The following is a 56,662-nucleotide window of genomic DNA, read 5'->3' on the forward strand; positions in this document are numbered from 1 at the left end:
CATTCATCAAAACTCAGTCCGTCACGATCGGTAACAACCAGCATGGCATAGAGTCTGGCGGCCAATGGCGGTATATCATGTTGGTTTTCCAAATGGATCCCAAGCTCTTCGATTAACTTCTTTTTCTGTTCTTCTCTGGACATATATTAGAAAATAGACCGCAAAGGTAGTATTGGTTCGGTATCTACCGAACCAATTAAAACTAAAATTTTGTTAAAAAAATTCTGTAAATAAAAGGACAATCAAGCTTCGGAAAGAACCCCTTCTTTATCTATGATTGGAATAGGGGTAAGGTTTTTTGCTGCAATGGTGTTTTTAGGAAATAGGAACCTTTTTTCAAATAATTTGTTTTCGGCAAAAAAGGTGACAAAGAACTCATTATTGAGCGACAAAAGTTCTTCTGGTAACAATTCAATTTTTTTAAAGGATTTAGGTTCAAGAATTCCAATTCCGTGGCGCATAGTTGAGGTTTTTGTTTCCTCATCGAACCCTTTTGAAACCACCATGACCATTTCAATAGCATCTAATCTATTATTGATTAGATAGGCATTCCAATTGTTGGAAAGAGATTCATCGTTCCATTCATGGATTACTGCTAGATGTACATCCTTGACCACGGGAATCTCAATATCCTTTTTCATAAAGCGTGTTTATAGTGCGCTTTTAAACTGCTCCAAGAAGCGAACATCATTTTCACTGAGCAATCTAATATCTGAAATTTGATGTAGCAATAGTGCAATACGATCAATTCCCATTCCAAAGGCAAAACCGGAATATACTTCAGGGTCTATTCCACAATTCTTGAGTACATTGGGATCTACCATGCCACAGCCCATAATTTCCAACCATCCCGTACCTTTGGTCATGCGGTAATCGGTTTCGGTCTCAAGGCCCCAGTAAACATCCACTTCTGCACTGGGCTCTGTAAAGGGAAAATAAGAAGGACGCAATCTAATCTTTGATTTTCCGAACATTTCCGATGTAAAATATTGTAACGTCTGTTTAAGGTCGGCAAACGAAACATTCTTGTCCACATACAAACCTTCTACTTGATGAAAAAAGCAATGGGAACGAGCTGAAATTGCTTCGTTTCTATATACTCTACCGGGAGAAATAGTTCTGATAGGGGGTTTATTGTCTTCCATATACCTTACCTGTACCGAAGAAGTATGGGTACGTAATAGAATATCTGGATCGGTTTGGATGAAAAATGTATCCTGCATATCTCTAGCGGGGTGGTATTCCGGAAGATTGAGTGCTGTAAAGTTGTGCCAGTCATCTTCAATTTCGGGACCTTCGGATACGTTAAAGCCAATGCGGGAAAAGATATCAATTATTTGGTTCTTCACAATACTGATGGGATGACGCGAACCTATTTCAACTGGTTCGCCAGGTCTGGTCAAATCACCATATTTTCCAGTAGCCTCTTTTTGGTTTTCCAAGGCTTCCTTTAGTTCATTGATCTTTTCGGTTGCTGTATTTTTTAATTGATTGATTACCTTGCCGAAATCTTTTTTCTGCTCGTTGGGTACGTTTTTAAATTCGGCAAAGAAATTGTTCAAAAGACCCTTTTTACCCAAATACTTGATTCGGAAGGCTTCAATTTCTTCTATTGAGGTCGAAGTAAAGTTTTCTACTTCAACGATGTGCTCCTTTATGGTATCAATCATGATTGCTTTCGCTATTGGGCGACAAATTTAACAAATTGTCTTTTAATAGATAAGTATTAAGATAATAAGCAGTAAATCAAATTAATAGACGCCTTAGTCTAAGGATGTTCACAAAAAAATAAGTGGGGCATGGTTTTGCAAAACCATGCCCCACTGTTCTCCAATTATTAGTACTGAATACCTGAGAGAACCTTTTTATGGATAATCAACTTAGTAAAGCTTCTTTTTTTACATTTAAATTCTCATCTACCCATTTCATACAAGATTTAAAGTTTTTAAATATATGTTCTTCTGGTATCAGATCTGGAATAATATCTATTCGTTCCATCATATATTTCGGTTGATCTAATACATTCACCAGAAGTACATTCATATCCTTCCGTTTTAAATCTTGTAAAACTTCCTCCATCGCATAAAGTCCACTTTGGTCCATATACTGCATTCTACCTAGTCTTATGACCACGGTGGTCGCGGAATCAGGAATTTGTGAGGCCAGTTGTTGAAAATCGCTTGTAGATCCAAAAAACAAAGGCCCTTTGAGATGCTTGATAAAAACTTCTTCCTTGATTTTTTGGGGAAGATTTTTTTCGTCGGACCAAGCTTCTTCTCGCAAAGGTTTTACATCAGACCTTTGCGCGGTTAAATCTCCAATCTTTTTCATGAACATCAATGAAGCGATTACCAAACCGATTCCAACAGCGTAAACTAGGTTCCATATAGAGGAAAGGGCCATTACAACCAACATGATAATTACCTCAGAACTGAGTTTTAATGGCCCCAATTTAATATCTTTTGGAAGGTAAGGTATGGCCTTTAACCCTCGATAATCCATCACACCAATACCTACAGTTACCAATATTCCCGCCAAAACAGCTGCTGGAATTTGTGAAGCCACAGGTCCCAATGCCAATAAAATAACAAGAAGAAGCAACCCAGCAACCATACCAGAAAGTTTGGTTTTACCACCTGAATTAATGTTTACTACGGTTCTAATCGTAGCTCCAGCACCCGGAAGTCCACCAAAAATAGCTCCAATGCTATTTCCTATTCCTTGCCCTACCAGTTCTTTATTGGGTTTGTGTTTTGTTTGGGTCATATTATCTGCAACAACAGAAGTTAGCAAAGAATCTATAGCACCTAACAAGGCCAATGTAAGCGCTGTAAAAATATAAGGTGTAACAGAACTCAGACTAAAATCTGTAAATATCCCTAGATTGGGAGTAGGTAATCCACTTGGGATTTGTTCAATGGGGCGATAATCCAACCCAAAACCAAAAGCTACACCAGAAACTAAGATCAATGCTACCAGCGTACTTGGTATCGCAGTTGTAATGCGTTTAAAGCCGTAAATAATAAATATGGTTGCTAAAGCTAAACTTAATTCTAACCAATTTATGTTCTGGAAAGCCCTTGGCAACACCTTTAAGGTCCCTGCAACACCCGATGCCTCTTTTGCAGCCAAAGTAGCGGCTTCTTGCTGCATAATAGTCGGTGTGATCTGATCGGCCCGTTTAATTGTCTCTTCAAAATTTTCCAACACCAAAATACCTTCCCCTGCTTCTTCCCTAAGAATATTTTCCAGAATACTTTCCTCTGCTTGAGGCATAAATTGATTGACAAATTCTTCATCTTCCTTTGGATAATAACCAACTGCGGGAAGTATTTGTGTTACAAGAATAATAACACCTATGGCGGTCATGAAACCCGATACCACGGGATATGGAATATACTTGATATATTTTCCAAGTCCGATTAATCCTAGTCCAATCTGCATTAACCCTGCCAGTAAAAAGACGGTAAGTATAGCCGGAAGTGCTTTTTCGATGTCCCCGTCGTTTATTGCGATAATACCTGCAACCACCACCATACTAACGGCGGTCATTGGTGCAGTAGGGCCAGAAATTTGAGTACTTGTTCCTCCAAAAAGTGCAGCAAAAAAACTAATAAAAATAGCTCCGTATAATCCAGCACTTGGTCCCAAACCAGAACTTACCCCAAAGGCAAGTGCCAAAGGCAATGCTACAATGCCTGCTGTAATACCTCCAAAAAGGTCCCCTCTAAAATGTTTGAACATAGTTTTATTTAAAAAAAGTTATGATAATGATAATTAGTCCTAAAAAGGTCAATAATCCATAGGTCATTGACCTTTCTATAAGATTCCTTTTTTCTAGTTGAAAAAAGAAACCGTACCATCCGAGACATTATACATGGCGCCTACAATGGCAATTTCTCCATTGGATTCCATTTCTTTCAAAACGTCGCTTTTATCTCTAATGTCCTTTATGGCCATTTCAACATTTTTAACAGCCACGGCATCTACAAAATCTAGATTTTCTGACGTTCTTAAGGCTTCATCCTCTGGTTTTGAAACTGCGTCCACTGCAGGTTCAATCTTGTTTATCAATGTAGTTAGATTGCCTAAACGAGCATGATCGCAGGCTCCTTTTATTGCACCGCAACTAGTATGTCCCAAGACTACTAACAGTTTGGTTCCTGCAAGCTTACAAGCAAATTCCATACTGCCCAGTATATCCTCGTTAACGAAATTTCCTGCAATCCTAATACTGAAAATATCGCCTAATCCTTGATCAAATACTAGCTCTGCTGAAACTCTTGAATCTATACAACTTAGGATGGTTGCAAAAGGGAATTGCCCGTTTTGGGTTTCATTAACCTGTTGTAAAAGATTTCGATTAGCCTTTAAGTTTTTTTGAAAACGCTCATTGCCTTCTTTTAAAAATTCAAGGGCTTTATTTGGCGTCATTGTTGACTGGGTTTCTTTCGTGTGTGCTTTCATAGTAATATTTTATTCCGAATTTTTCGGTCTTAGATGTATAGATTATATCATTTCTTTAAATTTTTAACCAGTACTCTCATTGAAAATGTTCTTGAAGGGTCTTCTTGAATTTTGCCCCTTCTAGAGCTGGTTTTTTTAACTCAACGATATCTATGTCCAAAGGAATCTTTACTATCCTTATACCAAGTGCAGGCTTGTAATCTTCGGCTGTTCTACCAATTTGCTCGTAATTAAATTGGCAGCTTTTATTCAAGATAAACCGACTTTCCAGTGATTCTTTTTTAAAAAAGTGCATCAATGTCAATGGTCTTTCAAGAACAAAATGCGAGCGCTATAAAAAACATACTATACTGGAAGGTAAGTCATTTTTTATTTAGTTGCACATTATGATGTATAAGATGTATCCTTTATACTAAATGAACTTTGGAAAAGGATGCTGAAAATTTGATTTGAACATACATTTATGAGTTAAATCAATCTTCGGGGGGGTGGGTCTAATGTTTCGAGGGTGAATTCCAAAACAGTAAATACATATCCTAATGTATTGTCATTTTTCTCCTGATTTATAGATGAATCTGTTGTGAAGAAGTTCTTGGAAACAAAACATTTATTGTCAAATACTTTACTGCTTGAGGTGTCATGAGAGTTGTTCTCTTCTTCAGAAGCGTTAAGAATAATAGCTGTACTGTGTTCCTGTCCCAAAAAGGGAACAAAGACTGAGGTCATGAGAATTGAGACCAACAGAAAAGAAATAAAAGGTATTGCCAGTATTCGCATATGTTATTTGAACGTGGCAAATGTAAGATAAGATGAAGAATTATTTGTTAAATTTTGGCTAAAAATCTTTTAACGGCCTAATAGTTTCTGCCAATAACCAACCTGTTTGACCATCAGCAATGCGTATTCTTTTCCAATCATCCAATTCTTCCAAAACGTTCACTTTGGTTCCTTCATGAATTGTGAAAATGGTATTACTGTTATTGTTGGGCTCTGAATTTATGTTGACCTCTTTGTTAAAGACAATTGCGAAATCGTTCTTTTTATACTGCTGATGACTTAGATAGGCCATTAGGACACAAATAAATGCAAGGGCAAGGGAAAAGATACTCGAAATAAATGCCGCCCTTTTTTGATTGGCCGATCTCAGAAAATAGTATGCCATGTAGGCCAATACGAACAAAAAGACCAGACCCACTGCCAAATATGCCCATTGGTCATTGGAGAACATACCCACTACAGCATTATATATTCGGGACAACTCGGTTTTAGGCATTTCTTCGATGGCATCCAATCTCATATTTTGGGCAAACCTTAAATTGTTCTGAATTTCTTTATTGTTTGGAGAAAGAAGTAAAGCTTTTTCATAATAATAAATGCTGGGACCAATGGAATTAAGCTTATAATAGCAATTTCCCATATTAAAATAAAGAGATGCAGAGTGCTTGCCATTTTCAATTATCTGCTCGTAGTTTTCTATAGCAGCGGAATATTCCCCGTTATTATAAAGTTCGGTGGCCTTATTAAATAAATCTTCATTTTGGGAAAACCCGAATGTCACCAAAAAAAGACAAAGTAAAAGGGCTATTTTTTTTATGCTCATAATTGCTTGTCCAATTTAGAAATTACCTCACTGGCCTTTTCGTAATCTTGCTGCATCTGAACATTGGAAAAGGGGCTATATCGCGCCATTTCGCAATTGGTCAGCAGAGCTATAAACCCATTGATATTATCTTTATCCACATTTTTTTCAGAAAGAACATTGGTTATTTTGTCCTTACTGAATTCAGATGTCTCTATATGTAATTTTGCTTTTAAATAATTGTGCAGTCCTTTTTCCAACGCAACGTAAAAGGCTTCCTTGTTTCCCAATTCCTTTTTAGCCGTGGACAGAAATTTTTTGGCCAATTTATTTGCTTTCTTTATTCTGTTCCCTACAACATCACTGGCAATGGCCTCTCTTTTCTTAAAAGTAAAGATAACTATAGGTATAAATAAAAGTGGAGCAAACAATAAGATGAAGAACATGTTGGAACCAAAGAATCGATTTACTGCAATGGGAGTCAGGTTGGGATTTATATTGATAAAATGAAATTGCTCTCCCGTTGGAACTACCAATTGTTTGCTGGTAGAAGAATTAGCTGCAAAATCGGCTCTTCCAGTTGGCCCTTCAATAACTTCAATGTTAATCTCTTCAGAATTTATGGTTTCATACTTTCCTGTACTGGGATTAAAAAAACTGAAGGAAATACTGGGGATTGGATACTTTCCTCTAAAAGAGGGTACTATGGTGTAATTGTTTGCGATTTTTCCCTCCATACCGGAGCTATAGGTACGGATGTCCTCATCGTATTCAGGATCATAAACTTCTAATGAGCTTGGCAGTTCTGGTTCTGGCAACTGGAACAATTTTAAATTTCCTTTACCGGAAACTGAAACCTTTGCCTGAAGCGATTCTGAGGCATTTAGTTGGGTCTTGCTTGTGGTTACCGTAAAATCAAAATCTCCTACAGCCCCACTATAATTAGCTGGTTTACCTGCTTCTGGTAATGGTTTTACATTGATAGTACGATTTCCTGCAGCTACGGTCTTGCTGGTCTGGGTATAGATTCTACCTCCGAAAAAATCTCTTCGATTGGTGGGTACATCAACAAAAATTTCCAAAGAAAGTGGCTCTATGTCCAACTTGCCAGTTTTTTGCGGATATAGTACGACTCGTTTTAAAACCACATATCGATAGGGCTTACCTTGGTAGGTACCATTTTGTGCAGTGTGTTTGGTTACTGGAATATCCTGACTCCAAAAATTGTTGTAGGTTGGATTGTCCAAAGGACGGTAATTGGTCACGCTTATGTTCGGACTAACGTAGAGTTTGTAGATTACAGTTACCGCTTCGTTAAGATAAGGGTTTCCTTTTGAGACTTCCGCAACCAGATGAAGGCTTTCATCCGCAACATCATCCACTGTTTTTTGGGAATTGGGTTTGTTCACAGCAGCGGTTACCTCAACTTTTTTAGGTGTTGTTTTATAGGTTTGTCCATCAATTTCAATGGTGGCTTGGGTTATGGTAAAATTCCCTCTGGCCGTTGGCACCAAAATGTAGGTATAGGTCTTGGAAAAACTACGTTTACCATTTACCCAAGATGAACTTATGGATTGCGAAGGCCCCATTACCACTTTAAAGTCTTCAAATTGAGGTGGTATAAAGTTGTCCCCATCTTTATTCATGGTAAAATCAACACGAAGACGTTCGTTTATCCCTAATTTCTCCTTGCTCAGGTTCATGGTAAACGTAACCTCTTCGGTATCGTCTTGGGCGTATGAATGTAATCCTGTAAATAGGAACATCCCCAAAATAAACAATATGTTGCCCTTCAAGGTGTTCATTACCAATCCTTTTCGTTTTTAATCTTTTTTCCACGAACTTTTCGGGCCTCCATTTTTTCCTGGACTTTTTTCTCTTCGTTTTGCATGGCCTCTAGCAAGTTCTGTATCTGTTGTTTGGAAAGTTGGTTGGGTTTGGGCTGTTGTTTTTGATCCTGGGGCTGATCTCCTTCATTGGGCTTTTTCTCTTCTTCCTTCTTTTTATCCCCATCTCCTTTCTGGTTTTCTTCAGGCTTATCCTCTCCATTTTCTCCTTGATCGCCCTTATCCTTATTTTCATCTTCTTTCTGCTCCCCTTCTTCTTCCTTCTCGTTGTCGCCTCCTTCGTTGTTCTGATCTTGGTTTTTATCCTTGTCCTCGTTTTCTTCGTCCTGCTTGTCCTGATCATCTTTATTTTGATCATTCTTTTGCTCGTCTTGTTGTTTTTCCAACATTTTTTTTGCCAGTGCAAAATTGTAACGGGTCTCTTCGTCGTTGGGATTACTGCGCAGAGCTTGTTTATAGGCTTCCACTGCTTTTTCGTATTCCTTGTTTTTCATGAACACATTGCCCATGTTGTGAAATGCTTTGTGCTTTTTATCTTTATCATCGGCGGCCTCTCCTGCTTGTTTATACCTGCCAAAGGCTTCACCAAAGCTTTCCCTATTGTAATAAGCATTACCTAGATTAAAAGGAGCCACAGCATTTTTTTCACTCACTGAAATGGCTCTTCTGTAGTCGGCTTCTGCCATAACAAAATTATTGGCAGTAAGCTCCTCATTGGCCTCATATGTAAGATTGGCAGAGGTTTGTAATGCTTGTTCAGTCTCTTTGTTCGCTTCTACGGTGACGTCGTTCTGGGCTTGGACATAACCGAAACAAAGCAATAGTGCAAACGTCATTAGTGTCTTATTCATCATCATGCTCATTAAATAGGTTCAGTTTTTTCAACCATTGTGTTTTCCTGTCCAAAACGAAGATATCCAAAAATAGAAATAAAAAGCCTGCGGCAAGAAACCATTGAAACTGGTCCTTGTATTCTGCAAATTGTTTGGCTTCAAATTCCGTTTTGTCCATTCTGTTCAATTGCTCTTTTATGTAATCAACGGCATTCTCCGTATTGGAGCCATCAATATATTCACCATTTCCTCTTTCGGCAATCTCGATCAATACATTTTCATTCAATTTTGTAATGACAACCTCTCCCTCATTATCTTTTTTAAGTGTTTCTACAATATTGTTTCTCTTTATTGGAATAGGAGCTCCCTTTTCTTTACCTACACCTATGGTGAATATACGGATACCATTTTGTGTTGCTTTTTCAACGGCATTGATGGTGGAATTTTCGGAATGGTCTTCACCGTCAGAAACTATAAATAATACCCTATTGGTTTGTTGTGAGTCATCATAATAAGTGCTGGCCAAATCAATGGCCGCATTGATAGCGGTTCCTTGGGATGAAAGCATATCGGTGTTCATACTTTGTAAGAACATTTTGGCTGCACCATAATCCGTGGTGATGGGCAATTGTGGATAGGCCTGCCCTGCATAGGCAATAATACCGATACGATCACTTGCCAATTGGTTGATGATTTCTGAAACTATACGTTTTGCTTTCTCTAAACGGTTCGGGGCAATGTCCTCTGCAAGCATACTTTTGGAAACATCAATCGCAAAAACGATGTCCACGCCTTCACGTTTCACGGTTTCTAATTTGGTTCCTATTTTTGGGTTTACCAATCCCATTATCAGCAAAGCGAGACCAACCAATAACAGTACCAATTTTACTGTGGATTTAAATGAAGACCTGTTTGGCGCCAATCGTTTTAAAATTGAGGTGTTTGCAAAACGTTTTTGGGTCTTTTTTTTCCATATTTGAAGAAAAAAGAATGCCAGGGCCATAACCGGGATTATGGCCAAGAGGTAGAAATATATTTTTTCATCAAACTGAATCATGCGCTAAATAAAACTTTTAAAAACGGAATTTCGCAATCCCCATTCCAACAACAATAGAATTCCTGCCAAAAATATCAATGGCCTGAATTTTTCCTCGTACTTGTAATATTTAAATTCTTCTATCTCTGTTTTTTCCAACTTGTTTATCTCATCATAAATTTCCTCCAAAGATTCGTTATCGGTGGCCCGGAAATATTTTCCATTGGTCACTTCTGCAATTTCTTTGAGTAACTCTTCATCAATTTCCACTTGGCGCATCCCATATCTAAAAGACCCATCTCTGTTGTATGCAATGGGAGATAGGGCATTTCCGTTGGTACCTAAGCCAATGGTATATGTTTTTATACCAAATTCCACGGCAAGGTCGGCGGCCGTTCTAGGTTCAATAAAGCCCATATTATTGACACCATCCGTTAAAAGAATGATAACTTTACTTATGGCCTTGCTTTCTTTTAAACGGTTTACCGATGTGGCGAGGCCCATACCAATGGCTGTTCCGTCTTCAAGTTCACCGTATGTAATGTTCTCAAGTGCATTTAAAACAATGGTTTTATCGCTCGTAATTGGTGTTTTGGTGTAGCTTTCACCAGCGTACCCCACTAAACCTATACGGTCATTTGGTCGTTGCTCTATAAAATTTGCTGCTACTTCTTTCAGTGCGGACAATCGATTTGGCTTTAGGTCTCTCGCCAGCATACTGGAGGACACATCGATGGCCATTACAATATCGATTCCTTTGGTAGTTTTCGTCCTTGTGGAGATATCTTCTGTTTGAGGTCTGGCCAATGCAGTAACTATAGCGGCCAAAGCTAATAATCTGATTATAAAGAGTGCAGGCTTTAATTTAGAGGCCCAACTATTTACTGTGAATCCTTTTATGCTTGAAATGCGTAGGGATGCCATTTCATTTTTTCGCTTGAAAAAATACCATAGCAAAGCCAAAGGCAGCAATAGGAGCAGCCAGAAAAATTCAGGATTTGCAAATTCTATATTCTCAAACATCTATGCTTGTGTTTTTACGTCTAAACTGTTCAAAATCCGGTCTACTATCTGTTCTGCATACTCATCGCCTTCTTCCCAGGTAATGACCACTTGTTGTATAAAGCCCTTGCCTCCAAAGGATAGGATACTATATTTTGTTTTTTTGCTATCACCGTTCGGTTCGTCAAAAGTTCCGGTCCCAAAGGTTTTTATTCCTTTTATCTCTGACTGGGTAACAAATTCTTCTTGTTTGGTGATTATGTTTTTAAGTCCCAATTGTTCAAAGTTGGTCAGTGTTGAGCCAATCGCAGCATCAAAATTGGGTTCGGCCGTTTGTTCTTTATAGGTAATGGAACTTGCACTCACCGAAAATATGTCCGTATAGATGCCATATGAGAATGCCTGTAATTCTTTTATCAACTCTTTGGTCTCCTTGGGAAATTGTACGTCTTGGCGCACTAGTACGTCCGGTGTTTCCAATTCTATTGGAGGAAAGCCGTATGAACTTGCCACCCATTCACCTTCCAAAAGTGTTTTGGTGGGGTAGCCAAAAACCGTATCCCGGACATTTTTTGCGCCAAAATAGGCAACTGAGAAAGCACTGCCCAAAACTAGGATTCCGGCAAAGATAGCCGCGGCCAAGTATATTCTTTTACGTTGTTTTTTCTTGGTCTGTTCTTCTAGGTATTCTTCATCTAAAAGCAAGTCTTCCTCGGTAGGTTCTGGAAGCGCTTCGTGGGTTTTGATTACAATTTGCTCTACCACTTTCCGGTCTTTTTCTGCTATGGTAGTAGCTGGTTTGGATTTGGCAAACTTTACCAGATCAGCGGTCTGCAATATTTTTTGAAATTGCTCAATGGTATCATCTTCCAGTTTGAGTTCCCCAGCATCCTTTAACATTTCCAGTTTGGTAATGAGTTCAGAAGTAGTACTTTCCATGGCGGAAACGTGTACATCTTCTTCTAGATAAGACCGCACAATATCCGTAAGTTCTGAATAATATTGTTTATACTCATCTTGGATTAGATATCTAGAGTTCTCCAATTTTTTAAGTTCCAAAATAGCTCGGTCGTAAGGAGGTAGCATTGCTACTTTTTCTTCCTCGGTCAAAGGTTTCTTTCTTATAAAAAACCAATACACCAACCCGCCAATAACAACCATAGCTAAAAGAATCCAAAGCGCCGTAAACCACATGTCCGCGGTGTTCTTTTCCACCTCGATCAATGGTTTGATGTCGTACATTTTTTGTTTGGTGGTATCTACAGCAACATCGGCAACCTTAATTTGGAAGGAATCTGTAAAGAAAGGCTGTTCGTTGATGGCAATACGTTGTGGTGGAACGGTATACGCCCCACTATCAAATTGCGTTAGGGAATATATTTTTTGAAGAATGACTTTTTCATCATTTTTAATAGTGTCCGCCATAATGGCCTCCACGGTTTCCAAAGGAGAAAAAGTTTGCCCTTCCGGGAAAAAAACTACATCTGTGGGGTCTGCTTCAACGGTGATTTTATATTGAATCTGTTCACCTATTTTGATGGCCAAGGTGTCCACTTCAGCATTAACCTTGGGTTCTGATTGGGAAAAACCGAAGGTTGGCAAAAGAAACAGTAAGAGCAAAGTGCTCAAAACCATTTGAGACCTTTGTTCGTTTCTTATTTTATGTAGCGCTTTACTTAGCATTATCATCTTCTTTTAAAATACCCCAATAGTTTTTTCACATAACTTTCATCGGTACGGCAATTGATAACCCCACATCCTGATTTGTTAAAGGAGTTGATGAAGTAGGCCACCTTGTCTTTATAGTGTTGTCCGTAAGCTGACCTCACTTGTTTGGATTGTGTGTTCACCAACTGAATTTCTCCTGTTTCGGCATCCTGCATTTGTACCATTCCTAGATTAGGGATGGTTTCTTCACGTTGATCAAAAACTCGAATTCCCGTAACATCGTGTTTGTTGCCCACAATGCGTAGTGTATTGTCGTAGTCATCAGCAATAAAATCTGAAAGCACAAATACAATGGCTTTTTTCTTCATCACATTGGTGAGGAACTTTAATGCTTCAGCGAGATCGGTTTGGTTGCTTTTAGGCTGAAATTCCAATAACTCGCGAATAATACGGAGCACATGGCTTTTTCCTTTTTTGGGAGGTATAAAAAGTTCTACATCGTCCGAAAATAGAATAACCCCGACCTTATCGTTGTTCTGCAATGCAGAAAAGGCCAGTGTAGCGGAAATCTCGGTGATTATTTCTTTTTTAAATTGGTTGGAAGTTCCAAATAGTTCCGACCCGCTCACATCTACCATGAGCATCATGGTAAGTTCGCGCTCTTCTTCGAAAACTTTTACGTAAGGTTCATTGTAGCGTGCTGTAACGTTCCAGTCAATACTTCTTACATCATCACCGAACTGGTACTGGCGCACCTCGCTGAACGTCATCCCCCTTCCTTTGAACGTGGAGTGGTATTCCCCACCAAAAATATGGTCGGAAAGACGTCGCGTCTTTATTTCAATCTTGCGTACTTTTTTTAGTAGTTCCTTTGTATTCATTTGGTTCAAAAAAATAGGTTTTCGGGTTGGTCAAAAGTATTGCTACTTGTTCCGATAAACATTGAACCGTTAAGGCACTTCAACTTCGTTTACGATCTTGTTTATGATTTCTTCGGAAGTAATGTTTTCTGCCTCGGCCTCGTAGGTGATTCCGATTCGGTGACGGAGCACGTCATGTATTACAGCCCTAACATCTTCTGGCACCACATAGCCCCTTCGTTTGATGAATGCGTAACATTTGGATGCTTTTGCTAAATTAATGCTGCCCCTTGGAGATGCACCAAAACTGATAAGTGGCTTTAAACTCTCTAAATTATATTTTTCTGGGTAACGTGTAGCGAAGATGAGGTCGAGTATATATTTTTCAATTTTTTCGTCCATATAAACCTCACCAACAGTTTCTTGGGCCCTTAGGATTTGTTCCAAGGAAATTACGGGTTTAATGGCCTCGGTCTTGCCCTTGAGGTTTTGTCGGATAATGAGTTGCTCCTCGTTGAGTTTGGGATAGTCAATTACCGTTTTTAACATAAACCTGTCCACCTGTGCTTCAGGAAGGGGATAAGTACCTTCTTGTTCCACAGGGTTTTGGGTAGCCATTACTAAAAATGGCGCATCCAATATAAATGTTTCGTCACCAATGGTTACCTGCTTTTCTTGCATGGCCTCCAAAAGTGCTGATTGCACTTTTGCTGGAGCCCTGTTTATCTCATCTGCCAGAACAAAGTTGGCAAAAATCGGCCCTTTTTTAATGGAGAAATCATTCTCTTTCATATTAAAAATAAGCGTACCGACAACATCAGCTGGCAAAAGGTCGGGCGTAAACTGTATTCTGCTAAAACTTCCTTTTACTGCTTTTGCCAAAGAGTTGATGGCCAATGTTTTTGCCAGGCCGGGAACACCTTCGAGAAGTATGTGGCCTTTTCCCAAAAGACCAATGAGCAGACGCTCTACCATGTGGTTCTGCCCCACAATCGCCTTGTTCATCTCTATGGTTAAAAGGTCAATGAAAGCGCTTTCTTGAGCGATTTTTTCATTCACAGCACTAATATCAATAGTAGTGTTTTCTTCCATTATAAACTTTTATTGTTTGGTGTTAATGTCGGGGTTTTTACTAAGGTGTGCAAAATGAAAATTTATTTAAAACCTAGCTGTTAATTAATGGTTAAAAAAAACGCTAAACCCCTAGTTTTATGAAGGATTTAAGGGTTTAATTTTATACTTTCAGCACTTATGGAACGGACAACGAATTTTTCCCGCATTATATCCGGGGCGATGACATGGGGGAGTTGGGGTAAAAAACTTTCTAAAAATGAAATGATCGACCTGATGAACCATAGCCTTACCTGTGGTCTTACCACGTTTGATCACGCCGATATTTATGGTAGTTATTCCACTGAAAGTGATTTTGGAAAAGCTTTTGTAGATAGCGGAATAAAAAGGGAAGATATCCAGCTTCTTACCAAATGTGGAATTCAAATGACTCGTGGAAGAGATAATCGAATCAATCATTACCAATATGATAGTGATTATATTATATGGTCTGCGGAAGAATCTTTAAAGAAGCTGAAAGCGGACTATTTAGATTTTTTTCTTATTCACAGGCCAAGTCCTTTGATGCAACCGGAAGAAGTGGCCGAAGCAATACAACAGTTGTTGCATAGTGGAAAGATAAAACAGTTCGGAGTGTCCAATTTTACACCTTCCCAAATGACTATGTTAGAAAAATCCATACCTATTTTGGGAAATCAGGTAGAATTTTCCTTAACGCACCACGACCCCATGTACGATGGCACCTTTGATGATTGTATTGCCAATAATAGAACAGCCATGGCATGGAGCCCGCTAGGTTTATATTTTAAGGAAAAGAACGAGCAGGTTAACCGGATAAAAGAGGTTATGGAACCATTAATGGAGAAATATGATGCAGACGAGAGCCAGTTACTTTTGGCTTGGATTCTTAAACATCCAGCAAAAGTGCACCCTGTTATTGGAACAACAAACAAACAACGAATGCAGTTGGCAGCAATGGCCAGCACAATAGAAATGGAACCTCAAGATTGGTTCGCCCTTTTGGTGGCAAGCCAAGGACATGATGTACCTTAATTAAAAATTATATGGGAAAAACAGCATTGATAACTGGTGCAACCAGTGGTATTGGAAGAGCAACGGCCGAACTTTTTGCAAAACAAGGATTCAATTTAATCCTTTGTGGGCGCAGAAAAGAACGATTGGAAAATCTTAAAAACGAATTGGGAAGGGACACGGCAATTTTCACCCTAAATTTTGATGTGCGAAATAGAGAAGACGTTTTTGAGGCAATTGAAAGTTTGCCCAAAGATTTTTCAGACATAGATATTTTAATCAATAATGCAGGAAATGCACATGGATTGGAACCTATAGATAAGGGTAATCCGGATGATTGGGATGCTATGCTGGACATCAATGTAAAAGGGTTGTTGTATATGTCCAAAGCGATTATCCCTAAAATGGTGGGGCGGAAAAGCGGTCATATAATTAATATAGGTTCTATAGCAGGCAAGGAGGTTTACCCCAACGGAAATGTTTATTGCGCAAGTAAACATGCTGTGGATGCCATCAATCAAGGCATGAGGATAGATCTAAATGCCTATGGTATCCGTGTAGGAGCTGTAAACCCAGGCATGGTGGAAACCGAATTTAGCGATGTGCGGTTTAAGGGAGATACAGATAAGGCATCAAATGTGTATAAAGGCTTTCAACCGTTAAAATCAGAGGATATTGCCGATATTATTCTATTCGTAGTCACTAGACCATACCACGTTAACATAGCCGACCTTGTAGTAATGCCCACTGCACAGGCCAGCAGCACAATAGTGAAGAAGGAATTATGATCAATAAACGCCTACTCGTAAAAAACCTACTTGCCCACAACGACGAGAATAGTTTTTACGACAAAAAGCGTTTTATATCCATTGGTGAAAAAGAAGGAAAAGCCAAGTTTTTAAAGCATGTATGTGCTTTGGCCAATAGTAACCCGAAGAACAACTCTTTTATAGTTATAGGGGTAGAGGACGAGGACAATACTATAGTTGGTGTCGATTTTTTTGATGACAGCAAGATTCAGAACCTCGTCAATGCTTATTTGGACAATCCACCTTTGATTTCGTATGAGAATATCCCATTTCCCCATTTGCACGAAGGGAAAGTTGTAGGATTGGTGACGATTAGGTCCAATGGAAAGGTATGTGCACTTAGAAAAAATATTTGGAAATACTATGGTGGTGCTGTTTTTTTTAGAGAAGGAAGTATAAGCCTGCCCAAAGCTTTTGATATTGATCTGAAGGACATCAACTCCGAAAAAGTGGCCACAATAGAGCAGCATGCAAGAAACAACATTGAATTAACATTGGATGCGGTAATTAACTTCTTTAACACAAGACACCCAGACCTTACAAGTGATTATAAAGTTTTTAAAGAACAATTTGTGGTCTGTTGGGCCGGTCACAAGAAGAGGATAAAGGGCAAAACATACTATTCAAGAGTGGATATTGAACTCATAAACGAACAGGTAAAACTTTTCTATTCCGCTTTGGATGAAATTACTATTGATCATGATAACGATTCCTTCAAAACCTTGGAATATGTGCAACTGGGATTAGGTTCTCAACAAAAATATTATCCGTTGGAAGAAATGATGATTACCTTTTCGGATAATGGCAATTATACCATAAACAGTAAGTTGATATTTGAACCGCCACAATTTGATAAAAAAACACTTTTCCATGTTTACAATGCCAATAATGCATTGCTTCAAAAGCTTGAAAAGAAGATTCCATTGACCGAATCGGAATATACCGATATGACCCATTTACCAGCGACGTATCTAATCTGTTATTTAAATGGTTTTGAGGAGGCTAAAGATAAAATGGACGGCTCCAGACAACTTTTAAAAGCTTACGATACCCATGTGTATCAATCCTTAAAAGAGTCGCTTCGAATACTCAGAAAGGTAAGGTATGCTTAGGCCTTCTTTAGCCAGATTATCTGATAAGGAATCAACTCCAAAAGACCACTGCTTAATCCAATTTTTTCACCAGACACCAAATCTAATGGTTCCCCTTTGCTGAAATACCCAAGTTTTTTAATCCAACTACTATCGATGACCTGAGGGTTTTCATCAAAATTACAAATAACAAGTAATCCTTTATTTTCTTGGGTCCTTTCAAATGATAAAATATGATTGTTCCCTGTGTGGTAAAGTTCAAGATTGTTCGTGTCAGCAAAAACAGGTTGTTCCTTTCTGGTTTTGATTAGTTTCTGCAAAGTTTGGAATATTTTGGACTCGGGAGAAATTTCGTTATTCAATTTGGAAATGACGTCCCAGTTTTGCATAGGGCGGTTTACCCAACGGTTATCTTCTTTTTTACTTACATCTTTTTTAAAGGAATAATCATTTAAGGTGCCTATTTCATCCCCTGCATAAATCATGGGAATTCCACCAAATGCAAGGATGATCCCATGCATCATAATTATTTTTGCCACTGCTTGCTCCATCAGTCCTTCATTTTTAGTGGCAATTGCCTTTTCGAGCCCCAATAACGATGCGGCACTACCTGTAATGCGACCGTCCCCTGTTTTTGGATTGTACATAAATAGCATACCTGTTGCCGGTGACCAATCCAATCGTTGGCAATAATAATCCAATAAAAACTTTCGGTGCATTTCGGGGTTCCATCCCATTTCCTCAATCAGATGGTTTTCGTACCCCAATCCAATATCGTCATGGCAGCGGATGTAATTGGTCCACGTACAATCTTTTGGTTTTGCAGGAACGTGCATCAAACTTTTATAGAACAGTTCGGTTTTTTTGGTGGCTATGGAGTTCCATAAAAGCGCCATTAATGAAGCGTTATAGGCGACCTCGCATTCGTTGCCTCGTTTTTCTTCTTCCCCAAAATATTTTATAATGTCCGTAGGTGCCACAATGGCCTCTGCCAATAATATGGTGCCAGGGGCAACAACTTGTAGGCACATTCGGAACAAGGAGATTAGGTTGTGAGCCTCTGGTAGATTTTGTGATGCGGTCCCTATTTTTTTCCAAAGAAATGCCAACGCGTCAAAGCGTACGACATCTACTCCCATATCTGTGAGTTTTACCAAATTGGTAAGCATCTCCAAAAATACTTCGGGATTGGAATAGTTAAGATCCCACTGGTAGTTGTTGAAAACTGTCATCACCCACCTTTTCATTTCGGGGACATAGGTGAAGTTTCCAGGAGAAGTTTCGGGAAACACCTCGGGCAGCGTTTTTTCAAACTCCGCTGGGATGGTGGAATCTTCGAATGTGTAATAATAGTTCTGGTATTTTTTATCACCTTTCATGGCTTTTTTAGCCCAGGAAAATTCGTTGGACGTATGGTTTACCACAAAATCCAACATTAAATAGATACCGTTTTTTCTAAAAGCTGAGGTCAGGGACAATAAATCTTCCTTGGAACCATATTTTTTATCCACTTGGAGGTAATTGTTCACCGCATAACCGCCATCACTCTCTCCCTTTGGCCTGGTGGTTATGGGCATAAGGTGTAAAAAGTTAACTCCCAATTTTTTAAAGTAAGGTATTCTTTTATGCAGCCCTTTAAGGTCTTTATTGAAATGCTCCACATACAATTGCATGCCAACGATCTTCTCCGACTGGTACCAATTGCCGGATTTTAAACGATCAAAATCTTGTTGTTTTAATTCTTCCGGTCTAAGCGTAAATAATTTGGGCAGCAGGTCCAACAATTTTTGAAAGTGCTTTTGATGCTGTTGTTCTGGATACAAGGAGAAAAACTGTTTTTGTATCAAGGTTATGTTTGTGGCCAACCTTAGATCAAAGAGTTCTTTATTGTTTTTGCTCTTTTTTTGGGAGAACAGTTTATGTAAGCTGGTTTGGTTCATTTACTTTAAAGCTGTTCTTTTGATGGCAAGGCCACAATGGCTCCATAGTTTGTGGTTGTAATTGCCCCCGCTTTGTTTGCGGTGACGACCATTTTTTCCACTAAATCAAAATTATCCACAACAGAATCAAAATTACCAAGATCTGAAATCTGATACAACAAACATCCTACAAAGGCATCTCCAGCACCTGTGGTGTCAACGGGGTTAACTTGTATACTGGGAATTACCTTTTTTAAACCGTTCATACTTAAAAGGGTACCATCTTTTCCCAGGGTAATGGCAATAATTTTTGTACCGGCCTTATGTAGTTCCTCACACGCTTCCTCTATGTTTTCCTTGCCCGATAATAATTGAGCCTCTTCTAGGCTAAATTTGCACAAATGTGATTTTTCGACAAAGGGCATGCACTTTTTTATGAAAGTTTCCTCATCATCCTTCCAAAGGTCGCTTCTAAAATTGGGGTCAAAACTGATGAACATTTCTTTGGTAAGACCATCAAAAAGATATTTGGTATATGTTTTTTCCAAGGAACCTCCCAAAAGAGCGGTTGCAGCGCCTAAATGAAGAATGTTTCCAGAAATATTTTTTCTAAGGGCAGGATTGTACTTTAACTCTTTATCCGCACCTCTACTAAATACAAAATCGCGTTCTCCCTCCTTGGATAAAGAAACAAAGGCAAGTGTGGTAAAAGTCTCCGATAATTGGGTCAAAGAGATATCTACTCCTTCTTTTTTTAATGTTTCCAGCAGAAATTTTCCAAAGGGGTCATCTCCTACACAACCGATAAAAACGGCATTACCTCCTAATTTGGATATAGCACAGGCCACGTTGGCAGGTGCCCCACCTGCTTTTTTGGTAAAATCGTTTGCTTTAGAAAGATCACTTCCTTGCCGTTCAGCAACAAAATCAATCAATACCTCGCCAATGCAATAAACTTTTTTCATAGAATTTCGAATTATTCTAAGGTACATAGAAAATTATACCATGTCCAAATAACGGTAATTTAAATTGTAGGTTAAATGATAGATAAAGACGCAGGGATTTTTCATCAGATAGCCATTTGTATGTAATTTTGTAAAAAACTTTTCTATGCGTACACTGGTGGTGGGCGATATCCATTCGGGAGTAAAGGCTTTGGATCAATTAATGGAAAGAGCCAAAGTTACCGCGAAAGATCATATTATATTTTTGGGAGATTATGTAGATGGTTGGAGCACTGCGGTTGAAACTGTGGATTTTTTAATTCATTTAGAAAGCAAATACCGCTGTACATTTATTCGAGGTAACCACGACGAGCTTTGTAGGGAATGGTTGATACAACAAAAAGACAATCCACAATGGTTGGCTCATGGAGGAACCGCTACTAAAAATTCTTATTTGAACGCGGATAGAAGTAAATGGAAATTGCATCTTAGGTTTTATGAAAAATTAAAGAACTATTATCTGGCACAGGATAACCGATTGTACCTGCACGCAGGATACACCAATCTTAAAGGTATAGAATATGAGTATTTTGAGCAATCTTTCTATTGGGACAGGACATTGTGGGAACTCGCTACTGCAATCAACCCTAACCTTAAGCCTTCCGATTCAAAATTTCCAAAAAGGTTGACCCATTACAATGAAGTATTTATAGGTCACACACCAATTTCCAAAAAAGAGTTTGTAGAACCTGAGAAAAGGGCCAATGTTTGGAATGTGGATACCGGTGCCGCATTTATGGGAGGATTGACCATGATGGATGTAGAAACCAAAGAATATTGGCAAAGTGACCCAGTACATACTTTTTATCCCGGAGAAATAGGAAGAAATTAGCGTTTTTTTCATTAAATTATAATGATCTTTGTAAAAAACCCCATGTATGTCGATTAAGAATGTAAGATTAGAAGTAATGCAGGCTATTGAGCCAAAAGTTGAAGGCTACATAAATGAATTTTTGATACCAGCGGAAAAAATATGGCAACCCACTGATTTTTTGCCAGATTCCCAAAGCGATAAATTTTTTGATGAAGTAGAGCAAATACGAGGTGAGGCAAAGGAATTGGGATATGATTTCTGGGTTACTCTTGTTGCGGACACCATCACCGAAGAAGCACTTCCCACATACGAGTCTTGGTTAATGGATGTTGAAGGTATTGATCAGCATAATGGCAAGGACAATGGATGGAGCAAGTGGGTCCGTGCGTGGACAGCCGAGGAAAATAGACATGGAGATGTTTTGAATAAATACCTTTATTTATCAGGCCGTGTAAATATGCGGGAGATTGAAATTACCACGCAACATTTAATCTCTGATGGATTTGATATAGGAACAGATAGGGATCCCTACAAAAACTTTGTGTACACCACTTTTCAAGAACTAGCCACCAATATCTCACATAAACGGGTGGGGAAAATGGCAAGAAAAAAAGGTAACACGTTGCTTGCAAAAATGTGTACTATAATTGCAGGTGATGAAATGAGACACCATTTGGCCTATCGAGAATTTGTTAAAACGATAATGGCACAAGATCCAAACGGCATGGTATTGGCCTTTGCGGATATGATGAAAAAGAAAATTGTGATGCCCGCTCATTTTTTAAGAGAATCAGGTGGTAGTATTGGTGAAGCGTTTGAACAGTTTTCGAATTGCGCTCAACGTTTGGGAGTATATACCGCACAGGATTATATTGACATTTTGAAAAAACTTAATGATTACTGGGATATAGGCAATCTAAGGGGGCTTTCCGAACAAGGAGAAAAAGCAAGGGTATATTTAATGAAATTGCCCGAACGGTTGCAGCGTATCTCTGAACGGATGCAGTTCTCTCAGGACCAGTATACATTTAAGTGGGTAGAGGCTAACGGGAAGCTGTAGAAAGACAAGTCAGTCTGACATATTTTTAATATTTACCGGCACGATGTTTTTCCTGCCATTCGAACAACTGTTGCCAATGTCCTTCATAGGCCATTTTCGCCTGCATGGGCCATGAAGCGGGGTCATGGATACGATACCGTTTACCACCAGAATCGAGAACTTCTTGGCATTTGTCAACAGAAGTTTCGGCCAATTCTTTCCATGTTTTAATGCCAAAATTGTAAAAAAGACCTTCAATTTTTGGGCCAATGCCCTCAACAAGTTTTAAATCATTTTCCTTTACGGTTTTTCCCAGCATAGCTTTAGCTTCTTGTGCATTAAAATGGAAAGGTTCACTTTTAATAGGGGCTATATTTTTTTCAAAATTGAGTTGTTTGGTTATAGAAGTGTCTACGCTTTTTCTACAAGTTTCAAGATCAGATTTTAATTTGGCGTTCTCTATTTCTAAAATACTAAGCTGCGCCGAATTGTCTGGTGATTCTGGAGAATTGGATTTGCCAAAGAAGTAGCCAAGAATAGCAGAAATAAATCCTACACCAACCAGAATAACCCAATACCAAGGCGTTATATTTTCCCAATCCATTTTTTAAAATTTTAGTCCATAAAAAATGTATGTTTAAAATATTAAAAAAATCTTAAAATTTCACATCAAAGTGACAGAAATTGAGGTGTTTATAAAAAGAACGGGTTTAAGGGGAAAATAAAAAACAGAAAATAGGGTAAATACAACCAATCATACAATTTTTATGTCCACTTGTAAGATACCTCCTAGATTCTAGAATAAAAATGATGAAATTTAGGCCAAATATTAGGTAAAGAACCCTATTTCTCCCGACAAAGTTCCGGCATTGGAATAGGGTTTTAAAGTTAAGTTTGAGTTAGTTAAGTTGGTTTTAAAGACCGCCCTGTTCAGTTTTATACCGAAAGGGCGGCTTTTCGTTTTATAAATCAAACTTAATTCCTTGTGCCAATGGTAACTCGGTTGTGTAATTAATGGTGTTGGTTTGTCTTCTCATGTAAATCTTCCAAGCATCAGAACCACTTTCTCTACCACCACCCGTATCTTTTTCACCACCAAAAGCGCCACCGATTTCGGCGCCGGATGTGCCAATATTTACGTTGGCAATACCACAATCCGACCCTTGAACGGAAAGGAAACGTTCTGCCTCGCGTAGATTGTTGGTCATAATTGCAGAAGATAGACCTTGTCTGACCCCGTTTTGAATTTCCAGAGCATTTTCTAAATCTCCACTATACTTTAGAATATAAAGGACGGGACCAAAGGTTTCGTGTTGAACGATTTCAAAATGATTTTCAGCTTCTGCAATGGCAGGTTTTACATAGCAACCACTCTCATAACCTTTACCTTCAAGAACTCCACCTTCCACCAAAATGTTTCCGCCTTCTTCTTCAACTTTTTTCAGAGCTTTTAAATAATTCTTTACAGCATCTTTGTCGATTAATGGACCTACATGGTTGTTTTCATCCAATGGGTTGCCGATTCGTATTTGTTTGTAAGCATCTACAATGGCGTTTTTTACTTTATCATACACATCTTCATGTATAATCAATCTGCGTGTTGATGTACAACGTTGTCCACAAGTGCCCACTGCTCCAAATACAGCACCTATAACCGTGTTTTTAATGTTGGCATCTGGGGTAACTATAATGGCATTGTTGCCTCCTAGTTCCAATAACGTTTTTCCAAGGCGCTCAGCTACGGTTTTAGCCACTATTTTTCCCATTCGGGTAGAGCCAGTGGCCGAAATCAATGGAACGCGTTCGTCTTTGGTCATGAACTCACCTACGGTATAGTCACCCGTAATCAAACAAGAAATACCTTCGGGGACACCATTTTCGGTAAATACGCGAGCTGCGATATTTTGGCAGGCGACAGAGGTCATGGGAGTTTTTTCAGAGCCTTTCCAAATACAAGCATCGCCACAAACCCATGCGAGTGCAGTGTTCCAGGACCAAACTGCCACAGGAAAATTGAAGGCAGATATAACGCCTACAACACCTAGCGGATGGTATTGTTCGTACATGCGATGGCCTGGTCGTTCGCTATGCATCGTTAGCCCGTGCAATTGACGGGACAGGCCTACGGCAAAATCACAGATGTCAATCATTTCTTGTACTTCTCCCAAACCCTCTTGATAGCTCTTTCCCATTTCATAAGACACCAATTTACCTAACGGTTTTTTTAATCGTCTAAGCTCATCGTTGAACTGGCGAACTACTTCACCACGTTGAGGTGCAGGCATGGTCCTCCATGTTTTAAAACCTTTTTGTGCCGCAAGAATTACTTTTTCATAATCTTCTTGGGTGGTAGCTTTCACTTTTCCAATAAGGGCACCGTCTACGGGCGAATAGGACTCAATGATATTCCCATTGGAAAACCAATCTTTACCTGTGGAAGTACCATTGTTTATTTCGTTTAAGCCAAGTTCTTTTAGGGCTTCTTTTATTCCAAAAGCAGTTGCAATATTTGACATTTATAACTTTTTAGTGATGTATTGTTATATTTTTACAATATTACGAATATTATACCAGAGGGTAAGGGTTTAAAGGAATTGATGAATTAAGAGAATGATTATTCCCAACATAGCAGGAAGACCTTGTACCATAAAAATTTTTTTCGAGACAGTAAAGGCTCCATAGCTACCGGCAATCACAACACAGCTCAAAAAGAACAATGCCACATAAACTTGCCATATGGAATCTTGGATTAAAAGTGACCAAATAAGTCCTGCAGCTAAAAAACCGTTGTATAGGCCCTGGTTCGCTGCCATTGTTTTTGTGGGTTCGAATAAATCTTCGTGAAAATTTCGGAACACCTTTTTTGCTTTGGTCGTCCAAGCGAACATTTCCAACCACAAAAAATAAAGATGTAGCAATGCTACAATCCCGATTAAGATTTTTGATAAAAGGAGAATCATTCTTCAATGGATATAAAACGTTCATCAACTGGCATAACGGTTCCACAATTGTCACAAGTACGTAGTGCTTCAGAGCCGTAAAAATGTTTAAAATGACCTAGAAAATCTTTCTCAATATCATTCAATTTAAAATAAACCTCGTATAACTTGTTATTGCAGTTGTCACAAAACCAGAGCAAACCATCCTCAGCATTGAGATCCACACGTTTTCGTTCCACCACCAAACCAATCGAACCTTCTTGGCGAGCGGGAGAGTGAGGTACTTTGGCAGGGTGAAGGTACATGTCGCCAGGTCCTAATTTCATGGTCTTTTTTAGGCCATTTTCTTGTATGTGTACTTCTATGTTCCCTTCTAATTGATAAAAGAGTTCCTCTGTTTCGTTGTAATGGTAATCCTTTCTTGCATTTGGGCCGGCCACGATCATAACAATATAATCACCAGACTCTTTGTAAAGGTTTCTGTTGCCTACCGGAGGTTTTAGTGTATCCCGGTTTTCCTCAATCCATTTATTAAGGTTGAAAGGTTCTTGTATGGCCATGTTCAAAGATTTTAGGAAAGGTAAAAAAAAGCTTGCTTTGAACATAGCAATTAATAAAAAAGACCTGCTAATTAGCAGGTCTTTTTAAGCTTTGTATAAAAAAATGATCAATTCACTTTTAAAAAAATCTGCGTATAGTATGGTCTCCCCTCCTTGTCCAACTGAACGCTCAATGTTGTATGCGTAAAATCTCCCTCCATAGCCGCTTTGTGCGACGTGCTTTCTGTCCAACCTTCCAATGTTTTTGCTGCTGAGGTATAGTATCTGGCGACGTTTTCCGACACACTTAAAGCATCTGTTTCTTCTGCAATTTTAGATGCTCGAGAATCAAAATTGTCGTGGCTCAATGTATTTTGGGAAATCATATAATTGTTATGCTCCTCAGCATATTTATACACTGGTGTACTTTTTGTGAGTGGGTTTAATCCAATGGAATTCCTATGCCCGTTTACCAAATCCAACAGATCTTCTTCCATTTTTTTTGGGTCAATGGATATTTTTTCATTTCCAAGGGTTGCTTCGGTGTACCCTTGTTCTTGTTCTTCTTGCAGAGTTGTTGTACTACAATCACTTAAGGCAACAGCAATCACCATGACCAACAAAGTGCCATATAATCTTTTCATTTTCGGGGTGTTTTCGGGAGTGTTCTAAGTTCCCTTATGTTCTCGTGGCTAAAATAGTGGAGTCTCCTTATTTTTCCATGAAATTTCCATGTCTAGATGCATTATCACGTTGAAATACAGGAAATAATGGGCAACCGGATTTGAAAGTAAGGGTATAGGTTCTTTTGTCGAGAAAAGTATACTGTTTAAATAACTTCTTCGTTCACTTCGATTTGGTTGGATGGACTTTTTTCATCATCGAAAACATAAGAAAAAACCAATGAACCTATTTCTTTTATGGGTTCATATAAAACAGATTCTTCTTTGGTTTCGTCGTTGATAAGCCCAAGGGGGGAGGTTAGCTTTTCGAAGAAAATAAGAAATGCACCTAAAATTAGGGCAACTTTTAGGGCTCCGAAGACACCTCCGGCAATTTTGTTCAATAGCCCGAGCATAGCAAAATCAGCAATTTTTGTCAAAAATTTACCAGCTAGGTTTACAACAATGATAATAGCAAAAAATGTAATCAAAAATGCTGCTATTTTTAAATACTGCTCGCTCCAATCAAATCGTTCTGCAAGGTAGTTGCCCGCGACATATGAAAAATGGATGGCACCATAAATACCGGCAATAAGTGCTATCAAAGAGGCCAATTCTACAAAAAGACCATTTTTAAGACCTTTATAAAGGCCCCAGACCAAAAGAATCCCGATAATAATATCCAAAAAGCTCATGTAAGGGTTTTAACAAATATAGAATATTGATTTGTACCTTTGGAATTCATATCAAAAACACATGTCACGAGATGAACAATTAAAGGAACGTTGGGAGTATTTGGTAGAAAAATTATCTGCTCAGTTTTCTGATGGTGACCCTTTGGAATTGGATGGAATCGTCTACTTGGTAGGCGTTCAAGAACTAGGAAGTTTTCATCGAAAGTTCAAAAAGGACGAAAAGGTCAATTTGATGCATATTGCCATATGCAGGCTATTGGAACCATATGGATATTATGATTTTGATTTTTTTGATGACGATGGATGGCCACACTTCAAGATAAAAGAACAGTTGCCACCATTAAAAGTAGGGGAACAGTCTGTTTTAATGAAGGAAGCCTTGGTCAATTACTTCGTAGAAAAAAAATACATCCGCTAATGGACCTTAGAAAGCCATATTATGCAGTAATTTTTACCAATCTTAGAACTTCTGTAAACGATGGGTATGCTAATATGGCTGATGAAATGGAGGAATTGGCTCGTAAACAGCCAGGTTTTTTAGATTTTGAAAGTGCCCGTGATGGTCTTGGTATTTCCATCAGTTATTGGGAAAGTTTGGAAGCCATAGCCAATTGGAAAGCCCAGATGGATCATAAAGAAGCCCAAAGAAAGGGAATCCAAAAATGGTACTCTTGGTATAAAGTTAGGGTGTGCCGTGTGGAACGCGAATACGAATTCAATAAATAGACCCATGTCCAAGAACATTACTTTTTCAAACACAAACAGAAAGGAAAGTTTACAAAAAGCGGTGAATGAAACTTACGACCTCATTGTAATTGGAGGTGGAATCACGGGAGCTGGAATTGCGTTGGATGCATCTTCTCGGGGAATGAAAGTTTTATTGCTAGAAAAAGGGGATTTCGCATCCGGCACCAGTAGCAAATCCACAAAACTCATACATGGAGGATTACGTTATCTAAAGCAGTTCGATTTTTGGCTGGTAAAGGAAGTAGGGTCCGAAAGAGCCATTGTGCATAAATTAGCACCGCATTTAGTGATTCCCGAAAAGATGTTATTACCTCTAATTGAAGGAGGATCTTACGGAAAATGGTTGACTTCCGTTGGTTTAAAAGTGTATGATATTTTGGCACAAGTTTCCGGGGAAGACAAACGGCAGATGTTGGAGAAGAAAGAGGCCTTGAAATTGGAACCACTCTTGCCAAAAAAGATTTTGAACGGTGCAGGGTATTATGCAGAGTATAGAACTGATGATGCCCGACTTACTTTGGAAAACTTAAAGGCCAGTCTTCAATTTGGTGCACAAATATTCAATTATACCAATGTCACCGATTTCATTTATACTAATGAGCAAGTGGCGGGAGTAAAATTTAGGGATACTGTTTTTGATGATGAGTATAGTGTTTCATCAAAATATGTAATCAATGCTGCTGGTCCATGGGTGGATGAGCTTAGGAGTGTGAACCAGTCCAAAAAAGGTAAACGATTGCATTTGACGAAAGGTGTCCATTTGGTGTTTCCAAAGGAAAAACTCCCAGTGAAGCAATCCGTTTACTTTGATATCCCCGACGGACGGATGATGTTTGCCATACCGCGAGGCAAGGTTACTTATGTAGGCACCACGGATACCAATTTTAACTTGGATAAAGATAACGTAAGTACCGATATAGCCGATGCAATCTACTTAGTGTCCGCGGTGAACAACATGTTCCCCAAAATTGAATTGGAACTGGACGATATTATTTCCTCATGGGCTGGGTTGCGACCGTTGATCCATGAAGAAGGAAAATCTGCCTCACAATTATCCCGAAAAGATGAAATATTTACTTCGGATACAGGCCTGGTGAGCATTGCAGGCGGCAAACTCACCGGATACCGAAAAATGGCAGAGCGAACGGTAAACCGCATTGCCAAAAAAATGGAGGAAGATCATGAAGTTGAATTAGAACATTGCACTACGGACAAAATTCCACTTTGCGGGAACGACTTTAAAAAGTTCAAACATGTAAAAAAATACATTTCCCAGGTTTTTGAAGTAATCCAGGAAGATGGTTTTGAACAGTATGATGCATGGTATTTGGTTACCACTTATGGCAAACAAACCGAATCCATTTTGGAACTGTATGCGAACATTAAAACTGAGATGCCAAAGGAGAAAATGATAAGGGCCGAGGCCCAATTTACCATCGCTTTTGAAATGGCATTGAATCCGTTGGATTTTTTCATCCGAAGAACGGGCAGACTTTATTTTGATATTGAAAGTGTTCGCACCTTTATGAAACCCGTTTTTGAAGAATTCCAGGAAGCGTATAATTATTCAGAAGAAGAAATAGAATCCTTTTCCAAGGATTTGGAAGCCCAAATAAATGAACATTCCAATTTTTCGTTGGAGCGGGATTAATCCAACTTCTCCGTCAACTTCTCAAAAACCTTTTTTGGGTCCTTGTTTTTATAAAGAACTTGGTACACGGCATTTATAATGGGTGTTTTGGATTTCTTTTGCAGTTTGTCCATAAGGTCATGGGCGCTTTTGGTGGCATAGTAGCCTTCGGCCACCATATTCATTTCCATCATGGCACTTTTTACGGTATAGCCTTTGCCAATCATATTTCCGAACATACGGTTTCTGCTAAAAACCGAATATCCCGTTACCAACAAATCACCCAAATAAGCAGAGGCATTGATGTTCCGTTTCATTTTGTACACACGGTCGATGAACCGTTTCATCTCTCGGATGGCATTGCTCATCAACACACTTTGGAAATTGTCCCCGTAACCAAGTCCATGGGCAATACCTGCAGCAATGGCATAAATGTTTTTTAGCATGGCAGCGTATTCGGTACCGATGATATCATCCGATATTTTGGTGCGGATATAGTCACTTTTTAAATGTTTGGCCACTATCTTGGCCTTGTCGGCATCGGCACAGGCAATGGTAAGGTAAGATAGTCGCTCCAAGGCAACTTCCTCAGCATGGCATGGTCCTGTGATCACTCCGATATTCTCAAAAGGAATCTCATATTTCTCGTTAAAATGCTCTCCAACGATGAGTCCACTTTCAGGAACAATACCCTTTATCGCAGAAAAAATAATCTTACCCTTTAACGAAACCGTCAAATTTTGAAGTTCTCTATCTAAAAAAGCAGAAGGAATAGCAAAGATGAGTATATCAGAGGATTCAACCACTTTATTGATGTCATGGCTCATGTCGAGTTGTTTCACATCAAATTCCACCGAACTCAAGTAGTTGGGATTGTGTCCTTCATTTTTAATGTTCCGAATTGCCGAATCGCTTCGCATGTACCAATGTACTTGGTCTAAATTCTCCGTCAACATTTTTACAATGGCCGTTCCCCAACTTCCACCTCCAAAAACTCCAAAACTAAGTTTGTTTTCCATGCATATAAATTAGTGTGTAAAGCTAAAAAATAAATCACATAGCTTGTTTTATTCTGATAATCAATTGGTTAAATATATTGGCATAGAGATTGGTTTACGTAAAGAGAACTTTAAAACCTCGATTATGAAAAATAAAAAACTACTCTTTGGAATTTTGTTCATTGGCCTTTTGGCCAGTTCTTGCTACACCGAGGTTATTGTGGATGATGATTTTATAGAAGAATCACCTATCAATACCGCCCTAGTTTTGGAATCATATGATCTTTGGTATGTGAATATCAATAAAACCCGAGGAAAGGGAGAGGTGCCATTTTTACAGCGGGCTTTCACTATTTCTTTTGATAGAGGAATTATTTATGCTAACAACAATCTTTCGGGATTGGGTAAAATTGGCAACGGATTGGGTATAGATGTTGGCGAATATGCTACCTATAGTGGTCAAGTAGAAATAGACCACGATGTGGACGGACTTTGGTTGATAGAAGTGTATGCCTTGGATAATAATACGTTGGAGCTCTACGACCCACAATCGAACACCTCTTATGTATTGGAGGGTTATCAACGGAACAACTTTGATTATGATATGGTGTTCTATGATAACATCCACTACTTTTTGCAGGAATACCAAGTTTGGGAGAAAACCTATACCAGTACGGTGGGTGCCTTAAACGAGTTTGATGCGGAAAACTATCTACAGTTTTTTGCTGATGGAGGTGGGTTTTTTAGGTCATCCATAGATGCACAGGCGGTACCACTTACAAACATACAATGGGATTATGAGGGAGATTATAGGATTTATGATGTGGTAAACGATGCAACATTGAAAACTTTAACACTGGATTATGACTTCCTAGGCAATGATTATTTTGAGTTATACGTTATCAATGATAGTACTATAGAGTTGTATCATGTATCCAGTGGAACGGTTTATGAATTCACGGGAAGAGGGTACATTCAATACTTGAAATCAAATGACGGAACAGGTAAAAAACGTTCAAAGACCAATAATCCTGTAATGGACGTTACCCGTCAACGAAATATGTAAGGAAGAACATTTTGGTTCGACTATACAAACAGTTTTTTTGGTTGGTTATTTAGTTAAGAATCGTCCCGGGCAATTTTGCTCGGGACGTTTTTTTTAATAACAATTAAAACAAGGCTAATTTGCTATCTAAAAGAAACAATTCTAATATGAAATTGTAAAATTTTGGTATTCATGTCAAAAAGTACATAAAATTGGCTAACAGGTAGATTATCAAATTCTTAAAAATTTTCAGCGGATTAGGGACTTGCATTAATTAGTGCTACTTTTGCCCGCTTTAAGAAATAAGCCATGAAAAAGTATCTTAACCTTTTTGACTTTTCGCAGAAAGTAAACTACCGCACAGAAATTTTATCGGGCTTAACCGTTGCGCTTGCCTTGGTGCCCGAAGCCATCGCATTTGCACTAATAGCTGGATTATCCCCCCTAACCGGATTGTATGCCGCATTCGTTATGGGGTTGGTCACCTCAATCTTGGGTGGCAGGCCTGGAATGATTTCCGGAGCCACTGGCGCCATAGCTGTAGTTGTAGTGAGTTTGGCCAAGCAATATGGGGTAGAATATGTTTTTGCCGCCGTAATTCTTGCAGGAATTATGCAGATTTTGGCAGGCTTGTTAAGGCTTGGAAAATTGATGCGTTTGGTTCCCCATCCCGTGATTTTTGGGTTTGTGAACGGGTTGGCAGTTATTATTTTTATGTCTCAGATGAGCCAGTTTAAAACGGTTGATGGAGAATGGCTGACCGGTAGTACATTGTTTATTTTTCTTGGTTTAGTACTATTGACCATGGTTGTTATTTGGGGATTACCTAAACTCACAAAGGCAATTCCAGCATCATTGGCCGCTATACTTTTGGTATTTGGCATTGTGTTTTTTGGAGGATTGGATACAAGAACGATAGGGGATATAGCTTCCATTCAGGGAACATTTCCGCCATTTCATATTCCTGAACTTCCCTTTACATTGGAAACACTGCAGATTATATTTCCCTTTGCCGCAATTATGGCGGGCGTTGGTTTGATAGAAAGCCTTTTGACCCTAAATATTATTGATGAAATCACGGAAACACGGGGTCGAGGAAACAAAGAAGCTGTTGCCCAAGGAACGGCCAACATACTCTCTGGATTGTTTTCGGGAATGGGTGGCTGCGCTATGATCGGACAAAGTTTGATCAATACCTCCAATGGTGCAAGGGCAAGGCTTTCCGGAATCGTTGCTGCTTTAATGCTATTGGTTTTTATAATGTTTGGTTCAAGTTTAATAGAAAGGGTGCCCATGGCAGCTCTTACCGGCCTTATGATCATGGTAGCTTTGGGTACTTTTGAATGGGCAAGTTTAAAAACCTTCCGTCGTATGCCCAAATCCGATGTTTTGGTAATGGTATTGGTGACCTTGGTTACGGTTTTCCTTCATAATTTGGCATTGGCAGTTTTGGTAGGGGTTATTATTTCTGCATTGGTATTTGCCTGGGACAACGCAAAACGAATCCGTGCTAGAAAAAGCACCGACGACGAGGGCGTAAAACATTATGAAATTTATGGACCGTTGTTTTTTGGAAGCACCACATTGTTTGCAGAAAAGTTTGATGTGCTAAAAGACCCAGACGAAGTAGTCATCGATTTTAAAGAAAGTAGACTTGTGGATATGTCTGCGATAGAAGCTGTTAATAAAATTACCGAACGCTACCGAAAAGTGGGCAAAAAAGTACACCTAAAACATCTAAGTAGGGACTGTAGGCGATTGCTGGCCAATGCCGATGACATTATAGAGGTAAATGTTTTGGAAGACCCAACCTATAAAGTTGTCGTAGATTAAGTTTACTACTTATTCCTGGGTTTCCCCCATAAATACGTTCACCTTTGGATTTTGAGGATTGCCATTTGCCCGGCGCATAAGTACGATTTGGCCCGTATGGTGAATACAATCCGAAATCATTCCGTTTATGATGTTCCAAATTGGAAATTCGAATTTGCGATCCCCCTTATTAAAGATTACTTTATAATTTTCCATATCCTCCATGGTAGCATTTTGAACCTTGTTGCTTGCAGATTGGAGATTGAGGAGAGTCATTTTTCTTAAATCTTCAAAAGAATATGGAGTCAGATGTATTGGCTTTTCATAGGGTTTCGCATCTGGTGCCAATAGAATGTTGTTGGACAATACATTAATGTGTTCAATGGTTTCAATGATGGACCGTCCGTTTTCTGATGGCGTGTAGGTAAGGTCATCTTTGGTCAATCCCTCGGTTGCCCAATAGAACCGATACCCCAACCCATCGATTAATCTGGCCAATATATTTCCCGGCAAATAGTTTTCTGGATATTTTGGGATTTCTCTGTAAGGTAGTTTCATATCAAACCAACGATCTACTAATAAATAATTTAAAATCGATAGATTTTATAGCACTAATCAATTTTTTTAAACACCAATAAGTTTTCTTCGGAACCATTGGATAAATAGAGTCTGTTGTTTTCTATTTTGTATGTGGTACTGCCTTGTAGAGCAGTCAAAAATTCAGCTTCTTTTTCCATGCTCGGACAAGCCATCCGGGTAGAGGCAACTTGTGTAAAACGGAGTATGCCCTGCTCAAAGAAAAGGCTTCCTGTCATTCGATTGCAGCCGGAGAATCCAGAAAATCTATTATTGTTGATATTGATTTCCATATTCGGAACATCCCTGCCACTGAAATCATTTTTGGAAACAACCGTTCCTAGCATTTTCTCCAGTACCCAAATATCATGAAGTCTATAATCGGTAATGTACGATCCGCAGCCTTCATAAACCATGGTCTCTCCTTCACCTGTGCTTTTGTATGAAATGGTAACGGTGTAAGGTGAAATTACTCCTGACATAGCATTGGTGCATTCTTTTTGGGAAATAACAATGTCCATGCTCGTGGCTTCAGTTTGAATACGATACATACTAATGTTGGCATCCTGAACTTTTATGGGTTCAGTATTGGGAACATGGATGGTGTCTGACATGGTTTGAAGCTCAACGTTGTCATCATATATTTTGAGACCCCAAAATGGTTCGGTACCGGTTGCTTTAAAATAACTACCGTCAATTTTCCTTGCAATAGGCTCCATTTCGTGCTTTGAGTTTTCAGTAATAGTGTCTGCTGTGATTTTTTCTGGTGTTTCGGAATCTATAGATGCTTGTTTTTTCTTACCAACACAGCCGAAAAACAATAGCATGCCACAACTCAGGATGAGTAGATTCTTCATATTTTAATTTTTTTAAAACGCATCATGGGTATTTCACCAACTAAAAGATTGAGTTTACCATCTTTTAATGAGTAACCATCTATTTTCTTCATCATAGTCAAAAAATGGCGTTCGCTTCCACCACAGAACATCATGGTTGTGGGGCCTGGGTCTCCAAAGACGATGGAGCTTTCCGCTAATTCAAAATCGGCTGAATACCCATTGCAACTGTCCGTTCCTGTTACCTTTCCTGAATCTTTATCGAAAGTTAACCGTGGTTTTTTTTCAGGGAATAGACCCTCAAATGCAATTCGTGGTCCGGAAATATACTCCAGTTCCCAAGTGCTACTGTACAATGCATCGCTATTTGATTTTGTACTGACACAGGATTGGACCAAAAGCATGACCGAGAATAATAATATGGAAATGGTTTTCATTTATACAGAAATGACTAGTTTATGTGTCAAAAAAACAGTAAATCATTGAATGATAACTTTGATTAAGCCTCATTGTTTTATTGGGTTCTTATACTCCATACTTCGTAGATTGGTTTTCCTTTGCTACTGAGCCCGGAGTGATGCCAGTCCCCATTTACCAACTCATAGTTAAATTGCAAACTTGCTCCTACGCGTGAATCATCTCTGGAAAAAAAACCTATGTTTTCGGTATATTTTCCATCAATAGTGGTGTAAGTTCCTCCACCAGTACCCATAAACGCTTTAGTTTCGGTGTTAAAGGCAATCCATTGGAAACGTGTTCCCGACAGTATTTTCATTGTTTTTCGCGGCCCAGAAGTGTCACGTTGTACAATTTCACCATCGCGTTTTCTGCCAGAGATCAGCCATGCTCCGAATAAATCACCAGGTGTTCCATCATCAATTCGGTCCCAAGCTTTGCCTCCCATATGTAGTTTATCATTCTTAACTTCGTAAGACGTGCTTCGGCTGGTTCCAACCAATTCGGGGTTTAAGGAAGCATATTCAAAAATATTGGTGATTACATTGTCCTCAATGGAAAAACTACCTCCCCATGTTCCTTTAAATTTTCCATTAGCCTTCTCAAATGAGGCTTCGGATATAAAATTTCCGGAAAAAATGGTTACGTATTGTATTTCCACTCCCTCGTCATTGGTTTGAGTGGATTCCCATGCTCCTTGGATATTTTGTGAAAGTAGAATAGGAAAGGACAAACAATAAAGTGCTAGAATTACAATTTTTTTCATGAGATAAAGTTTGTGATAAGATAGAAAAAAAGCCGCTGTTTTTGGTGAAAAACAGCGGCTTTTTCTATAAATGAGTTGTTTGTTAGAGAGTTCTCAAATACTCGGCAACATCTCTGGCCTCTTCCTCCGTTAAATTTTGGTCGAGCATAATTGCATTGTTGTATTCTTTGAGCAATGCTTGTGCAATTGGATCTTCCTTGAGCATTCCATTAGGATTCAGAATCATGTTCATTACCCATTCCGGGCTTCTTCTGTCATAAACACCCTTTACAGCAGGGCCAATCATACGCTTGTCTATCATATGGCATGCGACGCAAATAGCATCAAACTTAGCTTTGCCACGAGCAGCCATTTCCTCGTTTATATCTTCAGGAAACTCTAGGTTAGTAATAGGTCCAACACCTTTGTTAGTTAGATCTACAGGGACCTCTTCTTTGGTTTCGGCCTTTTTTTCTTCGGTTTTGGTACGGTTTACTTCAAAACCATCTTTCTTTTCTTCTTTTTTCTCACCACAGCTTATTATCATGGCACCAAGAGCCAAGGATAGTACAATTTTTTTCATGCTAAATTTTATTGAAGTATATTTTATACAATGTAGATGCTAAGATAAGTAATTGGGAATTAATACTCGCAGTGAAATTTGTGAGTTACAACACAAAAAATATGCTTTTACACACGACAATTATAGGGTCTCAAAAAAATCTAAAGCTCTTTTTTCCGTATACGTGATATTGTCCTTTCCCCAAAAGCCAACATGCCCTCCGTAAGTGGGGGTTTCGAGATATAATTCAGCATTGTTGTCTGTTTCTTTTACAGGAAAACATTCAGGTCCTAAAAATGAATCGTTTTTGGCGTTGATAATTAAACTAGGGACCTTTATATTTGGGAGAAACTGTAGGGAACTGCATTGTTCATAATAATCCATGGCGTCTTTAAAATTATGAGCCTTGCTGGTGTATACATCATCAAAATCTTTCAAATTTCTGATTTTTTTAATGTCAGCACCCGTAATCTTCTCAGGAAAAAGGGCCTGTTTTTGTTTCAATTTAGCCAATAAATTTCCCTTGAATCGTATCGCATACAATATGTTTTTTGTATTGAGTAACTGTTTGCAGGAATCGTAAAGATTGCACGGCACGGAAACCGCAACCGCTCCTTTCAATTCTTTTGGAAGATGGTTTCCTTCGCCTAAATATTTAAGTAAAAGATTTCCTCCCAAACTAAACCCTTTTAAGTAGATTTTGGAATATTTATTCGTATTTAGAATATGTTCAAGAACTTCAATCAAATCCTCGGTGGCACCAGAATGATAGGAACGGTATGCTTTATTTGGTTCGCCACTACATCCACGATAGTTTACCGAGCACGTATCATAACCATGTTGGTTGAGTATTTTGGCACTGCCCGTGATATAAGGACGCTGGGCATCCCCTTCCAATCCATGTAGCAGAATTACTAATTTTTGGGTCGGTATTTGGGAATCGCTCCAATCCAAATCCAAAAAATCCCCATCGGAAAGTGATATGCGTTCCCTTTTTTGAACCACCCCGTTCACCGATCTTATGATGCCTGAGTAAATGGTGGCGAAGTGCCCATTTCTGAATAAAAGAGGAGGTGTATAATTGGAGTCAACTCGGGGCATCTGTACAATTATGTTTTAAAATTTAATTCTTTGGATAGATTTTTAAAAGACTTGATTGTTCCTCTATCGATGTTTTGAATTCATTTTTTAAGTTCTCAACCAGTGTAGATACAGTTAGAACATTGTCTATTGTTGTTACCCCTTGACCAGCAGACCAAATGGTTTTCCATGCCTTGGCTTCGGTGTCGAGTTCCTTGCCGAAATCAATTTTGGTGTCTTTTTTTAAGTCTTTTTCGGTTATTCCTGCGGCGCTTAAACTTGCTTTCAAAAAATTGGCATGTACCCCAGAAATGGCAGCTGTATAAACCACATCGTTGGCACCTGCATCAATAATCATTTGTCGGTACTCTTCCGTAGCTTTACTTTCTTCTGTATTGATAAATCGTGTGCCCATATAAGCTAAATCGGCACCCATTTGAAGGGCAGATGCAACATCTCTACCTGTACTGATACAGCCCGAAAGTAATATGGTTTTGTTGAAGAATTTTTTCACCTCTGCAATCAAACTTATTGGGTTTATGGTTCCTCCGTGCCCTCCTGCTCCAGCAGACACGAGAATAAGCCCGTCCACGCCAGCTTCGGCAGCTTTTTCGCCATGACGTTTTTTGATAATGTCGTGAAATACTAGCCCCCCATAACTATGAATGGCGTCTACCACTTGGCTTACGGCACCTAAAGACGTGATCACGAGTGGAACTTTGTGCTTTACGCAAAGCTTTACGTCTGCCTTCAATCTTGGGTTGGTGGGATGCACAATTAGGTTAACACCGAAAGGTGCCGCTTTTTTCCCGGTTTCCTCCTCAAATGCCTTCAATTCGGATTTTATTTGAATAAGCCATTCCTCAAAACCTTCACTAGTTCGCTGGTTAAGGGCGGGAAAAGTGCCCACAATTCCATTTTTACAACATTCAACCACTAATTTTGGGCCCGATATCAAGAACATTGGTGCCGCAACTACAGGTAGAGATAAATTTTTGATGAATTTCGCTTTTTCGCTCATGGGTTCTGTGTTAAACTATGTTTAAAAATAGGAACAATTCTACTTCTTCATGGGAATCAGTTTTCAAAACTATGGTATTTTTACAATTATTATGCATGCATAACAAAATATCCTACTATGTTTTTTAAAGAATTTGAGATTAGATGGAGTGATATAGACGCTAATCGACATTTGGCCAATTCGGCATATATCAATTTTATGAGCCACACCCGCATGGCCTATTTGGGCTTGCTCGGATTTAACCAAAATAGTATGGCTGCCCATAATATTGGCCCAGTTGTGTTTTATGAGCACGTGTACTATTTTAAAGAGGCATTTCCTGGGAAACCTGTAAAGGTTTCGCTCGAATTTGTTGGTATGAGCGAGAATGGAATGTTTTTTGAGTTTAGGCACAATTTTTTCGACCACAATGGCAAAAACTTTGCACGTTGCGAAATGATGGGTGCTTGGATTGACTTAAAAGAAAGAAAATTAATTGGCCTGCCCGATGAATTTCTCAAGGCTTTTGAGTCTACGGAAAAATCGAATGATTTTAAAATATTGACGAAGGCCGATACCCGAAAGCACGTTCAGGTACCCAAAGACTTGGAATTGGCCTAGAAGTTTTAATGTTTTGGATAACCGAACCAGCTCGGGGAAGTTGTTATCAATTTTCCCGAGATGATTTCATTGAGCCAACGTTCGTACCAATCCAAAAAGGTATGGTCTTCAGAAAATTTTGGAGGGGACAGTTCGCCTCGGTCCAAATTAACTACCCTACCTTTGTGAGGACCATTTAAAACTAGGGCATGTATAAAGGAACAACCTTGTGAACCAAGAGGCAATATTCCACCATATAGAGTACCGTTCAATCTATTGTAATCCTCATCTGTAATGTCTTCTTCGTAGAAGGGGTCGGTCATTTTATCCCACTCTGTCCAGGTGATATTTGGATAAAGTGCACATTCTTTTTTTAAGTGATTTTCCACATTTTTATAAATCAAATCATCCAGATTTTGTCCAAATGGATAGATTCCGAAATAAGGTCCTGAACCAGAGTTTAGAAACGATTTTCCGCCATTACCAATCTGCAATACAAAGCTTTTATAACATTCTGGTAGCTGAACGCTGTAATATTGTTCGAATGCGATAATTTTTGAAATACTTATAGGGCCATTCATTTCATATTTGTGACTCCCTGCTCCAAAAACTTTATAATGATTATCTGTTTCTTTTGCTTGTTGTAGCTTTTGTTTGAGACGTTCAATTTGTTCGCTTGACATATTTTTTAATTCCTACATTATAAATAAAAAAGAAGAAGAAGTATATAAGGAGCACTGCCATGGCCATATCATAAACAGACATTTTTGGTTCAGTTGACCGAAGAAAAAAACCAATAGTGCCATCCAACTGAAAAGGAGTGTCAATTTGTGCTATAGTCCAGTTCTCGGGAATTATTCTGAAAACCGCTTTGTCCAGAACCTCCACTATTATATAAAACCCACCCAAATGAAGCAAAGGGTTTATTTTGTAAGCTTTGTTTAGCAGAAAATATAAAGCCAAATACAAAAGAAAAATAAATGTTCCCAAAAAGATACCTATTAAAACCATATGTAAAAATTATTGAGCGTATGGCAATAAAGATAGTAGGTCACAATGCTGCTAAACCTCACTAATTGATGAATGGGCATCTTGAATTGATGTATGGAGCAAACTAATTGTTATATTTTCTTTTTGGCTTTTTACTGGCCAAATACACTCCAACAAGTACAAAGGCCATTGCTGCTGTTTTGACTAAGGTAAGTTGGTCTTTTCCCGATAGGAGTGCGTATAAAATGCCTACCAAGGGTTGCATGTAAGCAAACGCGCCCACTGTAGAAGCTTTGAGCTGTGTCAATGCAAATATGTTGAACAAATAGGTCAAAAAAGTTGTTCCAATAACCACAAATGCAATGGATCCATAAACCCAAAGTGGGAGAGTTGCCCATTCTATTTCCAATACCTCAGGTAGAGTTAAGGGCAGGTTGATAATAAAAGCAATAGCAAAAAGCCATTTCATTAACGTAAAGGGATGATATGTTTCAATCAGCTTTTTTACTACCACCAAATAGGCACCGTATGCAGTTGCATTGATTATAAATAAAAAGTTGCCCAATGGTATATTGGGAGCATCTTGGCGGATTTCTGCCCCGAAAAGAATAAGTCCAACAGCGCCTATAAAACCCATAAGAATACCCAACCCCTTGTTCCATGTGATTTTTTCTTTCAAAAATAGGGCGGAGATAATTACGACTATTATAGGACTAATAGTGATTAGAACCGCACTATTTATTGGTGTGGAAAGTTGTAGTCCTTTAAAAAAAGAAAGCATATTTATAGACATTCCCAAAACGGAACATATCAGTAATCTGCCCCAATCCCTTTTTTCTATTTTTTCTTTAGGACCAAACAAGGAAATCAACCAAAAAATCAGCGTAGCGCCACCTACCCGTATAAAAATAAAACCAAAAGGTTTTACATGTACAGGCATAGCTCCTTTGGCCACTGTGTGGTTTATACCATATATAATGGTGGCGCCAATGGCGGCCAAAATGGCAAAGGTTCTTTTGCTCATTGATGTAGAGCTACTTTGGCAGCTTGTACCGTTTTTTTGGAGTTGCCAATAAAGATTTGTCCGTCAACCAAAACCACCGGTCTTTTTAAAAAAGTATAATGTTCTAAAATCAATTTTTGGTAATCGGTTTCCGAAAGTGACTTTTCATGAAGTCCTCTTTGTCGAAAAAGCATGGCCCTTCTACTAAAAAGTGACTCATAACTGCCACTTAATTTCGCCATTTCTTCCAATTGTTCAGGTGTAACGGGTTCAGATTTTATTTCTTGAAGTTCCACTCCTTCCAATGGTTCCAATTCTTTGAGAATGCGCTTACAGGTAGAACAACTGCCCAGATGATATATTTTTTTCATAAACCTAGTATTGGAAGAACAAAGGAAATCAAAAATGTTATAAAATAACGTGCGAACATATAAATTAAACAGCTTTTATAAATGGTGTGTATTTTATTGTGGGATTTTGTGATGTATGTGGGGCGCTTTTAAGATTTTAGGGCTAGTTTTATGGCACCAAATAGCAACTTATGGAAAAAACGTTCGACATTCTTCTAAAAAACAGAAAACTACTTCACAATTTTTTGCAAAATACACCTAAAGAGGAATTGTTTAAAGTTCCCGAAGGATTCAATAATAATATTTGGTGGAACATTGCCCATGTGGTGGTAACATTGGAATTGTTGACGTACAAATTGAGCGGTCTGGATTTTACCATTGAAGAAGAATTGGTCAACAAGTACAAAAAAGGCACTTTTCCGGAAGGGGAACCTTCTGAAGCTGAAATGGAAAAGATAGCTGACTACCTGTTTAGCACCGTAAAGCATATACAGCTCGATTACGAACAAGGTAAGTTCAAGAACTACAAGGAATATATGACCACTCCTAAAATTGGGTTGACCTGTGCCGAGGATGCTCTGTCCTTTAATGTCTTTCATGAAGGACTACATTTGGGTGCGATTTTGGCCTTAAAGAAAGCATTGGCCAAAAGCTAGATTTCCTTATTTCATCTAGATTGATTCTTTGGAAGTTTATTTGTTTTTGAGAAGTTTATTTTTTGGGTTTAATCTTTATACATTGATTATTGGAATGTAACTGAATGAAAATCAGTTATATTTGTTTTCAAATAGTTTAAGAACCCAAATCTTAATCAAAAATGAAACACTACCACTTATGCAGTGGAGTCCTATTGGTACTCCTTATTTTTTCTTTTCAAAACGGATTTTCTCAAAGGGGCAACCTTTCCCTGGGTTTGGCACCAAGTTATAAAACCGATGGTTACGGCATACAACTCAATGCAAACTATTATCATAGCTCCACCGATTACATGCAAGTTGCCTTAGTGGCTGCTTTTTCCAAAGAAAAACCTAATTCTGGCGTAGAATTTCCGTATGAGGATTACCTGTTCAATTTTGGGTATTTTACAACCGTGCTAACTTCTCCAAAGCGAGGTATTTTCTTTTATTTTGGTGGCGGTCCATCTTTAGGGTATAAGTATATAAATAATGGAGACACCTATTTTGCATTTGATGCCCTTGAGGCGGAGAGCAGCTTTATCTATGGGGTATACGCTTCCTTTGAAATGGATTTCTTTATTTCTGACTCGTTTTCTTTGATAATACCCATTAATGGATATTATCATTTTAATAGCGACCTGAACGATTCCACCGTTTTATTGGGTGCAGGGATACGCTATTATTTTAAATGAATATCATTCTAAATTTTCGCCTTTCGTTTTAGATACAGGTTGATTTCGTTGTAAGGCAACAACAATACTATTGGTCCATCGGCGTAGGAGGCCACTTCGTATTGATTGTAGATGAGTTGGAGGCCTTCTTTGGTGTAACCCATATTTTGTGATAAAAAAAACGAATCACCTTCAAACATAAACCCAGTAGCGTTTATATTTTCATCTTGTGGTATTTTTTCTTGAATTCTAAACTTGGTTTCGGCAAAATCCTCAAAGCCATCCATATCATCAAAAAGTTCCCAGTTCTCCAGCTCTTCGCCTTGTCTTTTGTCAAAATTTAAAAAAGATGTGGAAGCGTACCCATGGGCGCCACCTGTAAAGGAATATGAGTTTAATAGCAATGTAATAATGTTTTCGTCCTCATAGACTATTTCCCCGTCTATAGTGGCTTCCCAAGGCACTTCATCAGAAAACTTGGCCTTAAGTTCTTTGTAACTACTAGTAAAAGATTGCAATGCTTTGTCCACATTATCAATAGTTTCGTCTTCGGTAAAGGATAAAATACTGATGATTTCTTCTTGAACAGACCTGTTTATTGCTTCGGAAACAGCCGAATCATCCAATGCAGTGGGAATATTAATTTCTATCAAGGGACACCCTTCGCAATTTTCACCTATCAATTGGGTTGGTTCAAATGTAAGTTTGTTCTCTGTTTGGCAACCTGTCAAAAGGGACAGGAAAAAGATTGTGCCAAAGTATTTTCTCATAGATAAAGGTTTTTGGGTCATCAAAAATAAGACTTCGTTGATTAGACCGAAAGATAACGATACATTTGTATGAAGAAAGTTTTAACATGAGTAAAAAAGAGTTAAAATTTAACAGTAAAGTTATCCATGGCGGACAGCAACCCGATGAGGCATATGGCGCGGTAATGATGCCAATTTACCAAACCTCCACCTACGCGCAGCCCACTCCGGGAGGGCACAAGGGTTACGAATATTCCCGAGGTTCAAATCCTACTCGAACTGCTTTGGAAAAGTCAGTGGCCAGTTTGGAAAATGGGAACTTTGGAATGGCATTTGGCAGTGGGATGGCCGCTATTGATGCCGTAATGAAACTTTTGCGCCCTGGTGATGAGGTGATTTGCACAAGCGACCTATATGGAGGAAGTTACCGACTTTTTAAACAGGTTTTTGAAAAATACGGCATAAAGTTTCTGTTTTCGGATATGGTTGATATGGAAAAACTGGCTTCGCAGGTTACAGAAAACACGAAGCTGGTCTGGGTAGAAACTCCAACCAATCCCATGATGAACATTATAGATATTCGGGCTGTAGCAAAGATTACCAAACAACATAAAATAATATTGGGCGTGGACAATACATTTGCCACTCCTTATTTACAACGGCCATTGGAATTGGGAGCAGATTTAGTGATGCATTCTGCTACAAAATATTTGGGAGGACACAGTGATGTAGTGGCAGGGGCCTTGGTGGTAAAGGATGAAAACTTGGCGGAGCAACTCTACTTTATTCAAAAAGCCAGTGGTGGAATTTGTGGGCCAATGGACAGTTTTTTAACCCTTCGAGGCATAAAAACCCTTCATGTACGAATGCAGCGACATTGTGAAAACGGTGAAACCATTGCCAAATATTTAAAGAATCACCCTAAAATCGATATTGTCTACTGGCCTGGGTTCGAACATCACCCTAATCACGATATCGCCAAAAAACAGATGGATGGCTTTGGGGGGATGATTTCTTTTGTGCCCAAAGGAGGAAATTACGAACAGGCCATAAAAATTGTGGAGCAATTGAAAATATTTACCCTGGCGGAATCGTTAGGAGGTATTGAAAGTTTAGTTGGGCATCCGGCAAGTATGTCTCACGGTAGCATTCCTAAGAATGAGCGCGAAAAAAATGGAGTGGTTGATGCCTTAATCAGGTTGAGCGTAGGTATTGAAGATGTAGAAGATTTGATTACCGATTTGGAACAGGCCTTAAAATAAGATTTTCTGAAAAAGTTGTACTATATATATTTAAATTATTGAAATAGTATAATTTTGGCCTTAATATCATAATTCAATAAAGAAAGTGCTTTTCGTAGGCGAAAAAGCAATCAATTTTAACCGATATATGGAAGAAAAAATAAAGGTATTTATGGATGAGGTGATTTCCAGAAATGGTCATGAACCGGAATTCATACAAGCAGTGCAGGAGGTGGCGGAAACCGTGATACCTTATATAGAACAGCACGACATATATCACGGAAAAAGTATTCTATTGCGAATGGTAGAACCTGAGCGAATGATTATGTTCCGTGTTGTATGGCTAGATGATGAAGGGAAAATCCATGTAAACCGTGGGTATCGGATTCAAATGAACTCTGCCATTGGGCCTTACAAAGGGGGACTTCGTTTTCACCCTACCGTAAATACCAGTGTGTTGAAGTTTTTAGCATTTGAGCAAGTCTTTAAAAATAGTTTGACCACCTTGCCCATGGGCGGAGGAAAAGGAGGCTCCGATTTTGATCCAAAAGGTAAATCAAACGATGAGATTATGCGTTTTTGCCATGCTTTCATGACAGAGCTGTGCCGACATATAGGCCCTAATACCGACATACCTGCCGGAGATATAGGAGTAGGTACTCGCGAAATCGGTTATCTGTTCGGGATGTACAAAAAAATTCGGAACGAATTTACGGGTGTGCTCACAGGTAAAGGACTTTCTTGGGGAGGCTCTTTGATTCGACCAGAAGCTACTGGTTATGGTGCCGTTTATTTCGCCGACAGTATGCTAAAAACCAAAAACGAGACCTTTGAAGGTAAAAAAGTGGTAATCTCAGGTTCTGGAAATGTGGCCCAATATGCAGCGGAAAAGGTGTTACATCTTGGAGGTACTGTATTAACACTTTCCGACTCTGGTGGATTTATCTATGATAAAGATGGTATTGATGAGGAAAAGCTTGCCTTTGTGATGGATTTAAAAAACAACAAAAGAGGAAGAATTTCAGAATATGTAGATCGGTATCCATCAGCAGAATTCTATCAAGGGGAAAGACCGTGGAAAATAGCTTGCGATATCGCATTGCCATGTGCAACACAAAACGAATTGAACGGCGATGCAGCAGAAACCTTGATTAAGAACGGATGTATTACGGTGGCAGAAGGAGCCAACATGCCTTCTACCCCAGAGGCAATTCACGCTTTTCATGAGGCGAAAATCTTGTTCGCTCCTGGAAAAGCTTCTAATGCTGGTGGTGTGGCCACTTCCGGATTGGAAATGAGCCAAAACTCTCTTCGTATTAGCTGGACTAGGCAAGAAGTGGACAAACGATTAAAGGGAATTATGGTTGATATCCACGATTCTTGTGTGAAATACGGAAAGGATAACAACGGGTATTGCAACTATGTAAAAGGAGCGAATATTGCAGGTTTTGTAAAAGTTGCAGATGCGATGTTGGCGCAAGGAGTGATATAAAAATACCATCTAGAATGGTTTTTGGTTGGCAGTTACCAGAAGTAGTGGTTACATTTACACTTCTGGTAACTGCTTTTTTTTAGCCCATGCAAATCACGACCAAGGCCATTGTACTTTCATCCTTAAGATATGGGGACACTAGCCTTATTGTAAGGGTATTTACACAATCAGATGGGGTAAAGTCGTATTTGTTAAAAGGTGTTTTTGGTTCTAAAAAAGCTAAAATCCGTCCTGCTTATTTTTTGCCACTAATGCAGTTGGAAATTGTTGCCAACCACAAGAATAAGGGAACCTTGGAAAGCATTAGAGATGTTAAAGTAGCTGTTCCATACCAAACCATGCACACCGATATTGTAAAAAACAGCATGGTATTGTTTTTGGCTGAAATGTTAGGGATAAGTATTCAAGAACAAGAACAGGATGAAAGCCTTTTTAATTATTTGACCTATGCCTTAAATTGGATGGATGGCCACAAGCTTTCACCTAATTTCCACATCTTATTCTTGCTCAACCTCACCAAGTATTTAGGCTTTTATCCCGACACTTCTAATCCAGATATGCCGTTTTTTGATCTATTGGAAGGGGGGTTTTGTGAGACGCCATCCCTTAACCCGTTGATTCATAATGAAGTGCTGTATGATTTTAAAAAGTTTTTAGGCACGGATTTTGAGGCATTACAGGCAATAAAATTAACTAAGTCTAACAGGCGAGAACTCTTAAAAATGGTTGTTCAGTATTTCCGATTACATATACATGGATTCCGGGAACCAAAGTCACTTGCCGTATTAAATGCAGTATTTACTTAAAAATGCAAAACCTAAAACCAACCTTAACCCTATTTACATTATTCTTTACCCTAATATTTTACGCACAAGAAGTAACTGTTCTGGACGCTGATACAGGAACACCAGTAAACAACATTGCTATTTTTAATAAAAATCAGTCAAAAACCACCATTACAGATTTCAATGGGAAGAGTGAGCTCGATATTTTTACTCACCAAGAAAGAATCACATTTAAGCACATCAGTTATGAAACCTATACCACGACTAAAGATCAAATTTTACGAAGAGGGAACAGAATCTATCTTCAGTTAAAAACCGAAGAACTCCAAGAAGTTGTTATGTCGGTCTCTAAATGGGAACAGCAGAAAAAAAATGTTCCCCAAAAAATTGAAACCTTTGATGCCCGAAGTATAGCTTTCAGCGCACCACAGACGTCCGCTGACCTATTGCAGAATAGTGGTAAAGTGTTTGTTCAAAAAAGCCAATTGGGCGGAGGTAGTCCAATGATCAGGGGGTTTGCTACAAATAGAATTTTGTTGTCCGTAGATGGTGTTCGAATGAACAACGCCATATTTAGGGGCGGCAACCTCCAAAATGTAATATCTATTGACCCTTTCACAATTAAAAAAGCAGAGGTGACCTTTGGGCCGGGCTCTGTTATCTACGGTAGTGATGCCATTGGGGGCGTAATGAATTTTTATACCCAGACCCCTCATTTCTCATATGCCGATAGCTTAGCTTTTTCAGGAAATGTAAATTACAGATATGCATCGGTCAATAATGAAAACACCGCCCATGTAGATTTTAATTTTGGGAAGAAAAAATGGGCATCGTATACCAGTTTTACCTATAATAATTTTGATGATTTAAAAATGGGTGAGCATGGTCCCGACTCTTATTTGAGAAACAACTTTGTAATTCGTCAAAATGGAACTGATGTTTTGGTGGAAAATGATGACCCTAAAAAGCAAGTTACCTCGGGCTATAGCCAAATTAATTTACTGCAAAAATTTGCGTACAAACCTAATAATACATGGAATTATGATATGGGCTTGTATTATTCCGAAACCTCTAATTTTTCCAGATATGACAGGTTAATTAGACCTAATAGCGATGGTGATGGCCTTCGTTCTGCAGAGTGGTATTATGGTCCACAAAAATGGTTTATGGGTAATTTTCAAATTACCCATAAAGGAAAAAATAAATTCTATGATGGGGTAAAATTGACAACAGCATACCAATTTTTTGAAGAAAGTAGACACGACAGGGGTTTTCAAGATTTGGAACTTTATTCAACAAGTGAAAAAGTGGACGCCCTATCGGTGAATTTGGATTTTGAAAACAAGAAAATGGGTAATCTTCACCTTTATTATGGGACCGAATATATATTTAACAAGGTAGATTCCAAAGGAAGTGTCCGCAATATTGAAACCGATGAAAAATCGGAAACACCTTCACGATATCCCGATGGTGCCACTTGGCAGACCTTGGCTGGGTATATAAATGGGGAGTACCAGTTAAATCCTACCCTTTCCTTATTATCAGGTATTCGATATAGTCAAGTTTGGGTAGATGCTCAGTTCGATTCAACTTTTTATTCCTTTCCATTTGATGAAGCTGATATTGTTACTGGAGCACTCACCGGTAGTTTGGGGCTTAGTTGGTTCCCGAAGTCTGATTTGCAGGTAACATTAAATGGTTCCACAGGATTTAGAGCACCCAATATTGATGATATCGGAAAAATATTTGAATCAGAACCAGGGTCGGTGGTTGTACCAAATCCCGATCTGGAGCCGGAGTATGCCTATAATGGTGAATTGGGGCTTAGAAAAAACTTTAAAGATGTGGTGGTGCTGAAAGGTGCTACCTATTATACTTACTTGGTAGATGCCTTGGTGCGAAGGGATTTTTCTTTTGATGGACAAACGGAAATTGACTACAACGGCGTACCAAGTAATGTACAAGCAATTCAAAATGCTGCAAAGGCCTATGTGTACGGGTTTGAGTTTGGATTGGAAGCCTTTTTTAGTGAGAATCTTTCGCTAACTTCCAATTTAACGTTCACAGAAGGGGTCGAGGAGGATGATGATGGCACGGATAGTCCATCACGGCATGCTGCACCCACTTTTGCCGACGTTCACCTAATTTGGGAAAATCAAAAATTAAAAACCGATATTTTTCTTAATTATAACGGAGAGGTGAGTAATGATGATCTGGCACTTTCGGAACAAAGTAAAACCTATATGTATGCGAGCGATGCAGATGGAAATCCATATTCCCCTTCTTGGTACACTTTTAATGTAAGATCACAATATCAAATAACCAATGCGTTGAAAGCTTCTGTAAGTTTGGAAAATGTGACGAACCAACGATATAGAACGTATTCCTCGGGTATTACCGCAGCAGGAACCAATCTAGTTTTGGGATTGGGATATATGTTCTAAATAAACAAAGGCTCGGAATTTACCGAGCCTTTTCTTTAGTAAATATTTTTCACAAATGTAAGCGTGCAGGTTTACATACTATCAATAGCTTTTTTGGCTGCATCCTTCATGTCTTCTCCTACTTCTTTTGCGCTATCCATGGTTTCTTCACCAGCTTTTTTGATGCTATCCATTGCCTTTTCACCCAGTTCTTTAGCATCTTCGCCAGCTTCTTTCATTGCGTCCTTGGTGTCCTCAGCAGCTTTTTTTAAATCCGTGCCAACCTCATCCAATGTTTCTACGGCCTCTTCGGTGGCCTCTTCTGTTTTGTCTTTGGCATCCTTGCAAGATGTCATTACAGACATCGACAAAGTCAGGGCCATTGTAGCAATCAGTACTTTTTTCATAATTAAAATGGTTAAGTGTTAATAACATAGTAAGATAGGAAAATTATTGTAATCATGGGATTACGTGCTTATCATATTTAGGTTAAGGGAATTATGCAAATTCTAATCCCAAAAGGGAGGGTATAATTCCATCTAAAATTTATAATTTTGCAAACTTGGAATTCTAGTAGAAGAAGTAGCATATGAAGTTTGCGGAATATAAGGGATTGGATTTACCAAAAGTATCTGACGAAGTTCTTGACTTTTGGAAAGACAAACAGATTTTTGAAAAGAGCGTTTCCACAAGGGAAGGTAAGGAGAGCTATGTGTTTTATGAAGGTCCTCCATCTGCAAACGGTATGCCGGGAATCCACCATGTTATGGCACGTACCATAAAGGATATATTTCCGAGATACAAAACCATGAAAGGGTATCAGGTAAAAAGAAAAGCCGGCTGGGACACCCATGGTCTGCCTGTTGAAATTGGTGTGGAAAAGGAACTTGGAATCACCAAAGAGGATATTGGAAAAAAAATATCGGTAGAAGATTACAATGCGGCCTGTAAAAAAGCGGTGATGCGTTACACCGACGTATGGAACGAAATGACCGAAAAAGTGGGGTATTGGGTGGATATGGATGATCCATACATCACGTACAAGCCCAAATATATGGAATCCGTTTGGTGGTTGCTCAAACAGATTTACGACAAAGGACTTATATATAAAGGCTACACCATACAGCCCTATTCACCAAAAGCAGGTACCGGTTTAAGCTCACATGAACTGAACCAACCAGGTACCTACCAAGATGTAACGGACACCACGGTTACGGCCCAGTTTAAGGCCAAGCGCGACTCATTGCCCAATTTTTTGAAACATATTGAGGCAGATATACATTTGATGGCATGGACAACAACTCCGTGGACACTTCCATCGAACACTGCATTGACGGTAGGCCCGAAAATTGATTATGTACTCGTAAAATCCTATAACCAATACACTTTTGAGCCAATTAATGTAATAGTGGCCAAAAATTTGGTTGGTTATAATTTTTCTGGAAAGTTCTCCAAAGTTGAGACCGAGGAAGAACTACTATCATACCAAGAAGGCGATAAAAAGATTCCATTCTTAGTGGGCGAAAGCTTTGTGGGCAAGGATTTGGTCGGCATTCAGTACGAGCAGTTGATAGATTATGTACAGCCCTATCAAAACCCAGAGAATGCGTTCCGAGTAATTTCCGGAGATTTTGTGACTACCGAGGATGGTACGGGAATCGTACATACAGCGCCCACCTTTGGTGCGGACGATGCCTTGGTGGCAAAACAAGCTAAACCAGAGGTGCCCCCGATGTTGATTTTGGACGAAAACGACAATCCAGTACCATTGGTGGATCTTCAAGGTAAATTTAGACCGGAACTCAAAGAATTTGGTGGTAAGTACGTAAAGAACGAATACTACGAGGATGGCGAAGCGCCAGAAAAGTCCATAGATGTAGAAATTGCTATCAAACTAAAAATTGAGAACAAGGCCTTTAAGGTGGAAAAGTATGTACACAGTTATCCGAATTGTTGGCGTACGGACAAACCCATCCTATATTATCCTTTGAATTCGTGGTTCATTAAGGTGACAGATGTCAAGGACCGTATGTTTGAGTTGAATCAGACCATCAATTGGAAGCCAAAATCCACCGGAGAAGGTAGATTTGGCAACTGGCTGGCCAATGCGAACGACTGGAATTTGTCCCGATCCAGGTATTGGGGTATACCTTTACCTATATGGCGTACCGAAGATGGTAAAGAGGAACTGATGGTTGGATCTGTAGAAGAATTAAAGTCGGAAATGGCCAAAGCCGTTACGGCTGGTATTCTTGAGAAAGATGTCTTCGAAGACTTTGTAGTGGGTGACATGAGCGAGTCTAATTATGATAAAATAGACCTGCATAAAAATATAGTTGACGAGATTACTTTGGTTTCTCCATCAGGTCAGCCAATGAAACGCGAAGCTGACCTTATCGATGTTTGGTTTGATAGCGGTTCCATGCCCTATGCACAATGGCACTACCCTTTTGAGAACAATGAGTTAATTGATGACGGGGTTGCATTCCCGGCCAACTTCATTGCAGAAGGTGTAGACCAGACCCGAGGTTGGTTCTATACGCTCCATGCCATTGCAACGATGGTTTTTGATAGTATTGCATACAAAAATGTGGTCTCCAATGGACTTGTTTTGGACAAAGAGGGCAAAAAGATGTCCAAACGACTGGGTAATGCGGTTGACCCGTTTGAGGTGTTGCCGGAACATGGACCCGATGCCACTCGTTGGTACATGATTTCCAATGCCAACCCATGGGACAACTTAAAGTTTGATATTGAAGGAATTGTGGAAGTAAAGCGAAAGTTCTTCGGAACACTTTACAACACCTATTCCTTTATGGCGCTATATGCCAATATTGATGAATTTGATTATTCTGAAGCCGATACCCCATTAAAAGATAGGCCAGAGATTGATCAATGGATTTTGTCAGAGCTACACACTTTGATAAAAAATGTGGATGAAGCATATAAAGATTACGAAGCTACTCGTGCAGCACGGATGATTTCCGATTATGTGCAGGAAAACTTGAGTAATTGGTATGTTCGCTTAAGTAGAAGGCGTTTCTGGAAAGGTGATTACCAACAGGATAAAATTTCTGCCTACCAAACCTTATATACATGTTTGGCGACAGTGGCTAAATTGTCCGCACCAATTGCTCCGTTCTTTATGGATCGGTTGTACAAAGACTTGGATGCGACCACAAAAAAGGATGGTTATGAAAGTGTCCACCTTGCAGATTTTCCGGTTTTTGATTCCAAAATGGTCAACAAGGACCTGGAACGCAAGATGCAATTAGCGCAAAAAATTTCTTCTTTGGTGCTTTCCATCCGTCAAAAAGAAAAAATAAAAGTACGTCAACCACTTCAAAAAATCATGATTCCGGTTTTAGATGATGAACAAAGAAGTGATATCGAAGCTGTGTCGAATTTGGTAAAATCTGAGGTCAACGTAAAAGAAATCCAGTTGTTGGACGACGCTTCGGGAATCTTGGTGAAACAAATCAAACCCAACTTTAAAGTATTGGGTCCAAAATTTGGCAAGGACATGAAGGCCATAGCCACTGAAGTTTCGAAATTAGGCCAAGAAGACATCCAAAAAATTGAACGCAACGGAGAAATATTGCTACAATTGGAAAATAAAACCGTTAATTTACAGTTAACCGATGTAGAGATAAGTTCCCAAGACATTGAAGGTTGGCTGGTAGCGAGCTCAGGTCCGTTGACTGTAGCATTGGATGTGACCATAGACGACATTTTGAGGAAAGAAGGTATCGCCAGAGAATTGGTAAACCGAATCCAAAACCTAAGAAAGGAATCTGGATTTGAGGTGACTGATAAGATTGATATAAAAATATTGAAGGACGGCTTTGTAGAAAATGCGGTTTCCAGTAATGAGGAATACATAAAAACGGAAACCTTGACCGCCGAGTTGAATTTCGAAGAAAAACTTGAAGAAGGCATTGCAATTGCCTTTGATGAGGTGAACACAAAATTGTTTATTCAAAAACACTAGAAAATGGCAGAAGATTCAAAAGTAAGATACTCCGATCAGGACCTTGCAGAATTCAGGGCTTTGATAGAAGAGAAAATAGAAAAAGCCCAAAAACATTTGGAGCTATTAAAAAGCTCTTATATGAACGATGGCAATAATGGTACGGACGATACATCACCTACTTTTAAGGCGTTCGAAGAAGGTTCCGCCACCATGAGCAAAGAAGCAAACACCCAGTTGGCAATTCGTCAAGAGAAGTTTATTAGAGACCTTAAGAATGCCTTGTTAAGAATTGAGAACAAAACCTATGGTGTTTGCAGGGTAACCGGAAAGCTGATCAATAAGGAGCGATTAAAGCTTGTACCCCACGCTACATTGAGCATCGAGGCGAAGAACATGCAGAAATAATCAAAGCGCCTTCGGGCGTTTTTTTCTTATGAGGCCGCTGTTCTTTTTATTTGTCTTTTTTATGCTCGTGCACGTTCACGGCCAAAAATTGGTAAGGAAGGCCTTCATAGATCCTAGGACCGAAACCATTCAGATTGATGCCCAATACTGTTACCGAATCGATTTAAAGACGACGTTATCTAGTAATGTTCAGGTTGCTGCCAGTATGGAAGGTGAATATGCGAAAGATTTATTGGTTTCCATCAAAGAAAGTGGGACCACCGCATTGATAAAGGCAGATTTTCAACCACTTTTTGTAAATCCAAATGATAAGTTGAGTGCACACAAAGTTGTTTCCATAGCTTTGGAAATAAGTGTGCCAGAATATAAAAATGTGAAGGTTTTTGGTACTAATACCAATGTATATGTCACGGGAAAATATGAGAATTTGAACATCACCTTGTCCGATGGGCGCTGTTCCTTGGAAAATGTATCGGAATCTGTTGAGGTTACCACCCAAAAGGGAGATATCATGGTGATGGCCCCGAGTGGGGACATTCTGGCAAAAAGCTTGTACGGTAATGTACAGAAAGAGTTTATTCCTTTTGGACACCATCAATTTGTTCTAAAGACTATTGAAGGGGATATCATTCTCACTAAAACAAAATAATATCCATATTTTAGCAATCCTTTAGTTAAAAGCATGAGTTTAAAAAAGTCCCTTATTATTATCATTTTGATTCTGCTTGTGGATCAAATAAGTAAAATCTACATCAAAACCAGTTTTATACTCGGTGAATCACATAATGTTTTTAGTTGGTTCAAAATTCTTTTTATAGAAAACGAAGGAGCTGCATGGGGAACAAAATTGAGCGATTTGTTACCGATTTCGGAACCCTTTGGAAAATTGGTTTTAACTATATTCAGGATTTTTGCTGTTTTCGGAATAGCCTACTGGCTTTGGGATATTATAAAAAAACAATCTCCAAAGACCTTGATTTTGGCTGTTTCTTTAATATTTGCAGGAGCTGTGGGGAATATAATAGATTCCGTTTTCTACGGTGTTATTTTTGATCACAGTAACGGACAGGTTGCTACACTTTTTGCAGATGATTCATATGGGAGCCTACTTCATGGCAAGGTGGTGGATATGCTTTATTTTCCATTGGTAGATACAACATGGCCAAGTTGGGTGCCTTCTTGGGGAGGTCAACGCTTCCGATTTTTTGAACCTGTTTTCAATATTGCAGACACCGCGATCAGCACAGGGGTGGGTATTTTAATTGTGTTCAACAAAAAAGCATTTCCAAATCAGGAAGAAAAATAAAAAGTGTTACTGGTTAGAAAGTGTAGATTTGATCAGGAGTAACACAGTAATCTAGTTTTACGTCATTTTCATTAACATCCGTTATAGGCTCATTTTCCGCGCCAAAAAACGATAGACCGATTTTTATAGCTTCTTTATTACACTTGTTCAAAAAAGTGTCGTAATAACCTTTGCCATATCCAACGCGGTTACCTAAAGCGTCAAAAGCTAAAAGCGGCACAAATACCACATCTATTTTATTTTCAGGTATTTCTATCCCATCAATTGGTTCCGGTACACCGTAGGAGCTTTTTTTTATTGTAATGCTATCGGTAAGTAAGTAATTTTTCATTGAATATTTCCCCGACACCTTGGGGACCACAATGTTTTTGTCCTTGCCCTGTAGAAGCGTGATCAAAGGAAGTGTGTCCACCTCGATTTTTTCTTCCATACTCAAAAAGATGTGGTAATAAAAAAAATCCCATATAGGGATTTGAAGCAAACTGTTTGCTAAAATTAAACTAAAATCCGAAGCCTGTACAGAAGATATATCCGCTCTCAGATTTTTGTATTTTTTTCTTAGTTCACGTTTCAACATTTGAATGTTGAAGATTTAGAGGTTGTTCGGGGGTACGGTACTTTTGAATTTACTCTTCTTTTGTGGCAACAGAAAAGAAGATTTTGAAGAAAAGCATCAAAATCAAGTACATTCCCAAAACGATAATATAATTTTCCATCGTATTGTATTTATACCGTTAAATGTAAGTAAAACAATCGAAACTTTTACTGTGAAATGCACTTTTTATCGATGAAATACACATTTTTAGCAACTGTTTAACATTTTTATCCAAATATGTAAGAGTGGTATTGTAGGTTTTCCGTAGTTTTTTTATACAAAAACCCCAGTTTGGGTTTAATCTTCCGTCAACCTGCTATTTTTTATTTTGTCTGTCTTTTAACGTTTTATGGGTTGGAAGCAAGGAAATATCAATGCAGAACGGGAATTGATCAAGTTTAACAAGAAACCCCACAATTAAAATATAAATTTGTTGTAAAGTGTGTTTAGTTCCTATTTTTTCGAACTTCTATGTCAAGACCAACATCTTTAAAAGTACAATTAAGTGCGCTGCCCAACAATCCGGGGGTGTATCAATTTTATGATATTGATGAAAAGATTCTTTATGTTGGCAAAGCCAAAAACCTAAAAAAAAGGGTTTCTTCCTATTTTAATAAAAAGCAGGAATACGGTAAAACCAGGGTGCTTGTTAAGAAAATACATTCCATTAAGCATATTGTTGTGGCTACTGAATCCGATGCACTTTTGTTGGAAAACAATCTGATTAAGAAATTGTTGCCAAGATATAATGTGTTATTAAAGGATGATAAGTCCTATCCTTGGATTTGCATTAAAAATGAACGTTTCCCACGAGTTTTTTCTACACGAAAGCTAATAAAGGATGGTTCGGAGTATTTTGGACCTTACACCAGTATGAAAACAGTTAGAACTCTTTTGGAATTAATAAAGAGTCTATACCCACTACGTACGTGTAATTATGACCTCTCTGAAGAAAAAATTGCAGCAGGAAAATTTAAAGTTTGCCTAGATTATCATTTAGGCAATTGTT

The 56,662-nt window shown here is 38.8% G+C and carries 60 protein-coding genes (2 of these 60 running past the window's edge); 22 read left to right on the top strand and 38 right to left on the bottom strand.

The features are described from left to right. The 15 genes from MWU56_RS11810 to MWU56_RS11880 form a co-directional block, all read right to left on the bottom strand. A protein-coding gene (locus tag MWU56_RS11810; RefSeq protein WP_247044695.1) for a transcriptional regulator crosses the window boundary here: on the bottom strand, nt 1-143 show its 5' end (the start). It extends 346 nt beyond the left edge of the window; only the first 143 of its 489 coding nucleotides appear in the window; its start codon is at nt 141-143; its stop codon lies beyond the left edge, outside the window. A 99-nt stretch (nt 144-242) separates the two neighbouring features. Then, nucleotides 243-641 (bottom strand): hypothetical protein, encoded by a 399-nt coding sequence (locus MWU56_RS11815; RefSeq protein ID WP_247044696.1) that lies wholly within the window; start codon nt 639-641, stop codon nt 243-245. A 9-nt stretch (nt 642-650) separates the two neighbouring features. Next, on the bottom strand, nt 651-1,670 hold the full coding sequence (pheS, locus tag MWU56_RS11820) for a phenylalanine--tRNA ligase subunit alpha (protein WP_247044697.1): 1,020 nt from the start codon (nt 1,668-1,670) through the stop codon (nt 651-653). A gap of 205 nt (nt 1,671-1,875) precedes the next feature. Continuing rightward, entirely contained in the window at nt 1,876-3,744 is a 1,869-nt protein-coding gene (locus tag MWU56_RS11825) for a SulP family inorganic anion transporter (RefSeq protein WP_247044698.1), read from the bottom strand. A 93-nt stretch (nt 3,745-3,837) separates the two neighbouring features. After that, nucleotides 3,838-4,467, bottom strand: a complete 630-nt coding sequence (locus MWU56_RS11830) for a carbonic anhydrase family protein (RefSeq protein WP_247044699.1) — start codon at nt 4,465-4,467, stop codon at nt 3,838-3,840. A gap of 76 nt (nt 4,468-4,543) precedes the next feature. Further along, nucleotides 4,544-4,720, bottom strand: a complete 177-nt coding sequence (locus tag MWU56_RS11835) for a hypothetical protein (RefSeq protein ID WP_247044700.1) — start codon at nt 4,718-4,720, stop codon at nt 4,544-4,546. Between the two features lie 215 nt (nt 4,721-4,935). Next, nucleotides 4,936-5,244 carry a hypothetical protein gene (locus MWU56_RS11840; RefSeq protein ID WP_247044701.1) on the bottom strand — a complete coding sequence of 103 codons (309 nt, stop codon included), beginning with the start codon at nt 5,242-5,244 and terminating at the stop codon, nt 4,936-4,938. 58 nt (nt 5,245-5,302) lie between these two features. Beyond that, nucleotides 5,303-6,067: an SH3 domain-containing protein gene (locus tag MWU56_RS11845; protein WP_247044702.1), complete on the bottom strand. Its 765-nt coding sequence runs from the start codon at nt 6,065-6,067 to the stop codon at nt 5,303-5,305. After that, nucleotides 6,064-7,851 carry a BatD family protein gene (locus tag MWU56_RS11850; RefSeq protein WP_247044703.1) on the bottom strand — a complete coding sequence of 596 codons (1,788 nt, stop codon included), beginning with the start codon at nt 7,849-7,851 and terminating at the stop codon, nt 6,064-6,066. Before MWU56_RS11850 ends, MWU56_RS11845 begins: the two co-directional genes overlap by 4 nt. After that, nucleotides 7,851-8,750: a tetratricopeptide repeat protein gene (locus MWU56_RS11855; RefSeq protein ID WP_247044704.1), complete on the bottom strand. Its 900-nt coding sequence runs from the start codon at nt 8,748-8,750 to the stop codon at nt 7,851-7,853. Before MWU56_RS11855 ends, MWU56_RS11850 begins: the two co-directional genes overlap by 1 nt. Beyond that, a complete protein-coding gene (locus tag MWU56_RS11860) occupies nt 8,737-9,783 on the bottom strand; it encodes a VWA domain-containing protein (RefSeq protein WP_247044705.1) in 1,047 nt (348 codons plus the stop codon). Before MWU56_RS11860 ends, MWU56_RS11855 begins: the two co-directional genes overlap by 14 nt. A gap of 3 nt (nt 9,784-9,786) precedes the next feature. After that, on the bottom strand, nt 9,787-10,785 hold the full coding sequence (locus tag MWU56_RS11865) for a vWA domain-containing protein (RefSeq protein ID WP_247044706.1): 999 nt from the start codon (nt 10,783-10,785) through the stop codon (nt 9,787-9,789). Continuing rightward, a complete protein-coding gene (locus tag MWU56_RS11870) occupies nt 10,786-12,447 on the bottom strand; it encodes a hypothetical protein (RefSeq protein ID WP_317236543.1) in 1,662 nt (553 codons plus the stop codon). Between the two features lie 2 nt (nt 12,448-12,449). Continuing rightward, the gene (locus MWU56_RS11875; RefSeq protein WP_247044709.1) at nt 12,450-13,313 is read right to left on the bottom strand and encodes a DUF58 domain-containing protein; all 864 of its coding nucleotides are present in this window, start codon (nt 13,311-13,313) and stop codon (nt 12,450-12,452) included. A gap of 69 nt (nt 13,314-13,382) precedes the next feature. Continuing rightward, nucleotides 13,383-14,384 (bottom strand): AAA family ATPase, encoded by a 1,002-nt coding sequence (locus MWU56_RS11880; protein WP_247044710.1) that lies wholly within the window; start codon nt 14,382-14,384, stop codon nt 13,383-13,385. Between the two features lie 159 nt (nt 14,385-14,543). Here MWU56_RS11880 and MWU56_RS11885 point away from each other — a divergent pair, with 159 nt between their 5' ends. The 3 genes from MWU56_RS11885 to MWU56_RS11895 are packed head-to-tail and all read left to right on the top strand — an operon-like array spanning nt 14,544 to nt 17,316. Then, nucleotides 14,544-15,416, top strand: a complete 873-nt coding sequence (locus tag MWU56_RS11885) for an aldo/keto reductase family oxidoreductase (RefSeq protein ID WP_247044711.1) — start codon at nt 14,544-14,546, stop codon at nt 15,414-15,416. Between the two features lie 11 nt (nt 15,417-15,427). Next, nucleotides 15,428-16,183, top strand: coding sequence for an SDR family NAD(P)-dependent oxidoreductase (locus tag MWU56_RS11890; RefSeq protein WP_247044712.1), 756 nt, complete (start codon nt 15,428-15,430; stop codon nt 16,181-16,183). Then, nucleotides 16,180-17,316 carry an ATP-binding protein gene (locus MWU56_RS11895; protein ID WP_247044713.1) on the top strand — a complete coding sequence of 379 codons (1,137 nt, stop codon included), beginning with the start codon at nt 16,180-16,182 and terminating at the stop codon, nt 17,314-17,316. The genes MWU56_RS11890 and MWU56_RS11895 overlap by 4 nt, the downstream gene beginning before the upstream one ends. Here the strand turns inward: MWU56_RS11895 and MWU56_RS11900 are convergent. Both MWU56_RS11900 and MWU56_RS11905 read right to left on the bottom strand, forming a co-directional pair. Next, nucleotides 17,313-19,235 carry an amylosucrase gene (locus MWU56_RS11900; protein WP_247044714.1) on the bottom strand — a complete coding sequence of 641 codons (1,923 nt, stop codon included), beginning with the start codon at nt 19,233-19,235 and terminating at the stop codon, nt 17,313-17,315. The two genes, MWU56_RS11895 and MWU56_RS11900, sit on opposite strands and share 4 nt — an antisense overlap. 5 nt (nt 19,236-19,240) lie before the next feature. Further along, nucleotides 19,241-20,179 carry a carbohydrate kinase family protein gene (locus MWU56_RS11905; RefSeq protein WP_247044715.1) on the bottom strand — a complete coding sequence of 313 codons (939 nt, stop codon included), beginning with the start codon at nt 20,177-20,179 and terminating at the stop codon, nt 19,241-19,243. A gap of 145 nt (nt 20,180-20,324) precedes the next feature. On the opposite strand from MWU56_RS11905, the gene MWU56_RS11910 reads away from it, so the two are divergent. After that, nucleotides 20,325-21,050: a metallophosphoesterase gene (locus tag MWU56_RS11910; RefSeq protein WP_247044717.1), complete on the top strand. Its 726-nt coding sequence runs from the start codon at nt 20,325-20,327 to the stop codon at nt 21,048-21,050. A 46-nt stretch (nt 21,051-21,096) separates the two neighbouring features. Then, a complete protein-coding gene (locus MWU56_RS11915; RefSeq protein ID WP_247044719.1) occupies nt 21,097-22,092 on the top strand; it encodes an acyl-ACP desaturase in 996 nt (331 codons plus the stop codon). A gap of 25 nt (nt 22,093-22,117) precedes the next feature. Here MWU56_RS11915 and MWU56_RS11920 read toward each other — a convergent pair whose 3' ends face one another. The 6 genes from MWU56_RS11920 to MWU56_RS11945 form a co-directional block, all read right to left on the bottom strand. Then, a complete protein-coding gene (locus MWU56_RS11920) occupies nt 22,118-22,675 on the bottom strand; it encodes a hypothetical protein (protein WP_247044721.1) in 558 nt (185 codons plus the stop codon). Nucleotides 22,676-23,033: 358 nt separating this feature from the next. Next, nucleotides 23,034-24,587: an aldehyde dehydrogenase family protein gene (locus MWU56_RS11925; RefSeq protein WP_247044722.1), complete on the bottom strand. Its 1,554-nt coding sequence runs from the start codon at nt 24,585-24,587 to the stop codon at nt 23,034-23,036. Nucleotides 24,588-24,656: 69 nt separating this feature from the next. Further along, a complete protein-coding gene (locus MWU56_RS11930) occupies nt 24,657-25,028 on the bottom strand; it encodes a DUF1304 domain-containing protein (protein WP_247045242.1) in 372 nt (123 codons plus the stop codon). After that, a complete protein-coding gene (locus MWU56_RS11935; protein ID WP_247044724.1) occupies nt 25,028-25,570 on the bottom strand; it encodes a 3-hydroxyanthranilate 3,4-dioxygenase in 543 nt (180 codons plus the stop codon). The genes MWU56_RS11930 and MWU56_RS11935 overlap by 1 nt, the downstream gene beginning before the upstream one ends. A 107-nt stretch (nt 25,571-25,677) precedes the next feature. Beyond that, on the bottom strand, nt 25,678-26,193 hold the full coding sequence (locus MWU56_RS11940; RefSeq protein ID WP_247044725.1) for a CAP domain-containing protein: 516 nt from the start codon (nt 26,191-26,193) through the stop codon (nt 25,678-25,680). A 185-nt stretch (nt 26,194-26,378) separates the two neighbouring features. Continuing rightward, entirely contained in the window at nt 26,379-26,906 is a 528-nt protein-coding gene (locus MWU56_RS11945) for a CvpA family protein (RefSeq protein WP_247044727.1), read from the bottom strand. Nucleotides 26,907-26,967: 61 nt separating this feature from the next. On the opposite strand from MWU56_RS11945, the gene MWU56_RS11950 reads away from it, so the two are divergent. Genes MWU56_RS11950 through MWU56_RS11960 form a run of 3 tightly spaced genes read left to right on the top strand, consistent with a single transcriptional unit; the run spans nt 26,968 to nt 29,304 of the window. Further along, nucleotides 26,968-27,324, top strand: coding sequence for a hypothetical protein (locus MWU56_RS11950; RefSeq protein WP_247044728.1), 357 nt, complete (start codon nt 26,968-26,970; stop codon nt 27,322-27,324). After that, nucleotides 27,324-27,632, top strand: coding sequence for an antibiotic biosynthesis monooxygenase family protein (locus tag MWU56_RS11955; RefSeq protein ID WP_247044729.1), 309 nt, complete (start codon nt 27,324-27,326; stop codon nt 27,630-27,632). Before MWU56_RS11950 ends, MWU56_RS11955 begins: the two co-directional genes overlap by 1 nt. 4 nt (nt 27,633-27,636) lie before the next feature. Then, on the top strand, nt 27,637-29,304 hold the full coding sequence (locus MWU56_RS11960) for a glycerol-3-phosphate dehydrogenase/oxidase (RefSeq protein ID WP_247044730.1): 1,668 nt from the start codon (nt 27,637-27,639) through the stop codon (nt 29,302-29,304). Here MWU56_RS11960 and MWU56_RS11965 read toward each other — a convergent pair. Continuing rightward, nucleotides 29,301-30,302 carry an NAD(P)H-dependent glycerol-3-phosphate dehydrogenase gene (locus MWU56_RS11965; protein WP_247044731.1) on the bottom strand — a complete coding sequence of 334 codons (1,002 nt, stop codon included), beginning with the start codon at nt 30,300-30,302 and terminating at the stop codon, nt 29,301-29,303. The genes MWU56_RS11960 and MWU56_RS11965 overlap by 4 nt on opposite strands. 124 nt (nt 30,303-30,426) lie before the next feature. Between MWU56_RS11965 and MWU56_RS11970 the strand changes: the two genes are divergently transcribed. Both MWU56_RS11970 and MWU56_RS11975 read left to right on the top strand, forming a co-directional pair. Beyond that, nucleotides 30,427-31,347: a nicotinic acid mononucleotide adenyltransferase gene (locus MWU56_RS11970; protein ID WP_247044732.1), complete on the top strand. Its 921-nt coding sequence runs from the start codon at nt 30,427-30,429 to the stop codon at nt 31,345-31,347. A gap of 288 nt (nt 31,348-31,635) precedes the next feature. Next, nucleotides 31,636-33,159: a SulP family inorganic anion transporter gene (locus MWU56_RS11975; RefSeq protein ID WP_247044733.1), complete on the top strand. Its 1,524-nt coding sequence runs from the start codon at nt 31,636-31,638 to the stop codon at nt 33,157-33,159. A gap of 9 nt (nt 33,160-33,168) precedes the next feature. Here MWU56_RS11975 and MWU56_RS11980 read toward each other — a convergent pair whose 3' ends face one another. The 7 genes from MWU56_RS11980 to MWU56_RS12010 all read right to left on the bottom strand — a co-directional run bounded on the left by MWU56_RS11980 (nt 33,169) and on the right by MWU56_RS12010 (nt 38,414). Then, nucleotides 33,169-33,696 carry a DinB family protein gene (locus MWU56_RS11980; RefSeq protein ID WP_247044734.1) on the bottom strand — a complete coding sequence of 176 codons (528 nt, stop codon included), beginning with the start codon at nt 33,694-33,696 and terminating at the stop codon, nt 33,169-33,171. A gap of 53 nt (nt 33,697-33,749) precedes the next feature. Further along, nucleotides 33,750-34,571, bottom strand: coding sequence for an META domain-containing protein (locus MWU56_RS11985; RefSeq protein WP_247044735.1), 822 nt, complete (start codon nt 34,569-34,571; stop codon nt 33,750-33,752). Next, complete coding sequence (locus MWU56_RS11990) at nt 34,568-34,987, bottom strand: META domain-containing protein (protein WP_247044736.1); 420 nt, start codon at nt 34,985-34,987, stop codon at nt 34,568-34,570. Before MWU56_RS11990 ends, MWU56_RS11985 begins: the two co-directional genes overlap by 4 nt. Nucleotides 34,988-35,064: 77 nt before the next feature. Further along, nucleotides 35,065-35,772 (bottom strand): membrane or secreted protein, encoded by a 708-nt coding sequence (locus MWU56_RS11995; protein ID WP_247044737.1) that lies wholly within the window; start codon nt 35,770-35,772, stop codon nt 35,065-35,067. Between the two features lie 82 nt (nt 35,773-35,854). Further along, nucleotides 35,855-36,334 carry a c-type cytochrome gene (locus MWU56_RS12000; protein WP_247044738.1) on the bottom strand — a complete coding sequence of 160 codons (480 nt, stop codon included), beginning with the start codon at nt 36,332-36,334 and terminating at the stop codon, nt 35,855-35,857. A 120-nt stretch (nt 36,335-36,454) separates the two neighbouring features. After that, entirely contained in the window at nt 36,455-37,414 is a 960-nt protein-coding gene (locus MWU56_RS12005) for a YheT family hydrolase (protein WP_247044739.1), read from the bottom strand. 22 nt (nt 37,415-37,436) lie between these two features. Continuing rightward, entirely contained in the window at nt 37,437-38,414 is a 978-nt protein-coding gene (locus tag MWU56_RS12010) for an NAD(P)H-dependent flavin oxidoreductase (RefSeq protein ID WP_247044741.1), read from the bottom strand. A gap of 117 nt (nt 38,415-38,531) precedes the next feature. Between MWU56_RS12010 and MWU56_RS12015 the strand changes: the two genes are divergently transcribed. Beyond that, the gene (locus MWU56_RS12015) at nt 38,532-39,014 is read left to right on the top strand and encodes an acyl-CoA thioesterase (RefSeq protein WP_247044743.1); all 483 of its coding nucleotides are present in this window, start codon (nt 38,532-38,534) and stop codon (nt 39,012-39,014) included. 5 nt (nt 39,015-39,019) lie between these two features. Here the strand turns inward: MWU56_RS12015 and MWU56_RS12020 are convergent, their stop codons facing one another. From MWU56_RS12020 to MWU56_RS12035, 4 genes are all read right to left on the bottom strand, one after another. Continuing rightward, complete coding sequence (locus tag MWU56_RS12020) at nt 39,020-39,676, bottom strand: SMI1/KNR4 family protein (RefSeq protein ID WP_247044745.1); 657 nt, start codon at nt 39,674-39,676, stop codon at nt 39,020-39,022. Continuing rightward, nucleotides 39,657-39,911, bottom strand: coding sequence for a hypothetical protein (locus MWU56_RS12025; RefSeq protein WP_247044746.1), 255 nt, complete (start codon nt 39,909-39,911; stop codon nt 39,657-39,659). The genes MWU56_RS12020 and MWU56_RS12025 overlap by 20 nt, the downstream gene beginning before the upstream one ends. Nucleotides 39,912-40,107: 196 nt before the next feature. Then, nucleotides 40,108-41,007 carry a DMT family transporter gene (locus MWU56_RS12030; protein ID WP_247044747.1) on the bottom strand — a complete coding sequence of 300 codons (900 nt, stop codon included), beginning with the start codon at nt 41,005-41,007 and terminating at the stop codon, nt 40,108-40,110. Further along, the gene (locus tag MWU56_RS12035) at nt 41,004-41,357 is read right to left on the bottom strand and encodes an arsenate reductase family protein (RefSeq protein ID WP_247044748.1); all 354 of its coding nucleotides are present in this window, start codon (nt 41,355-41,357) and stop codon (nt 41,004-41,006) included. Before MWU56_RS12035 ends, MWU56_RS12030 begins: the two co-directional genes overlap by 4 nt. A gap of 170 nt (nt 41,358-41,527) precedes the next feature. Between MWU56_RS12035 and MWU56_RS12040 the strand changes: the two genes are divergently transcribed. Both MWU56_RS12040 and MWU56_RS12045 read left to right on the top strand, forming a co-directional pair. Further along, on the top strand, nt 41,528-41,992 hold the full coding sequence (locus tag MWU56_RS12040) for a DinB family protein (protein ID WP_247044749.1): 465 nt from the start codon (nt 41,528-41,530) through the stop codon (nt 41,990-41,992). Between the two features lie 161 nt (nt 41,993-42,153). Beyond that, on the top strand, nt 42,154-42,705 hold the full coding sequence (locus MWU56_RS12045) for a conjugal transfer protein TraO (RefSeq protein ID WP_247044750.1): 552 nt from the start codon (nt 42,154-42,156) through the stop codon (nt 42,703-42,705). Nucleotides 42,706-42,713: 8 nt separating this feature from the next. Here the strand turns inward: MWU56_RS12045 and MWU56_RS12050 are convergent, their stop codons facing one another. After that, nucleotides 42,714-43,454, bottom strand: coding sequence for a DUF3298 and DUF4163 domain-containing protein (locus MWU56_RS12050; protein WP_247044751.1), 741 nt, complete (start codon nt 43,452-43,454; stop codon nt 42,714-42,716). Between the two features lie 86 nt (nt 43,455-43,540). Between MWU56_RS12050 and MWU56_RS12055 the strand changes: the two genes are divergently transcribed. From MWU56_RS12055 to MWU56_RS12070, 4 genes are all read left to right on the top strand, one after another. After that, on the top strand, nt 43,541-44,695 hold the full coding sequence (locus MWU56_RS12055) for a cystathionine gamma-synthase (RefSeq protein WP_247044752.1): 1,155 nt from the start codon (nt 43,541-43,543) through the stop codon (nt 44,693-44,695). Between the two features lie 127 nt (nt 44,696-44,822). After that, nucleotides 44,823-46,166: an NADP-specific glutamate dehydrogenase gene (gene gdhA / locus MWU56_RS12060; protein WP_247044753.1), complete on the top strand. Its 1,344-nt coding sequence runs from the start codon at nt 44,823-44,825 to the stop codon at nt 46,164-46,166. Between the two features lie 86 nt (nt 46,167-46,252). After that, complete coding sequence (gene recO / locus MWU56_RS12065) at nt 46,253-46,972, top strand: DNA repair protein RecO (protein ID WP_247044754.1); 720 nt, start codon at nt 46,253-46,255, stop codon at nt 46,970-46,972. 2 nt (nt 46,973-46,974) lie between these two features. After that, nucleotides 46,975-49,395 carry a TonB-dependent receptor domain-containing protein gene (locus MWU56_RS12070; RefSeq protein WP_247044755.1) on the top strand — a complete coding sequence of 807 codons (2,421 nt, stop codon included), beginning with the start codon at nt 46,975-46,977 and terminating at the stop codon, nt 49,393-49,395. 71 nt (nt 49,396-49,466) lie between these two features. Here MWU56_RS12070 and MWU56_RS12075 read toward each other — a convergent pair whose 3' ends face one another. Then, complete coding sequence (locus MWU56_RS12075; RefSeq protein WP_247044756.1) at nt 49,467-49,781, bottom strand: hypothetical protein; 315 nt, start codon at nt 49,779-49,781, stop codon at nt 49,467-49,469. Between the two features lie 182 nt (nt 49,782-49,963). On the opposite strand from MWU56_RS12075, the gene ileS reads away from it, so the two are divergent. The 4 genes from ileS (at nt 49,964) to MWU56_RS12095 (ending at nt 55,058) form a co-directional block, all read left to right on the top strand. After that, the gene (ileS, locus tag MWU56_RS12080; protein WP_247044757.1) at nt 49,964-53,365 is read left to right on the top strand and encodes an isoleucine--tRNA ligase; all 3,402 of its coding nucleotides are present in this window, start codon (nt 49,964-49,966) and stop codon (nt 53,363-53,365) included. 3 nt (nt 53,366-53,368) lie between these two features. Then, a complete protein-coding gene (locus tag MWU56_RS12085; RefSeq protein WP_247044758.1) occupies nt 53,369-53,752 on the top strand; it encodes a TraR/DksA family transcriptional regulator in 384 nt (127 codons plus the stop codon). A gap of 61 nt (nt 53,753-53,813) precedes the next feature. Beyond that, a complete protein-coding gene (locus MWU56_RS12090) occupies nt 53,814-54,401 on the top strand; it encodes a hypothetical protein (protein WP_247044759.1) in 588 nt (195 codons plus the stop codon). Nucleotides 54,402-54,434: 33 nt separating this feature from the next. Beyond that, on the top strand, nt 54,435-55,058 hold the full coding sequence (locus MWU56_RS12095; protein WP_247044760.1) for a lipoprotein signal peptidase: 624 nt from the start codon (nt 54,435-54,437) through the stop codon (nt 55,056-55,058). A 13-nt stretch (nt 55,059-55,071) separates the two neighbouring features. Here the strand turns inward: MWU56_RS12095 and MWU56_RS12100 are convergent, their stop codons facing one another. Beyond that, nucleotides 55,072-55,635, bottom strand: coding sequence for a 5-formyltetrahydrofolate cyclo-ligase (locus MWU56_RS12100; protein ID WP_247044761.1), 564 nt, complete (start codon nt 55,633-55,635; stop codon nt 55,072-55,074). A 489-nt stretch (nt 55,636-56,124) separates the two neighbouring features. On the opposite strand from MWU56_RS12100, the gene uvrC reads away from it, so the two are divergent. Next, nucleotides 56,125-56,662: the start of an excinuclease ABC subunit UvrC gene (uvrC, locus tag MWU56_RS12105; protein ID WP_247044763.1), read on the top strand. 1,256 nt of this gene lie beyond the right edge of the window; 538 of the gene's 1,794 nt are visible here — the first part of the coding sequence; its start codon is at nt 56,125-56,127; the stop codon falls past the right edge of the window.

Origin of the sequence: Allomuricauda sp. F6463D, assembly GCF_023015965.1 — a bacterium.
GTDB lineage: Bacteria > Bacteroidota > Bacteroidia > Flavobacteriales > Flavobacteriaceae > Flagellimonas.

What these genes read in the sequence shown, in the direction of transcription:
- MWU56_RS11815 (WP_247044696.1), bottom strand. Translation starts at nt 641, where the DNA reads ATGAAAAAGGATATTGAGATTCCCGTGGTCAAGGATGTACATCTAGCA.
- pheS (WP_247044697.1), bottom strand. Translation starts at nt 1,670, where the DNA reads ATGATTGATACCATAAAGGAGCACATCGTTGAAGTAGAAAACTTTACT.
- MWU56_RS11825 (WP_247044698.1), bottom strand. Translation starts at nt 3,744, where the DNA reads ATGTTCAAACATTTTAGAGGGGACCTTTTTGGAGGTATTACAGCAGGC.
- MWU56_RS11830 (WP_247044699.1), bottom strand. Translation starts at nt 4,467, where the DNA reads ATGAAAGCACACACGAAAGAAACCCAGTCAACAATGACGCCAAATAAA.
- MWU56_RS11840 (WP_247044701.1), bottom strand. Translation starts at nt 5,244, where the DNA reads ATGCGAATACTGGCAATACCTTTTATTTCTTTTCTGTTGGTCTCAATT.
- MWU56_RS11845 (WP_247044702.1), bottom strand. Translation starts at nt 6,067, where the DNA reads ATGAGCATAAAAAAAATAGCCCTTTTACTTTGTCTTTTTTTGGTGACA.
- MWU56_RS11850 (WP_247044703.1), bottom strand. Translation starts at nt 7,851, where the DNA reads ATGAACACCTTGAAGGGCAACATATTGTTTATTTTGGGGATGTTCCTA.
- MWU56_RS11855 (WP_247044704.1), bottom strand. Translation starts at nt 8,750, where the DNA reads ATGATGATGAATAAGACACTAATGACGTTTGCACTATTGCTTTGTTTC.
- MWU56_RS11860 (WP_247044705.1), bottom strand. Translation starts at nt 9,783, where the DNA reads ATGATTCAGTTTGATGAAAAAATATATTTCTACCTCTTGGCCATAATC.
- MWU56_RS11865 (WP_247044706.1), bottom strand. Translation starts at nt 10,785, where the DNA reads ATGTTTGAGAATATAGAATTTGCAAATCCTGAATTTTTCTGGCTGCTC.
- MWU56_RS11870 (WP_317236543.1), bottom strand. Translation starts at nt 12,447, where the DNA reads ATGCTAAGTAAAGCGCTACATAAAATAAGAAACGAACAAAGGTCTCAA.
- MWU56_RS11875 (WP_247044709.1), bottom strand. Translation starts at nt 13,313, where the DNA reads ATGAATACAAAGGAACTACTAAAAAAAGTACGCAAGATTGAAATAAAG.
- MWU56_RS11880 (WP_247044710.1), bottom strand. Translation starts at nt 14,384, where the DNA reads ATGGAAGAAAACACTACTATTGATATTAGTGCTGTGAATGAAAAAATC.
- MWU56_RS11885 (WP_247044711.1), top strand. Translation starts at nt 14,544, where the DNA reads ATGGAACGGACAACGAATTTTTCCCGCATTATATCCGGGGCGATGACA.
- MWU56_RS11890 (WP_247044712.1), top strand. Translation starts at nt 15,428, where the DNA reads ATGGGAAAAACAGCATTGATAACTGGTGCAACCAGTGGTATTGGAAGA.
- MWU56_RS11895 (WP_247044713.1), top strand. Translation starts at nt 16,180, where the DNA reads ATGATCAATAAACGCCTACTCGTAAAAAACCTACTTGCCCACAACGAC.
- MWU56_RS11900 (WP_247044714.1), bottom strand. Translation starts at nt 19,235, where the DNA reads ATGAACCAAACCAGCTTACATAAACTGTTCTCCCAAAAAAAGAGCAAA.
- MWU56_RS11905 (WP_247044715.1), bottom strand. Translation starts at nt 20,179, where the DNA reads ATGAAAAAAGTTTATTGCATTGGCGAGGTATTGATTGATTTTGTTGCT.
- MWU56_RS11910 (WP_247044717.1), top strand. Translation starts at nt 20,325, where the DNA reads ATGCGTACACTGGTGGTGGGCGATATCCATTCGGGAGTAAAGGCTTTG.
- MWU56_RS11915 (WP_247044719.1), top strand. Translation starts at nt 21,097, where the DNA reads ATGTCGATTAAGAATGTAAGATTAGAAGTAATGCAGGCTATTGAGCCA.
- MWU56_RS11920 (WP_247044721.1), bottom strand. Translation starts at nt 22,675, where the DNA reads ATGGATTGGGAAAATATAACGCCTTGGTATTGGGTTATTCTGGTTGGT.
- MWU56_RS11925 (WP_247044722.1), bottom strand. Translation starts at nt 24,587, where the DNA reads ATGTCAAATATTGCAACTGCTTTTGGAATAAAAGAAGCCCTAAAAGAA.
- MWU56_RS11935 (WP_247044724.1), bottom strand. Translation starts at nt 25,570, where the DNA reads ATGGCCATACAAGAACCTTTCAACCTTAATAAATGGATTGAGGAAAAC.
- MWU56_RS11940 (WP_247044725.1), bottom strand. Translation starts at nt 26,193, where the DNA reads ATGAAAAGATTATATGGCACTTTGTTGGTCATGGTGATTGCTGTTGCC.
- MWU56_RS11945 (WP_247044727.1), bottom strand. Translation starts at nt 26,906, where the DNA reads ATGAGCTTTTTGGATATTATTATCGGGATTCTTTTGGTCTGGGGCCTT.
- MWU56_RS11950 (WP_247044728.1), top strand. Translation starts at nt 26,968, where the DNA reads ATGTCACGAGATGAACAATTAAAGGAACGTTGGGAGTATTTGGTAGAA.
- MWU56_RS11955 (WP_247044729.1), top strand. Translation starts at nt 27,324, where the DNA reads ATGGACCTTAGAAAGCCATATTATGCAGTAATTTTTACCAATCTTAGA.
- MWU56_RS11960 (WP_247044730.1), top strand. Translation starts at nt 27,637, where the DNA reads ATGTCCAAGAACATTACTTTTTCAAACACAAACAGAAAGGAAAGTTTA.
- MWU56_RS11965 (WP_247044731.1), bottom strand. Translation starts at nt 30,302, where the DNA reads ATGGAAAACAAACTTAGTTTTGGAGTTTTTGGAGGTGGAAGTTGGGGA.
- MWU56_RS11970 (WP_247044732.1), top strand. Translation starts at nt 30,427, where the DNA reads ATGAAAAATAAAAAACTACTCTTTGGAATTTTGTTCATTGGCCTTTTG.
- MWU56_RS11975 (WP_247044733.1), top strand. Translation starts at nt 31,636, where the DNA reads ATGAAAAAGTATCTTAACCTTTTTGACTTTTCGCAGAAAGTAAACTAC.
- MWU56_RS11980 (WP_247044734.1), bottom strand. Translation starts at nt 33,696, where the DNA reads ATGAAACTACCTTACAGAGAAATCCCAAAATATCCAGAAAACTATTTG.
- MWU56_RS11985 (WP_247044735.1), bottom strand. Translation starts at nt 34,571, where the DNA reads ATGAAGAATCTACTCATCCTGAGTTGTGGCATGCTATTGTTTTTCGGC.
- MWU56_RS11990 (WP_247044736.1), bottom strand. Translation starts at nt 34,987, where the DNA reads ATGAAAACCATTTCCATATTATTATTCTCGGTCATGCTTTTGGTCCAA.
- MWU56_RS11995 (WP_247044737.1), bottom strand. Translation starts at nt 35,772, where the DNA reads ATGAAAAAAATTGTAATTCTAGCACTTTATTGTTTGTCCTTTCCTATT.
- MWU56_RS12000 (WP_247044738.1), bottom strand. Translation starts at nt 36,334, where the DNA reads ATGAAAAAAATTGTACTATCCTTGGCTCTTGGTGCCATGATAATAAGC.
- MWU56_RS12005 (WP_247044739.1), bottom strand. Translation starts at nt 37,414, where the DNA reads ATGCCCCGAGTTGACTCCAATTATACACCTCCTCTTTTATTCAGAAAT.
- MWU56_RS12010 (WP_247044741.1), bottom strand. Translation starts at nt 38,414, where the DNA reads ATGAGCGAAAAAGCGAAATTCATCAAAAATTTATCTCTACCTGTAGTT.
- MWU56_RS12015 (WP_247044743.1), top strand. Translation starts at nt 38,532, where the DNA reads ATGTTTTTTAAAGAATTTGAGATTAGATGGAGTGATATAGACGCTAAT.
- MWU56_RS12020 (WP_247044745.1), bottom strand. Translation starts at nt 39,676, where the DNA reads ATGTCAAGCGAACAAATTGAACGTCTCAAACAAAAGCTACAACAAGCA.
- MWU56_RS12030 (WP_247044747.1), bottom strand. Translation starts at nt 41,007, where the DNA reads ATGAGCAAAAGAACCTTTGCCATTTTGGCCGCCATTGGCGCCACCATT.
- MWU56_RS12035 (WP_247044748.1), bottom strand. Translation starts at nt 41,357, where the DNA reads ATGAAAAAAATATATCATCTGGGCAGTTGTTCTACCTGTAAGCGCATT.
- MWU56_RS12040 (WP_247044749.1), top strand. Translation starts at nt 41,528, where the DNA reads ATGGAAAAAACGTTCGACATTCTTCTAAAAAACAGAAAACTACTTCAC.
- MWU56_RS12045 (WP_247044750.1), top strand. Translation starts at nt 42,154, where the DNA reads ATGAAACACTACCACTTATGCAGTGGAGTCCTATTGGTACTCCTTATT.
- MWU56_RS12050 (WP_247044751.1), bottom strand. Translation starts at nt 43,454, where the DNA reads ATGAGAAAATACTTTGGCACAATCTTTTTCCTGTCCCTTTTGACAGGT.
- MWU56_RS12055 (WP_247044752.1), top strand. Translation starts at nt 43,541, where the DNA reads ATGAGTAAAAAAGAGTTAAAATTTAACAGTAAAGTTATCCATGGCGGA.
- gdhA (WP_247044753.1), top strand. Translation starts at nt 44,823, where the DNA reads ATGGAAGAAAAAATAAAGGTATTTATGGATGAGGTGATTTCCAGAAAT.
- recO (WP_247044754.1), top strand. Translation starts at nt 46,253, where the DNA reads ATGCAAATCACGACCAAGGCCATTGTACTTTCATCCTTAAGATATGGG.
- MWU56_RS12070 (WP_247044755.1), top strand. Translation starts at nt 46,975, where the DNA reads ATGCAAAACCTAAAACCAACCTTAACCCTATTTACATTATTCTTTACC.
- MWU56_RS12075 (WP_247044756.1), bottom strand. Translation starts at nt 49,781, where the DNA reads ATGAAAAAAGTACTGATTGCTACAATGGCCCTGACTTTGTCGATGTCT.
- ileS (WP_247044757.1), top strand. Translation starts at nt 49,964, where the DNA reads ATGAAGTTTGCGGAATATAAGGGATTGGATTTACCAAAAGTATCTGAC.
- MWU56_RS12085 (WP_247044758.1), top strand. Translation starts at nt 53,369, where the DNA reads ATGGCAGAAGATTCAAAAGTAAGATACTCCGATCAGGACCTTGCAGAA.
- MWU56_RS12090 (WP_247044759.1), top strand. Translation starts at nt 53,814, where the DNA reads ATGCTCGTGCACGTTCACGGCCAAAAATTGGTAAGGAAGGCCTTCATA.
- MWU56_RS12095 (WP_247044760.1), top strand. Translation starts at nt 54,435, where the DNA reads ATGAGTTTAAAAAAGTCCCTTATTATTATCATTTTGATTCTGCTTGTG.
- MWU56_RS12100 (WP_247044761.1), bottom strand. Translation starts at nt 55,635, where the DNA reads ATGTTGAAACGTGAACTAAGAAAAAAATACAAAAATCTGAGAGCGGAT.